We start from the raw sequence: 56,946 nt of genomic DNA on the forward strand, positions 1-56,946 counted from the left end.
AATCTTCAAAGCTGCTAAGGATATGCCCTTAGTTGTCTCGCCAGATAACTGTCTTTCCGGCAACACCTGAACTCAGTTAATGGGTTTTTTACTTCTAAGCTTAGGCTTTTAAAGCCAGGGGTATAAAACAGTGAGTGATGGAAAGTTGGTGTCGGAACCCGTTTGGAATAGCGCTGGAGTTGTCTAGACCGAATGCCCGAGAGCAACTTCTTCATGAGGTAATGCTTTAACGATATTTGGCTTCTCGACCGTTTGTCCCTAGGGTCACCACTGTTATCCGCTATCAGGACCCCGTGGTGACTGTCTATCTGGATGCGCGGCATCGCCGCCTGGTCAAATTACTTCTGAGTACCTTTGCCGCCCGCAGCGAGTGGCCTACCTGGGGGCTGGTGGTTGGCGTTTACGCCAGCTGGCTGACGCTCATCTGGGCCTGGCCATTGCTCGGCTACTGGACACTGCCGCCGCTGATACTGGTCGTGGTGCTGCACCAGTCCCTGCAACACGAGCTGATCCATGGTCACCCCACGCGCTGGTCCCGTGTGAATGCGCTGTTGGCCTATCCGCCGCTCGGCCTCTGGTTTCCCTTTCCGCTCTACCGCGACAGCCACCTGGCCCACCATCGCCGCGAGACCCTTACCGACCCCACGCTGGATCCCGAGAGCCGCTATGTCGATGGGGAGCTATGGGAGCGGCGAGGACAGACCGGGCGTGCCTTGCTCTGGCTGGACAAGACCCTGACCGGGCGAATCCTGGTGGGACCGGTCCTGTCGCTGCACGGCATGCTGGATCACGAACTGGGTCGCTGGCGGCGTGGCGAGCAGGGCGTACTGCGCGTCTGGCTGGAGCATCTGGCGCTGTGCGCGGGACTGCTTCTGACGATCCACGGGCTGTCTGGAATGCCCGTTGCCGTCTATGTGCTGGGGGTCGCCTGGCCGGCGCTGGCGTTGGCACTGGTCAGATCCTTCTACGAGCATCGCCCGGCCGTGGATCCTGCCCAGCGCTGCGTGCTCAACGAAAGCGGCGGGGCCATGCGCTGGCTGTTTCTCAACAATACCCTGCACCTGGTTCACCACGATCTTCCGGGCTTGCCCTGGTATCTCATCCCGCGGGTCTACCGCGCCCGGCGCGGTGCCTACCGGATGCGCAGCGGTGATTTCGTGTTCTCCGGTTATCGCGAACTGGGTCGGCGTTTTGGCTGGCGCGCCGTGGATGCACCGTTACACCCTACGGCGCCCCTTTCAGCGCGCCCGCTAGGGACCGAGGATCGCCCTTGCGTTTCCAGTCTTCCCTGGTAATACCACCCCTTCGTAAAAGATCCCTGCATGTCTCGCACCGTGCCAAATGGAAAACAGGGTGGTGCAGTGCCCCTTACGACCTTGGCAGCTCTGCTAGAGTGCCCACTCCGCCAGGATGCCCAGGAGATAGGCGTGCAAGACTCGACCTTTGACGTGATCGTGCTGGGGCTGGGCGCCATGGGTTCGGCCACGCTTTACCACTTGGCCAAGCGTGGCGTGAAGGTCGCGGGCATCGATCGCCATTCGCCACCCCACGACCTGGGTTCCAGTCACGGCGCAACGCGCATTACCCGCCAGGCGGTGGGCGAGGGCGCAGCCTACGTGCCCCTGGCGCTCCGCTCGCAGCAGCTCTGGCGCGAGCTGGAAGCGGAGCGGGGCGTCAGCCTCTTCGAGCAATGTGGCGTGCTGATCATGACCGCCACGGCGACGGCCACCTCCCATCACGGTCGCCCGGATTTCACCCGGGCGACGCTGGAACTAGCTCGCCAATACGGCATCCCCCACGAAGCCTGGGAAGGCGCCGCCATTCGCCAGCGTTTCCCGCAATTTCGCGTGGCAGACGATGCTCTCGGCTATTTCGAGCCGGGAGGCGGCTATCTGTATCCGGAAGCCTGTATCCAGGCGCAGCTGGACGGGGCTCTGGAGCGGGGTGCGCGGATCTACACCGATACGGTCATCGAACGCCTGGAAGCGGACGGGCAGGGCGTGCGACTGCATTCTGCCCAGAGCAGCTGGCGAGCGAAGCGGGTCATCGTCGCCGCCGGTATGTGGAGCGCTGAACTGCTGGGAGCGCCTTTCGATCGGTTGCTGCGCGTTTGCCGCCAGAGCCTGCATTGGTTCGAGGTAGCCGACCCCGCGCTGTTCCCGAGCGATTCGCCCAGCTTCATCCTGGCCCACGGCAGTGGCGACAGCGATCTCTTCTACGGCTTTCCACCGTTGCCCGGCGAGAACGCCGTAAAGGTCGCCACCGAACAATATACGGATAATACCACCCCTATAGACATTGATCGAAATCTACACCCGGGAGAATCGCACCAGCTGTTCAGTGATCAAGTGGGGAGGTGGGTCGGCGCTCTTTCGGCGCGCACGGTGCGCAGCGCCGTCTGCGCCTACACCGTCACGCCCGATTTCGGTTTCATCGTCGACGAGCATCCCGCGCTGCCGGGCGTGACCGTGGTCAGCGCCTGTTCGGGACATGGCTTCAAGCATTCGGCCGCGCTGGGCGAGGCGCTTGCCCAGCGCATGACCACCGGGCACAGCGACATCGATCTGGACAGCTTCAGCCTGGCGAGATTCGGCTAGCGGTTGCGCACCGTCAGGGTGACCAACCGGGTCACTACCAGGGCGATGTACATGACTCCGGAGAACTGACCGAGCATGACCAGCGAGCGCGCCATCGGCTTGATCGGGTAGATGTCGCTCAGGCCGACACCCGACAGGATGGCGAAGCTGACGTAGAGCAGCTCCGTCCAGGTGCGGGCGGCGAGAGGATCGTTGGCGGCGGTGAAACTGTTGGGCTGCAGGATCTGGCAGGCCGAATAGGCGTGAGCGAAGGCCCAGGCCAGCAGGGTGAAGGTCGCGCCCACCGCGAAGAGTTCGTCGGTGGTGGCCCGCTGATCCTCCATCATGTAGGCGATGAGGCTGCCGGCGGCATAGAAATAAAAGATCGCATCGAGGATGGCCAGGGACACCACCAGGTGCCGATCGCCATGCCATTCCACCAGTACCGTGAGCACCAGGATGCAGCCGGCGAGGATGAAGCCCAGCCACTGGATGGTCGGGCTGCGTCGGACCATGCGCAGGGCGGTGGCCAGGACGATGATGCCAAAGGCACCGATGATGGCGCGACCGTGCTCTTCCTGTTCCACGAAGGGATAGAGCAGCAGGCCGAGCAACTGGATGAACAGCAGGTTGGCGGAAGGATAACGGACCAGGTAGTGCAGCGGACTCTTCATCGCGACTCGGCGAAAGCTCAGGGGGCGGCCAGCGTAGCGGGTGGCGCAGCGCTTCGCCACGGGAGCCTTGCGCTCCCGTGGCTTGGGCCTCAGACCGCCTTGCGGCGGGTGGACGGCAGCAGGATGGTGAGGATGCCCAGCAGCGGCATATAGGAGCACAACTGGTAGACGTATTCGATGCCGCGATGGTCCGCCAGATTGCCCAGGCCGGCGGCGGCGATGGCGCTGAAGCCGAACATCAGGCCAAAGAAGATTCCGGCGATCATGCCAACGTTGCCCGGGACCAGTTCCTGGGCGTAGACCACGATGGCCGAAAAGGCCGAAGCCAGAATGAAGCCGATGACGACGCTGAGCACACTGGTCCAGAACAGATCGACGTAGGGCAGGGCGAGGGTGAAGGGCGCCGCACCCAGGATCGAGAACCAGATGACGGCCTTGCGACCGATGCGATCGCCAATGGGGCCACCGAAGAAGGTGCCCGCCGCGACTGCACCCAGGAAGAGAAAGAGGTGCAGCTGGGAGCTGGCCACCGAGAGACCGAATCTTTCGATCAGGTAGAAGGTGAAGTAGCTGGTGATGCTGGCCATGTAGATGTACTTGGAGAACACCAGCAAGGCCAGCACGATCAAGGCGAAGGTCACTCGCCCGCGCGACAGGCCGTGGCTGACCGCGGCTGCTTTGCGACCCTTGGCGCTGCGCAGGTGATTGCGATACCAGCGCGACAGCCCATATTGCACGCCGATGGCGAACAGCGCGAAGAGCGCGAACCAGGCGACGTGGGTCTGGCCGTAGGGGATGACGATGGCTGCGGCCAGCAGCGGGCCGATGGCCGTGCCGGCGTTACCGCCGACCTGGAAGGTGGATTGCGCCAGACCGAAGCGACCGCCCGACGCCAGGCGCGCCACCCGCGAAGTTTCGGGATGGAAGGTCGAGGAGCCGACACCGATCAGCGCCGACGCAGCCAGGATTGCCGGAAAGCTGCCGACAAAGGCGAGCAGCAGTACGCCAATCAGGGTGCAGACCATGCCAGCCGGCAGCAGATAGGGTTTAGGATGGCGGTCGGTGTGGAAACCGATCCAGGGTTGCAGCAGGGAGGCAGTGATCTGGAAGGCCAGGGTGATCAGACCGATCTGGGTAAATGTCAGACCATAGCTGTCCTTGAGCATCGGATAGATCGATGGCAGTACGGACTGGATCAGGTCGTTGATCAGATGGGCAAGCGCACAGGAGGCCAAGATTCCTGCTACCAGCGGCGAAGCGCCTGCGGCAACGGCGGTTGGAGTTTCGCCAGCGGTGGCTGGCGTGGCAGGGGAAACGGCCATGCAGGTATTACCCTTATTATTTATGTCCAGCCGCTCACTGTGGCATCCTGTGGCATCGGAATCCAGTGCCAGTTACCGGATGTTTCCGGCAACCGACCCCTTATCATCTGGGCTATTGACCTGGATTGGGATCGATCGCACCTTCCACTCTTTCACGCTTTTTGTAATGGCAAATCCCATGACAGCCAAAGATCCACTGCTCCTCGATCAGCAATTGTGCTTCTCCCTGTATTCGGCTTCGCTGGCGATGACGCAGCTTTACAAGCCCCTGCTGGAGAGCATGGGCCTGACCTTTCCACAATATCTGATCATGCTGGTGCTCTGGGAGCACGACGGCCTTACCCTCAAGGAGCTGTCCAACCGTCTGCGACAGGATTCCGGCGCCCTGACCCCGGTGGTCAAGCGTCTCGAAGCGGGCGGGCTGGTCACGCGCCGACGCAGTGCGGAAGACGAGCGCAATCTGTCGATCGAACTGACGCCTGCAGGTCGCACGCTGCGGGAGCAGGCCAATGGCGTGAACGGCCGGGTTCGGGAAGTGTGCGCGCTGGGCGACGCCGGATTGGATGACTTGCGCGAGACGCTGGTGATGCTGCGCAATCGACTGGACGAGGAAGGCAATCCGACTTCCTGAACCAACCGGGGACACACGGTTCCCATGGCTACAGCCGCCGGGGAATTCGCATGACCTTCACCTACCAGCCCGATCAAGATTACCTGCTCGTGGACCTCACCAGCGGTCGCACTGCGGGCAAGTTGCTGCAGGGCGAGCTGCACATCGCCAAGAGCTGCCAGGAAGAGGATCCCCGGACCTATGCGCAGCTGCTCGACGAAACGCTGCGCAGCACCCTGGGCGACGAGGTCGGCCAACGCGAGGGGGATATCCTTACCCTGCGTCGTACCGGTATCAAACTGCGCCTGGTCCCTCTGGAAATCGCCTGTGACTAGGCGGCGCCACGGCCAAGGAGCGTTCTGAACAACCAGGCGACCAGCGCCACGTTGATCAGCGCCAGCAGGCAGAGCAATCCCAGCACTGCCTGCGGACCCTGGTGCTCCAGCACATAGCCGCAAATCAGGGGCGTGGCCGCCTGGCCCAAGAGCGCCGGGCGCGCCATGCGTCCCAGGACCGTGGCGTATTCGGCCGGACTCCACAGCGCCAGGGGCAAGGCGCCACGAATGATCGCCCTGAGGCCATTGCCCGCGCCAAAGATCACCAGACCCACCACCGTCACCCAGACGAGGCTCGGCCCCAGGGTCACCAGCAGCAGACCGACTGCCGTGCAGATCACCGAGGCCAGGGCCGTCCACATGGGGTGGCCATTGCGATTGAGCAGGTCGATGATCCGCGAGGCCACCTGGCTCGGCCCCAGGCAGGCGCTCAGGGCCACCGCGCTCGCCAGGCTGTAGCCAAGGCCCTGCAGCAGGGTGATCAGCTGGATGGAAATGGCCGTCATCAGCACGGCGCCCAGGGTGAAGAGCGCCGTGAGCACGGTATAGAGCAGACGGTTTACCGCTACCTCCGGCGCCACCTGACTTGGCCGTGGTGCCTGGGCGGCGAGGGCTGGCGCGGGCAGGGCGCGCCGGTACAGCGGCCAGATCGTCAGCAAGAGAACGGCCGCATAGGCCAGGCAGGCACCGCGCCAGCCGAGGTGACTGACCATGAAGGCCGCGATGGGCCAGGTGATGGCGGTACAGAAGCCGGATACCAGGGTGATGCCGCTGATCGCCGAGCGAGCCTGGGCGCCGTAGCAGGTACCCAGGGTGGCGAACAGTGCATCGTAGAGACCGGCGGCCATGCCGATGCCCATCACCACCCAGGCCAGCAGGAACACCGGCAGATGTTGGGCGCAGGCCATCAGCGTCAGGCCGGCGGCAACGCCCAGTCCGCTCAGCGACAGCAGCGTGCGCCCACCCTGGCGGGCGATCAGGCGTCCGCAAGCGGGTGCCAGCAACCCGGACACCAGGACCCCGAGCGAGAGCCCCCCATAGACCCATTGGCGAGACCAGCCGGTCTCCTGAACCACCGGATCGGCGAGCACGGCCAGAATGAAGAAGGAACCACCCCAGACGAGGATCTGAGCGATGCCGAGCAGCAGGATGTGGGACGTGGAGGCCTTGGCGGAAACGACGGACATGGCGGACTGCACCGACCGGAAAGGAGGAGGCGGACCTTAGCGGCGACCCTTCTTCACCGCAATCGTCTGATTTGTTTTTTGGCGCCAGTATTTTGCAATCAATCCGACATCTCCCTTGCCTAGACTGCTGACTCGAACGTCTTTTTGCAGTGACCTTCCATGCGCCGTATCCTCGCTCCATTTCGTCGTCTGTCGCGTCGTTCCTGGCTGAGAGCCTTAAAGACCGGTCCGCGGATGCTGTGTTCCTTTACCTTCGCCGCCGTCCTGCTCGCCGGGCTGGGCAGCTTTTCGCTATGGGAAATGCAGCAGTTGCGTCGTCAGGCCCTGAGCATGGAACAGGACTGGTTGCCGAGTATCGCCATCGCCGATTCGCTGGCGATCAACCTCGGCAAGTTGCGCAACCAGGCCTCGGTGGTCCTGCTCAACGCCGAAGACCCAGGCGCCGTGGCCATGAGCCGAGTGACCCTGGAGCAGCTGGTCAACGAGACCGACCAACTGTTCCGCGACTATGAGCCGGTCATCACCGATGCGACCGAGCGGGATTCGGTCAAGGCCCTGCACGAGGCCTACCTGCCTTTCGTGGAAGGACTGCGCGAGGAGGTGCGTTTGATCGAGCAGCAGCAGCTTCCGGCTGCGCGGATGCAGCTGGATACCGTGGTTGGCCTCAAGGGCGACCTGATGGACATGCAGGTGCAGCTCCTGCGCGAATTGAACAAGCAGGGCGCCGCCCAGGCCAAGGAGGTGGCCAATGCCCAGTTCCTCCAGGCCCGCGCCATCGTCTGGTCGGTCATTGGCGGCGCCATTCTCCTCTTGCTGCTGCTGGCCTGGCGGCTGACCCGGAGCGTGGTGCAGCCGCTGCGGCAGGCACTGGATATCTCCGCCGGCATCGCCGCGGGTGACCTGCGGCAGATTATCCAGCCCCAAGGACGCGACGAGGCGGCCATGCTGCTGCTGGCACTGGAGCGCATGCAAGGCAATCTGCGCGAGGTGCTGGCCCATACCGGCAATGCCTCCGAGCAGTTGGCCTCGGCCTCGACCCAGATGAGCGCGGTAATGGATGAGAGCAGCCGCAACCTGGAGCAGCAGACGACTGATATCCAGCACGCGGCGGATGCGGTCAATCTGCTCAATCAGGCGGTGCAGTCGGTGTGCGAGCACGCCACATCCACCTCCGCTGAATCGCGGCGCTGCGTCGATCAGGCCAAGCAGGGGCAGACGCAGGTGCAGCGGACCCTGGTCGCCATCACTCAATTGGTGGGTAATGTGGATGAAGCCGCTACCCAGGCCGATCACCTGGCCGAGCAGTCCAAGGGCATCAGCAAGATGCTCGACGTCATCCGCAACGTGGCCGAGCAGACCAACCTGCTGGCGCTCAATGCCGCCATCGAGGCCGCCCGTGCGGGTGATGCCGGGCGGGGCTTCGCCGTGGTGGCCGATGAGGTGCGTGGCCTGGCGCGGCGTACCGGCGAGTCCACCCGGGAGATCGAGGGCCTGATCGACGGTGTGCAGCAGGTCAGCGAGAAGACCGTGGTCGCCCTCGACCAGAGCCGGATCCAGGCCAGCCACACCCGCGAGCAGGCGCAGGCGACCTGGCAGGTGCTGGAGGGCATCACCCAGGCCATCACCGCCATCGGCCAGCGCAACGACGCCATCGCCGCGGCCACCGAAGAGCAGACCGCCACCACCGCGGCGGTCGATCGCAATCTGACGCTGATCCGCGACGCGGCGACCCAGACGTCCGCCGGCGCTCAGCAGACCAGCGCCAGCAGCCAGCAACTTTCCGCCCTGGCTGCCGATCTGCACAATGCCTTGCAGCGTTTCGTGGTCTAGGTTCTGTACGAAACGTCGCCGAGCGCAGGCACTTCTCGTACTGAGCCTAGGGCGAGCCCGAATTCAGGCCGCCAGCATCACCCGGTCGCGGCCTTCCTGCTTGCCACGGTAGAGCGCCTGGTCGGCGCGCTCCAGGGCGCTGGCGAAGGCTTCGCAGTCGCGGATCTCGCACACGGCCAGGGTCGCCGTAACGCGCGCGGGACCGCGCTCCAGGGACTGGGTCACCTCGCTCAGTCGCTGGCGGATCCGCTCCGCCACGCCCCAGGCCACCTCGCTCTGGGCCTTGGGCAGCAGTACCAGGAATTCCTCGCCACCCCAGCGCGCGGCCAGATCCGACTGGCGAACCTCACGGCGGATGACGTCGGCGATGCGTTGCAGCACCAGGTCGCCACAGTCGTGGCCGAAGCGATCGTTGATGTGCTTGAAGTGATCGACGTCGAAGAGGATGAGGCTGCCACTCACGCCGCTGCGCTTCTCGGCCTGGTCGAGAATGCGCCGCCGGTTGTAGAGGTTGGTGAGGCTGTCGTGGCTGGCGGAATGCAGCAGGTCCAATTGCATCTTGGTGCTGTGATGAAAGGAGGCACCGGTGCCGTAGAGCAGCAACAACAGGGCACTGATGATGTTGAGGGTGCCGAACAGCTTCATCGTCAGCGGGGCGAGGGTCGCCGGTGTGTGCAGCAGATAGCCACCCGCCAGGGTCACCAGAATGCCGATGACCAGCAGCAGATGCCGCAGAGGGGCGGTGCGGTAGTTGTAGATGACGATGGGCAGGATGCACAGCACGTAGTAATGAAAATTGCTGTCCCAGCCGAGTTGCCAGGTGGCGATCCAGGCGTGGGCGACGATCTCGCAGCTCATCGTCAGGCTGGCGATGCGATAGCGACGCTGTCGCAGGGCGATCAGGCAGCCCACATAGGCCGCTACGCTGATCACGTTGGTCCAGGCCATCAGCATCTGGTCGAGCAGGACGAAAATGACCAGTAACGCTACATGAATCACCATGGCCGCCTGGACCACGGGTTTGGCGACTTGCCAGAATTTGTCCAGGGAGTCGTTGAGAGCCTGGTTGCGATCGCGGTAGGAAAGAGCACTCATGAAGGGGTCACCATAAAGCAGTGCGCCAATAATAAACGCGCTAACAGTAAGCTTAATGGCAAACGGCCATTCTGGGTCATCCTTTAGCCGAATGGAGTATAGAAAGGATCAGGCGGAGCGTTGCGCCCGCTGGCAGCGCTCAAGGCAGGGTCCGGTTGGTTGAGATTGTCTGTCTTATCCGCCCAGACGCCTGCTGATGGCCTGGGCAGCGGCGTGGAGGCGGAGCGCGGCAGGACCTTCCGCCTCGGCCTTGAAGCCTGGTGCGGCCCCGACCACGGTCAGCACCCCAGCCAGTCGGCCACCGGCACCCAGCAAGGGCGCGGAGAGCGCGTTGACGCCGGCCATCAGCAGGCCGTGTACCGGTTGGATTAGGGTTTCCCGCAACTGGCGTGCGGTTTCTTCCAGCGTCGCTGCAGCGGGCGCATCCGGTTGGCACAGCTCCTCTTCACGCAACGCCGCGGTCTCGGCATCCGACAGGAAGGTGTTGAACACCAGTCCGGTGGAAGAGCCCAGCAACGGCAGCACCGAGCCAACCTGGGTCACCAGGGTGACGGCGCGCACCGCCTGCTCCACCAGCACCACGGTCGGCCCCTTGTTACCCCAGACCGCCAGAAAGCAGGTTTCGCCCACCTCATCGCGCAGCTCGGCCAGTACCGGCGCCGCCAGCTTCACCACATCCAGGCGACCCAAGGCCGCCAGACCGACGAAAAGCGCCGCCTGGCCAAGGCCGTAATGGTTGGTGCGCGGATCCTGTTCGGCGAAACCGCTGGCGATCAGGGCCTGCAGATAGCGGTGCACCTTGCTGGCGGGCATGTCCAGGTGGCTGGCCAAGCGCGACAAGGAGGTAGCGGGTGCCAGCTCGGCGAGGGCCTTGAGGATGTCGGTACCGACCTCGGCTGCCTGCACCTTCTGCCGCCGTGGGGGGGCTTCTTCTGGAATGTTCGTCATCTGCTCGATCGCATGGGGAAAGGCAGCGTTATAGCTTGACGCTCCCCTGGGTTCAATTTACTTTTTGCGTAAACCTATTACGCATAATGGGTGCTCAGGTGAACAGACAAGAACAAGCAGCCATGCCCGTGACCTATCAGTCCGGCTTCGGCAATCACTTCAGTACCGAAGCGCTGCCGGGCGCGCTGCCGATCGGGCAGAATTCGCCGCAAAGAGCGCCCTTCGGGCTCTATGCCGAGCAACTGTCCGGGACGGCCTTCACCGTGCCGCGCCATGAGGCGCGGCGCTCCTGGCTGTATCGACTCAGGCCATCGGCCGCCCACGGCCGTTTTCAGCGCAGCGTCGCCCAGTTGACCGGCGCCGAGCTGGGTGGCCCAACGCCCAATCGCCTGCGCTGGAATCCCTTGCCGCTCCCGGAAGCCCCCACCGATTTCCTCGCCGGGCTGGAGCGGATCGTCGCCACTGCCGAGGGCGACCAGGCCGAGGGCGTCAGCCTCTATCGCTATGCCGCCAACGCCAGCATGACCGGAGTGTTCTACGACGCCGATGGCGAATTGCTGATCGTGCCCGAGTGGGGCCGTCTCGATTTGCTCACCGAGCTGGGGTTGCTGCGTATCGAACCCTTGGAGATCGCAGTGATCCCGCGCGGAATGAAATTCCGGGTGGAGCTAGTGGAGGGCGAAGCGGTCCGCGGTTATGTCTGCGAGAACCACGGTCGCTCCCTGCGCCTGCCGGAGTTGGGCCCCATCGGCAGCAACGGCCTGGCCAATCCGCGGGACTTCCAGTCGCCCGTGGCCCGCTTCGAGGAGGTCACGGCGCCGACCCGGTTGGTGCAGAAATTTCTCGGCGAGCTCTGGGAAACCGAGTTGGATCACTCGCCTTTGGACGTGGTCGCCTGGCATGGCAACCACGTGCCCTACAAATACGACCTGCGCCGCTTCAATACCCTGGGCACGGTCAGTTTCGATCATCCGGATCCGTCCATCTTTACCGTACTGACCGCGCCCGGCGCCATCGAGGGCATGGCCAACATCGATTTCGTGATCTTTCCACCACGCTGGATGGTGGCGGAAAACACCTTCCGCCCGCCCTGGTTCCACCGCAACCTGATGAACGAATTCATGGGGCTGATCCAGGGCGCCTACGACGCCAAGGCCGATGGCTTCGCGCCGGGTGGCGCCTCCCTGCATGGCTGCATGAGCGCCCATGGGCCGGACCACGTCTCCACCCAGAACGCCATCGCCGCCGACCTGCAGCCGCACAAGATCGAGAACACCATGGCCTTCATGTTCGAGACCGGTCGCGTCCTGCGGCCGACCCGTCACGCGCTGGCGTCGCCGCTGCTGCAGCCTGACTACGACGCCTGCTGGGCAGGCCTCGCCAAGACCTTTGTCGCGCCCAACGCGGGAGAACCGGCATGACCCACGAATTGCACAGCTGGGTGGCCTCGGCCAACGGCCATCCGGATTTTTCCCTGCACAACCTGCCCCTGGGCGTATTCAGTCGTGGCGAGGAGACGCCCCGCGGGGGCGTGGCCGTGGGTGATTTCATCCTCGATCTCGGTTTCGCCCTCGAAGCCGGCCTGTTCCAGGGCGAGGCCCAGCGCGCCGCCGAGCTGGCCGGCCAGACGACACTGAATGCCTTCTTCGCCGCCGGTACGCAAGCGCGGGTCGCCCTACGCCAGGCCGTGCAGGCGCTGCTGCGCGCCGATCACCCGCAACGCGAGCACCTGCAGGAATTGGGCGAACACCTGCTGGTGCCCCAGGGTGCCTGCCGGATGTACCTGCCCGCGCGGGTCGGCGACTACACTGATTTCTATGTGGGTATTCACCACGCCACTCAGATCGGCCGACTGTTCCGCCCGGACAATCCGCTGCTGCCCAACTACAAGCACGTGCCCATCGCCTATCACGGTCGCGCTTCGACGCTCGGGGTTTCCGGCGAGGCCTTCAAGCGGCCCAAGGGCCAGACGCTGCCACCCGGGCAGGACGTACCGGTCTTCGGACCCTGCCGCCGGCTGGACTACGAACTGGAGCTGGGCATCTGGATCGGGCCGGGCAATGCCCAGGGCGAGCCCATCGCCATTGGCGACGCGGCAGCGCATATCGCTGGCTTCTGCCTGCTCAACGACTGGTCGGCGCGGGATATCCAGGCCTGGGAATACCAGCCGCTGGGGCCCTTTCTGTCGAAGAGCTTCGCCAGCACCCTGTCGCCCTGGGTGGTCACGGTGGAAGCCCTGGCACCCTATCGCCGGGCGCAACCGGCGCGGCCCGAGGGCGATCCCCAGCCGTTGCCCTATCTGTTCGACGAGCACGACCAGGCCCAGGGCGCCCTGGATATCGAGTTGGAGGTGCTGCTGCGTACGCCGCGCATGGAGGCGCAAGGGCTGCCCGCCCAGCGAATCGCCCTGAGCAACACCCTGAACATGTACTGGACAGTGGCGCAGATGGTGACCCATCACACGGTCAACGGCTGCGCCCTCAGGCCGGGCGACTTCCTTGGGTCGGGCACTCTGTCCGGTCCGGATGCCGACAGCTGCGGCAGCCTGCTGGAACTCACCCAGGGCGGCAAGCAGCCGCTACAGCTGCCCGGTGGTGAGACCCGTACCTTTCTGGAGGACGGCGACGAGGTCATCTTCAGGGCCCGCTGCCAGACGCCTGGATTGCCCGGCATCGGCTTCGGCGAGTGCCGCGGACGGGTGCTGCCGGCAGGCTAGGGAAGGGCGGGCTTGGACGCGTTCAGCAGGGATGGCTCCTGACCTGAGCGCCGTTGACAAGCCCGCCGGACACGCGCAGATTCCTTTCAACGTAACTGACTTACGCATAATAAAAAGCCGACCGGCGACCACAGGACAGCCCTGATGGACCTCTATACCTACTACCGCTCGACCTCGTCCTACCGGGTGCGCCTTGCCCTGGCGCTGAAGGGACTGGACTGGCGCGCCGTACCGGTCAATCTGCTGGACGGCGAGCAGCGCCAGCCGGCCTACCGGGCGCTCAACCCACAGGGCCGGGTGCCCAGCCTACGCCTCGACAGCGGTGAGGTACTGATCCAGTCACCCGCCATCCTCGAATATCTGGAAGAACGCTATCCGGCGGTGCCGCTGTTGCCAGCCGAGCCACTGCTGCGTGCTCGTCATCGCGGCATCGCCGCGCTGATCGGCTGCGATATCCATCCGCTGCACAATGTCGCGGTGCTCAACCGCCTGCGCGGTCTGGGCCTGGACGAGCCGGCCGTTCTCGACTGGATTTCGCACTGGATAGGTGAAGGTCTGGCCGCAGTGGAGACGCAGGTCGGTGATAGCGGATTCTGTTTCGGCGAACGGGGGCTGGCGGACGTCTATCTGCTGCCTCAGCTCTATGCCGCGCGGCGTTTCCAGGTGGACCTGTCGGTCTACCCGCGCCTGCTGCGCGTGGAGAGCCTGGCCGCAGCTGACCCCGCGTTTCAACAAGCCCACCCCGCGCTGCAAGCGGATAGCCCGGAGCGGGTGACCTCGTGAAGTTCCTCGGTTGCCAGCTCCTGCTCGGTGACTTCCTGGCCCGCAGCGTACGCGGGATTTCCTGCGCGCCACCCTTGACGACACGCTGACCCGCGTCATCGACAACGTCCGCACGTCACCCGTCAAGGAGCCAATCATGGCCGATCTGTTTGAAAATCCCATGGGCCTCATGGGTTTCGAGTTCATCGAATTCGCCTCGCCCACCCCCAACTTCATCGAGCCGGTGCTGGAGAGTCTTGGCTTCAGCCACGTCGCCAACCACCGATCCAAGGATGTGGTGCTGTTCCGCCAGGGCGACATCAATGCCATCGTCAATCGCGAGAAGACCGGCCATGCGGCCTATTTCGCCGTGGAGCACGGCCCGTCCGTGTGCGGCATGGCCTTTCGCTGCCGCGACTCCCACCACGCCTATGCCAAGGCGTTGGAGCTGGGCGCCCAGGCGGTGGACATGCCCACCGGGCCGATGGAATTGCGCCTGCCGGCGATCAAGGGCATCGGCGGCGCGCCCCTGTACCTCATCGATCGCTTCGAGGAGGGCAGCTCCATCTACGACATCGACTTCGTCTTTCTGGAGGGGGTGGAGCGCAAGCCCTTCGGCGCCGGGCTCAAGGTGATCGACCACCTGACCCATAACGTGTATCGCGGGCGCATGGCCTACTGGGCCGACTTCTACGAGCGACTGTTCAACTTCCGCGAGTTGCGCTACTTCGACATCAAGGGCGAATACACCGGCCTCACCTCCAAGGCCATGACCGCGCCGGATGGTCTGGTGCGCATCCCGCTCAACGAGGAATCCTCCCGCGGCGCCGGGCAGATCGAGGAATTCCTCATGCAGTTCAACGGTGAGGGCATCCAGCACGTGGCCTTTCTCACCGATGACCTGATCGCCACCTGGGATCGCCTCAAGGCCTATGGCACCCGCTTCATGACCGCGCCCCCGGAGACCTACTACGAGATGCTCGAAGGTCGCTTGCCGAATCATGGCGAGCCGGTGGAGGCGCTGAAATCCCGCGGCATCCTGCTTGATGGCAGTGCCGAGGGTGGCGAGCGCCGGCTGTTGCTGCAGATCTTCTCCCAGACCCTGCTGGGTCCGGTGTTCTTCGAATTCATCCAGCGCAAGGGCGACACCGGTTTCGGCGAGGGCAACTTCAAGGCGCTGTTCGAATCCATCGAGCGCGACCAGGTACGCCGCGGCGTGCTGAGCACCTCGGAGTAACGGCGCCCGGTCGTCTGGCGGCTTGCCCGGCGGCAGGCGACGCCTCTAAGGTGACGGCGCGTCGCGAAGGCGCGCCCAAACTACAGAGGTGGCCATGGAACTGAGCCAGACCCTGGCGCAGGAAATCGTCGAACGCGCCATGCGGATCCTGCCCGGCAACGTCAATGTCATGGATGCATCCGGGCTGATCATCGGCTCGGGTGATCCGGCGCGGCTGTTCACCCGCCATGCCGGGGCGCGCCAGGTCATCGCCGAAGGCCGCGCGGTGGCGCTGGATGCTACTGCCGCCGCCCGGCTGGCGGGTGCCCAGCCCGGTATCAACCTGCCGCTGTATCGCCAGGGCGAGCTGGTCGGCGTTCTCGGCGTGACCGGGGAAGACGCCGAGCAGCTGCGGCTGCCCACCGAACTCCTGCGCCTGACCGCGGAAATGCTGATCGAACAGGCCACTGGGCAGGCGCCTGCGACTACCTGCATGACCGTACCCTTGCTGCGTCAGTTGCTCGCACCTGGTGCGGCGCCCGAATTGGGTCGCCACGCCAATCTGCTCGGCCTGCAGCCGGCGCTGCCACGAGACGTGCTACTGCTGGAGTTCACCGCGCCAGCACCGGGTTTTGGCGACTGGGCGCAGCAGCGGGTAACCCACAGTTGGTGCCTACCACGGGGGGAGGGGCAATGGCTCTGGTATCGACCCGGAGCGGAGGCGCCAGACGCGCTGCTAGAGGAACTGCCGGGGCAGGGCTGGTCACTGGGGCGCAGCGCCTGGATCCCCGCGCCGCGACCCTGGACCGGCCTGGCCGAGACGACCCAGCGGGCCGTGGATCTGCTGGCGGTGGCCAGGCGACTGCGACCTGACCTCATCCGGGTGACGCTGGACGATCTGGCCCTGCCGACTTGGCTGCAGGGTCAGGCCGAGTGCGCTCGCGGCGCCTGGCTGCTGGAACCGCTGGCGAGACTGCGCCGCGCCGATCGCGACGGCCAGCTGCTCGCGACGCTGCGCAGCTGGTTCGCCCAGGACGCCAGCCCCCAAGCCTGCGCCGAGGCGCTGGGGCTGCATCGCAATGGGCTGCGGCATCGGCTGGAGCGGATCCAGGCGCTGACCGGGCGGGATCCACGTCGTTTCGCCGACGCCGCCGAGCTGTATTGCGCCTTGCTGCTATGGGATCAGGGCTGGGCGAATTCACAGTCCTGACCTGTCGAGAGTGGACATTTGTCCCGTTGCTGCCGTGCCCGATCCAGGAAACACTCGGCGCATAACAACGGAGAATCGCCCCATGAAAATCGTCATCGCTCCCGATTCCTTCAAGGAAGGCCTGTCCGCCGCCGGTGTCGCCAGCGCCCTGGCCCGTGGCCTGCGCCAGGCCCTGCCCGCGGCGGAAATCCGCGAATGCCCCCTGGGCGACGGCGGCGAAGGCACCCTGGATGCCGTACTCGCCGCGACCGGCGGTGAGGTGCGCGAGGCGCGGGTGACCGGTCCCCTGGGCGAACCCGTGACCGCCCGCTGGGGTTGGCTGGCCGGGCAGCGCACCGCTTTCGTCGAGATGGCCAGCGCCAGCGGTCTGGAGCTGGTGCCCAAGGCGCGTCGCGATGTGCGGGTGGCCACCTCGCGGGGGGCCGGCGAGCTCCTGCACGCCGCACTGGACGCCGGCGCCGAGCGCCTGGTGCTGGCCATCGGCGGCAGCGCGACCAACGACGGCGGGGCAGGCCTGCTCCAGGCCCTGGGGGTCCGGCTGCTGGATCAACAGGGCCAGGCGCTGGCGCCGGGCGGTGCGGCCTTGGCCAACCTGGCTCGCCTCGACGTGAGCCAGCTGCATCCACGTCTGGCCGAGGTGGAGGTGGTCATCGCCGCCGACGTCGACAATCCCCTCTGCGGTCCCCAGGGCGCCAGCCACATCTTCGGACCGCAAAAGGGCGCCTCGCCCGATCAGGTGCTGCAGCTCGATGGCGCACTGGCGCATTTCGCCACGGTCACCGCCGCGACCCTGGGCCGCGATGTCCGCGAGCAGCCCGGTGCCGGCGCTGCCGGAGGGGTGGGTTTCGCGGCGCTGGCCTTTCTCCGGGCGACCTTCCGCCCCGGCATCGAGGTGGCGGCGGAATTGGTGGGTCTGGAGCACGCGCTGATGGGTGCCGACCTGGCGCTGACCGGGGAAGGGCGGCTGGACGGCCAGACCTTGAGAGGCAAGACCCCAGCGGGCGTGCTGCGCCTGGCCAGGCGTCACGGCGTGCCGGTGGTGGCGGTGGCCGGCTCCCTGGGCGAAGGGTACGACGCCCTCTATGAACAGGGCCTCGCCGCCGCCTTCAGCCTGGTGCCGGGACCGCTCAGCCTGGAAGAAGCCCTGGCCCAGGCCGAGGTGCTGCTGGAACGCACCGCGCGCGACATTGGCCGGCTCTGGCGGACGGCGAAAGGCTGAAGCCAGAGCCTTCGTTCATGGCTGGCAGGGCGGCGGGATTTGCCTCATGCTGGGCGTCCCGCTCTCGACCGACTGCCGCGATGACCCCGACTGCGATCCTGCGTACCGGCCTGCTGTCTCTGGCGCTATTGCTACCGTTGTCTTCCGCCCAAGCGGCCATTCCCAGTCTCAAGCCCGCCAACACCTGCGTGCGTAGCGCCTTCGTGCTGCGCTGCCAGGACGGGCAGGGCGGCTGGTACGGGGTGGCGGTGCAGGGCAACGATACCCTGATGCGCGGCTACGATCCGGTCTCGGGCCTCTCCTGGTCCCAGACCAGCACCCGACTGGGGCGGCTGCAGTTCTTCAGCGGTCTGACCAGCGACGGCAACCTCTGGCTGGGTCGTACCCGCCAGCTGGGCTGGAACGTCATCAGCCGCTTCTCCACCTCCCAGGGCGACCGCGCCCGCACCAGCTGCAATCGCGTGGCAGGGTGCGAGTGGCGTTAGCAGGAGGGCTGCGCTTGAGGGGCGCCCGTCCTATGGCGAGCTGATGGCCCTGGTGCTGCTGATCGGCCTGCCTGAACGTGCTGGCGCGGCAGCTGCACCAACGCTTCCTACCCGGGCGATAGCGGAAAGAATATGGTTAGAGTGAAAGATTATGGCGCCTAACCATTCGATCTATTCATAAAGAATCTGGGTCTTTGGAGTCGTCCGCCACCCTGGGGCAGCATGCCTAGCCGTTCGTACAAGCTGCCAACCAGGACAGGAGCCCCAATGGACCTCGAGCCACTCAGCCGACGCCGCTTCATTCGACAGCTAACCACCGTAACCGCCTTGGGTGCCCTGGGTACCAGCCTATTCGGCTGCGACGACAAACCCGGTACCCAGGCCGGCGCACCGGCAGTGATCAGCCAGCGCTCGGATCAGGTGGTCCCGTTCCGCTACCCCGACAACCCCACCTTCGATCTGGTCTACGTCGCCGACTCCCTGGGCTACTTCGAGGGTACCCGGGCGCGTCCCCAATACGTCGGCAAGGTCGCCGCGCCGCAGATCATCCCGCTGGTCGGCACCGGCGAGCTGGACCTGGGCACGCGCATGGTGCCGCTGGTGATCTCCGCCATCGCCAGCGGCCTCGACCTCAAGGTGGTGGCCGCCGGGGGCAAGACGTTGCAGGAAGCGCCGCACATGAAGTACTTCGTGCGTGACGACTCGGGTATTCGCACGCCCAAGGACCTCGAGGGCAAGACGGTGGGCTTCAACAGCTTCGGCGCCTGCGCCGAGTTCGTCACCAAGAAATACCTGCGCCAGCAGGGCGTGGACGTCGATCGCATCAAATGGGTGGTGGTCCCGGACGTCCAGGCCGAACAGACGCTCGCCACCGGCAACATCGATCTGGCGATCATCCATCCGCCCACCTCCGGCAGCGCCGAGCACAATCCCGCCTTGCGCAAGCTGTGGAGCGATTTCGACCTGGACGAGGGATTGGGCGGCATGGCGCCCTACAGCGCCCATGGCCGCTTTCTGCGCGACCATCCCGAGGCTGCGCGGGACGTGGTCCAGGCGCTGGCCAAGGCGGCCAACTGGGTCAACGGGCATCCCGACGACGCCCGCAAGATCACCGCCGAGCGCCTGGGCATGAAGCTGGAACTGGTCGAGCGCTTCGCCTACGTCGACGATCTGGTTATCACCGAGCCGCCGATCCAGTACTACATCGACATCCTCGAACACGAAGGCAAGCTCAAGCCCGGCGCGGTGCAGGTCAAGGACGTCTACACCAATGCCTTCAATCCCTTTGTCCGGGGTACCGTCTGATGAGCGCCAAGATCGTCGCCCGGGGCCTGGCGCTGGCCTATGACGGCCTTAGCGAAAGCGGCGCCCAGGAGCGGGTACCGGTGTTGCAGGACTTCGACCTGGAGGTGCGCCAGGGCGAATTCCTGGCGGTGCTGGGGCCTTCCGGCTGCGGCAAGTCCACCTTCCTCAACATTCTCGCCGGTCTGGCGCAGAAGAGCGCGGGTGAGCTGACCATCGACGGCCGACCGTTGCAAGGCATCAATCCGCATCAGGGCGTGGTATTCCAGGGCTATGCGCTGCTGCCGTGGCGCTCGGTGCTGGACAACATCGCCATCGGTCTGGAGATTCGCGGGGTGGGGCGTCGCGAGCGGCTCGCGACGGCGCGGGAGTATCTGGCGCTGGTAGGGCTGGAGGGGCAGGGCGCTCGCTATCCCCACGAACTCTCCGGCGGCATGCGCCAGCGGGTGGCCATCGCCCGCGCCCTGGCCTATGCGCCGGACGTGCTGTTGATGGACGAGCCCTTCGCCGCGCTGGACGCCCAGACCCGCGAGCATCTGCAGGACGAGTTGCTGCGCATCTGGGACGGGCAACGCAAGACCATCGTCTTCATCACCCACAGTCTCGACGAGGCGATCTTCCTCGCCGACCGGGTCGCGGTGATGACGCCCCGCCCGGGGCGGGTCCACCGCTTGCTCGACATCGACCTGCCGCGTCCGCGGGCGGCCGAGGTGCGCAACACCCCGGCCTTCGCGGCCTTGCGCCAACAGGCCTGGGAAGCCCTGCGCGGGGCGCCTGCACCCGTGCCGTCAGCGGCACCGCGACGCCAGGAGGTAGGCGCATGAAGCTGATACGCCATTCCCGTCGGCTGCTCGACGGCAGCCTCGGCATCCTACTGTTCCTGTCGCTCTGGGAGGCCTTGCCGCGGCTGGGCCTGGTCAACCCCGGCTACCTGAGTCCGCCCTCGGTGGTGCTGCAGAGCATCCTCGACCTGGCGCGCGATGGCAGCCTGACGCGGCACCTCGGCGCCAGCCTGCTACGCTCGCTGGCCGGCCTGCTGCTGGCCATAGGCGCAGGGGTGCTCCTGGGCCTGCTGATGGGCTGGTTCATCCGCCTTGAACGGCTGCTCGATCCACTGCTGCAACTGTTCCGCCAGACCAGCGCCCTGGCGCTGTTCCCGGTGTTCATCCTGTTCCTGGGCATCGGCGAGGCCTCGAAGATCGCCATCATCTTCTGGGCGTCCTTTTGGCCGATCCTGCTGAGCACCATCAGCGGCGTGAAGCAGGTGGATGCGCTGCTGGTGAATTCGGCGCTGTCCATGGGGGCCAACCGGCGCTTCCTCTTTCTCAAGGTAGTGCTGCCGGCGGCGGCGCCGTCGATCTTCACCGGCATCCGCCTGGCCGGTGCCTATTCCATCACCGCGCTGGTGGCCGCCGAGATGATCGGCGCCCACTCGGGGCTGGGCTTTCTCACCCTCAACTCCCAGGAGGTGTTCCAGATCCCCAGCATGTACGCCGGCATCCTGCTGCTGGCGGTGGTGGGCCTGGCGCTCAATGCGGTGCTGGCCCTGCTGGAAGCACGGCTGCTGCGCTGGCGGCGTGGCTTGTCGGCGCGTGCTTGAGCCCGGCTCGATTTGCGCGGATCAACCCAGCGCCTGGGTCAGCAGCGCGAACTGATCCAGGCCATCGCGAGATACCGGCGCCTCGCCCCTGGCCATCTGCTCGACCTCGTCGACCTGGGGGATGCCCAGCTCGCTGAGCCAGGGATTGAGGCCGCTACGAGCCGTCACGTCGAAGCGCACATAGCGCCCTTCGGCGTGGCGCAGCAGGGCGAGGATCAGCGCCCTGGCCTGGTCGGCGGATTCGGCGATCACCGGACCGACCGACAACCCGCGACCGTAAGGACGCAACAAGGCGAAGCCGCGCAGCTGGCCGCCACGTTCCAGGCCGACAATGCGCTCGGCCTGTGGCAGCAGTTCCTGAAGCAAGGTGGTGCGGTCCAGGCCGGTAGCGGCCTGGGCGAGGCGCTGCAGCTGGGGAGCTGCGGCCAGCGTCAGCTCCTGAACCTGGCTTTCCAGCGGGTGGCGCTGGTCGTCCATGGCCGGCAGCGTCGCGATCTGGTGCTGATAGATACGCTCGTAGGAGACGAAGCCCTGGCTGCGATAGAGCGGGGCGCCGCGCAGGGTGGCGACCAGCAACGGCGTGCGGGTGCCCGCCAGGCCGATCAGGCCGTCCATGAGGCGGCGGCCGTGGCCCTGGCCCTGGTGACTGTCGGCGACGATCACCAGGCCGATGGTGGCGTAATCGCCCTGGGGGACGCAGAAGCCGGTCCCGAACACCCCCTGGTCGTCCTCCAGCGCCAGGCCTTCGCCGGTATGGAACAGGCATTGCCAGTCTTCCGGCCGATGAGGCCAGTGCAGTGCCTGGGACAGGCGGTAGGCGGTAGCGAGGTCGGTTTCGCGCAGGGGTCTCAGGGTGGCGTGGGACACGGCAGGGCTCCGGTTCGGGTCTGGCTGATGCAGACGTCAGCCTAGCAAGACGCGACGGCAGATTCGGTTGCCGATGGCCGGGTGCAGCGGCGTGAGGCGCCGAAGGTCCGGGCCAGATCGGCAAAAGATGGCGGTCCGCCGGCCTAGCATGGGGCCAAGCCCACAGCCCTAGCGGAGCGCGCCATGGCCTCGTTCGACCCCAGAGAAGTTGCGGTTCGTTGTGCCCATTTCATCGGCGGCCGCAGCCGCGATGCCCGTGCCGAGCTGGAGGTGTTCCGGCCCTCCGATGGCGGCTTCCAGAGCGGGCTGCCGTGCGCCTCGGCGGATCTGGTAGATGAGGTGGTGGAAGGCACCTGGCGCGCCTGGAAGGCCAGTGACTGGGCCAGCCGTCCGCCCCGGGAACGGGCGCGGGTGATGCGCCGCTGGGCCGATCTGGTGGAGGCCGATGGCGCGGTGCTCGGTCCGCTGGAAGCCGTGGGCTCGACCCGTCCGCTGCGCGAGGTGCTGGCCTGGGACATCCCCTATGTGGCCGAGGGCATCCGCTTCTTCGCCGAATTCGCCGACAAGCACGGCGGCGAGGTGGCGGCCACCGCCACCAGTCACCTGGGCCTACAGATCACCGAGCCCTATGGCGTGGTGGGCGCCATCGCCCCGTGGAATTTTCCGCTGAGCATGGCCGGCTGGAAGATCGCGCCGGCGCTCGCGGCCGGCAATGCGGTGGTGATCAAGCCGTCGGAGCTGACGCCCTTTTCCATCCTGCGCCTGGCTGAGCTGGCCACGCTGGCCGGGCTGCCCGCCGGCATCCTCAGCGTGGTTCAGGGCGATGGCCGGGTGACCGGCGATGCCCTGTGCCGGCATCCGCGCATCGGCAAGGTCACTTTCACCGGCTCCACGGGTACCGGCACCGCCATCATGACCGCCTGCGCCGAGAGCGGCCCCAAGCCGGTGACCCTGGAGCTGGGCGGCAAGAGTCCGCAGCTGGTGTTCGCTGATGCGCCGGATCTGGCACGGACCGCCCGCAGCGTGGCAGCGGCCATCACCGGCAATGCCGGCCAGGTCTGCGTGTCGGGTTCGCGGCTGCTGGTGCAGCGCGCCGCCCTGGAGCCGATGCTGGAAGGCATCCGCGCGGCCTTCGTCGACTTGCGTCCCGGGCCTACCTGGTCGGCAGCAGCGACGCTGTCGCCGATCATTTCCCAGCGCCAGGGCCAACGTATCCAGGACATCGTCACCCGCAGCCAGGCGGCCGGCGCAGAGATCCTGGTTGGCGGCGCCTTGGAGGAGGGGCTGGGCGGCGCCTACTATCAGCCGACGTTGATCACCGGGGTCGGCGCGGACAATCCCGCCGTGGGCGAAGAGATCTTCGGTCCGGTGCTGACCGTGCAGGTGTTCGACGACGAAGCCGAGGCCCTGGCCCTGGCCGATCACCCCACCTATGGCCTGGCCGCCGGGGTGCACACTGCCGACCTCGGCCGAGCGCTGCGCCTGACCCGCGCCCTGGAAGCCGGCACCGTCTGGGTCAATCGCTATGGCCGCAGCCACGACTGGATCATCCCCACCGGTGGCTACAAGCGTTCCGGCATCGGCAAGGACCTGGGTCGCGCCGCCTATGAGGCGACCTTGCGTAGCAAGAGTGTGCTGATCGATCTGGAGCATTCCTGAGAAGGCCGCAAACAATGCTGGCTCCTACCGGTAAAACGGTTTTTTCTATCTCCCACGTCGCCTGAAAGCGGACAACTGTCAGGCCCACCGATGCTGTAATGCGTGCCAGGGACGCCAACAATGTCCCGGCCTTCACTCCCGACCCTCGTCAAAGGACCCTTGCCATGACCGCCTTTCGGCCCAAGTACATCACCTTCGACTGCTACGGTACCCTGACCCGTTTCCGCATGTCCGACATGGCCCGCGAGATGTTCGCCGACCGCATTCCAGCTGAGGCGATGGACCAGTTCTGTAAGGATTTCAACGGCTATCGCTTCGACGAGGTGCTTGGCGCCTGGAAGCCATATTCGGAGGTGCTGTACGCGGCAGTGGAGCGCACCTGCAAGCGCTGGGGCATCTCCTTCACCGACGCCGAGGCCAATGCCTACTATGAGGCGGTGCCGAGCTGGGGCCCGCATCCCGACGTGACCGCGGGCCTGGCCAAGATCGCCGACAAGATCCCGCTGGTGATCTATTCCAACGCCGCCGACGAGCAGATCATGTCCAACGTCGACAAGCTGGGCGTGCCCTTCCACCGCGTCTTCACCGCCGAGCAGGGCCAGGCCTACAAGCCGCGCCTGCAGGCCTTCGAATACATGCTGGACAACCTCGGCTGCGGTCCGGAAGACGTGCTGCATGTGTCGTCGAGCTTCCGCTACGACCTCATCCCGGCCGACTACATGAACATCCAGAACAAGGTGTTCGTGAATCGCGGCCACGAGCCGAGCACGCCGTTCTACCGCAACACCGAGATCAAGGACATCGGCGGCCTGGCCGCCGTGGTCGGTCTCGAATAACACCCTGAGCCGCCGGAGCGCCTGCCCATGAGTCTTGGCCCTGCATCGTCCGATTCCTACTGGCTGGCGACCGCGCCGGGCTTTACCGGGGCTACCCCGGGGCCGGTGGCGGGCGAGGTGGATGTCGTCGTCATCGGCGGCGGCTTCACCGGGCTCTCGGCCGCGGTGGCCCTGCGCCGGCGCGGTGCCAGCGTGGCCGTGCTGGAGGCCGGTCGGGTGATCGGCGAAGCCTCCGGACGCAACGGCGGGCACTGCAACACCGGGGTCGCCCAGGACTACGCGGCCCTGCACGCCAGCCTGGGTGCCGAGCGCGCGCGGGCCTTCTACCAGGCCTATGCCGATGCGGTGGCCAGCGTGGAGGCGGTGATCGCCGAGGAGGGTATCGACTGCGATTTCCACAAGGCCGGCAAGCTCAAGTTGGCGGCCAAGCCGCAGCACTATGACAACCTGGCACGTACCTGCGAGCTGATCCGCCGGGAGGTGGACCCGGACGTGGAGCTGCTCGACGCCGCCCAGGTGCGGATCGAGGTGGCCTCCGATGGTTTCCACGGTGGTCTGCTACAGCGCAATGGCGCCCAGATGCACATGGGGCGGTTCGGCGTGGGCCTGGCGGAGGCGGCGGTCCGGCGTGGCGCCCAGGTCTACGAAGGCGCAGCGGTCAGCGATCTGCAGCGGCTGCCCGATGGCAGCTTTCGCGTGATCAGCGCCAAGGGCGAGCTGCGCGCCCGCCAGGTGCTGGTGGCGACGGGCAATGCCCGGGTCGGCCCCTTCCAGTGGTTTCGGCGGCGCATCGCCTCGGTGGGCAGCTTCATCATCGCCACCGCGCCGCTGCCCAGGGCGCAGCTGGACGAGCTCTTGCCCAATCGTCGGACCTATGTGACCAGCCGCATCATCGGCAACTATTTCCGCACCACCCCGGACCACCGGTTGATCTTTGGCGGTCGGGCGCGCTTCGCGCTGTCCGATCCACGCCAGGACGCCAAGAGCGGCGCCGTGTTGCGCGCCGCCCTGGGGCAGCTGTTTCCCCGCCTGGCCCAGACGCCCATCGACTATTGCTGGGGCGGGCTGGTGGACATGACCGCCGACCGCCTGCCCCGCGCCGGCGAGCAGGACGGCCTGTTCTATGCCATGGGCTACAGCGGCCACGGCGTGCAGATGGCGGTGCACATGGGCCGGGTGATGGCCGAGGTGCTGGAAGGGCGCAGCCAGTCCAACCCCTGGCGGGTGCTGGACTGGCCGGCCATCCCCGGCCACTTCGGCAAGCCCTGGTTCCTGCCGCTGGTGGGGTTGTATTACCGGGTCCAGGATCGCCTGCACTAGGTTCTGTACGAAAAGTGCCTGCGCTCGGTGATGCTTCGTTGAAAAAGGCCTGGATCGCCAGCCGGTCGGAATGCTCATTTACCGCTCGTAAGCTCGAGCGCGAGTCCGATCCGCTTCCTCAGCCTTTTTCGCCTCGCCTGACCTTCGCTCGTCGACTTTTCGTACATAACCTAGATCCTGAGCAACGAACCGTGCGCCCGGACCTGCCAACCAACCGCAGCGTCAAGGCGGGCGGTTTTGTCGTTTCTGCAGGCCAACGGGCGGTTTGGCATTTTCCCCTGTGCCAGGCAGGTGGCCGGCGTGAAAGCTGCTGCGAGGGTCGGCGTTCGCATCCTGTACCTGGTCGGAAACGCCGCTCCGCTGGCCAGCGAGACGGCTGGCAGCGCGCCAAACCCGGGCATGGGCAGCCCCGTTGCGCTGTGGCGACGCACACCGCAAACAATGCTGAGCGGCTTGGCCAAAACGGTCTTTTCTGTCTCGTCGCCTGCTCAATTCGACCGTATTCGACGAAGGGCCGGTGCTGTAATGAACCAGGCCGTGCGACACGGCGGCCACGAGGACAGTGCCGCAGGCCCGGGGAGGGGATCGCGGCGCTGGTGACAGAGCCCCCAACGAGCGAGCCGACATGACCGAGAAAAAGACTGGAAGTCCCCTGATAGGTGCTGCTGAAAGCGTGCGTGCCTTCGAGGCCCTGCAGCGGGGTGTCTCGCGGCGCGATGCGCTCCGCCTGCTCGGCGCCGCCGGGCTGCTGGCGACCGGCGTGGGCAGTCTGCTCGGCCGTGATGGTCAGGCCTTCGCTGCAGAAGATGCGGTCACCGGCACCCCGCGTCGCGGCGGTCGGGTGCGCGCCGCGGCGGCGGGTTCGTCCACCGCCGATACCCTCGACCCGGCCCGTGGCGCCTTTTCCGGTGACTACGCGCGCCACTACTTTTTCTACAACGGCCTGACCGTGTTCGACAGCCATCTGGAGCCGCAGATGGCCCTGGCCACCAGCTTCGACACCCAGGATGCCCTGACCTGGACGATCAAGCTGCGCCAGGGTGTGCAGTTCCATAACGGCAAGACCTTCGACAGCGCCGACGTCGTCTACTCGCTGCTGCGCCACAAGGACCCGGCGGTGGGCTCCAAGGTCAAGGCGCTGGCCGACCAGTTCGCCGAGATCACCGCGGTGTCATCCGACGAGGTGCGTATCCGCCTGGTGTCACCGAATTCCGAGCTGCCCGCGGTACTGGCCATCTCGCCGTTCCTGATCATCGCCGATGGCACCAAGGACTTCTCCACCGCCAACGGCACCGGCCCCTTCAAGGTCAAGGAATTCAAGCCGGGGGTGCGCACCGTGGGCACGCGCAACGAAAACTACTGGAAGTCCGGCAAGCCCTATCTGGACGAGATCGAGCTGATCGGCATCGGCGACGAACCCTCGCGGGTCAATGCGCTGCTGGCCGGTGACGTCCAGCTGACCGTCTCGGTGGATCCGCGCTCCGCCGACCGCCTCAAGCAGAGCGGCAAACTCAAGATCGTGGCCAACACCTCGGGTGGCTACACCGATCTGATCATGCGCATCCCCAATCGGCCGTTCAACGATCCCAATGTGGTCGAGGGGATGAAGCTGCTGTTCGACCGCGAGCAGATCCTCAAGTCGGTGTTTCTGGGCTACGGCACCATCGGCAACGACCAGCCGATCATGCCCGGCACTCCCTATCACGCCGCGGACCTGCCGCAACGGCCCTATGATCCGGACAAGGCCAAGTTCCTCTTCCAGAAAGCCGGGATCGCCGGTGCGCGGATGCCGCTGGTGACCTCCACCGCCGCCGACAACGCCAACGAGATGGCCCTGGTGCTGCAGCAATCGGCACGCCAGGCCGGGCTCAACCTGATGGTCAACCGGGTCAGTGCCGACGGCTACTGGGACAACCACTGGATGAAGGATCCGCTGGGTTTCGGCAACATCAACGCCCGACCCACCGCCAACATCCTGCTATCGCAGTTCTTCAAGTCCGATGCACCCTGGAACGAATCGGGCTGGAAGAACGAGCAATTCGACCAGTTGCTGGTGGCTTCCCGTGGCGAGACCGACCTGGCCAAGCGCAAGCAGATGTACGCCGACATGCAGTTGCTGATCCACCAGCACGCCGGCATCGGCTTGCCGATCTTCACCAGTTCCATCGATGCCCATTCGCCCAAGCTCGGCGGCTACGGAATCATCCCTATCGGGGGCTTCATGGGCTACATGTTCGCCGAACACGTCTGGCTGGAGGCCTGACGCCCGGTGCCTGAAGGCGAGTCGGTCCGCAGGGACAGGACTCGCCACTCCACGCTCAAGCAGGAGGTGGCTTTGGATCTTTCCGTGTTTTCCCTCATCGCCAGACGCCTCGGGGGCGGGTTGCTGACCCTGCTCATCGTCTCGTTGCTGGTGTTCTTCGTCTCGGCGCTGTTGCCGGGCGATGCCGCGCAGCAGGCCCTGGGCCAGTTCGCGCTGCCCGAGCAGGTCGCGGCGCTGCGCGCCCAGATGGGCCTCGACCAACCCGCGCTGCTGCGCTACTTCCACTGGCTGAGCGGCCTGCTGCACGGCGATCTCGGCCAGTCCCTGGCCAGCCAGATGCCCATCGCCACGATGATCGGTGACCGGCTGGGCGGCTCGCTGATGCTGGCCGGCGTCACCGCCCTGGTGTCGGTGCCCCTGGCGCTCGGCCTGGGCATCGCCTCGGCGATGAACGCCGGCGGGCGGCTGGACCGGGCGCTCAACGTCTTCACCCTGGGCATCGTCGCGGTACCGGAATTCCTGGTGGCGACCCTCGCGGTGCTGGTCTTCGCCGTGCACCTGCAGTGGACCTCGGCGCTGACCTTCGCCCACGACATCGCCGGCCCCCTGGACTTCCTACGTGCCTATGCCTTGCCGGTGGGCACCCTGTGCTGCGTGATCGTGGCGCAGATGGCGCGCATGACCCGGGCGGCCCTGGTGGAGCAGCTGCAGAGTCCCTATGTGGAGATGGCCCGGCTCAAGGGCGTCGGTCCGGTGCGCGCCGTGCTGCGCCATGCCTTGCCCAACGCCGTGGGGCCCATCGCCAACTCCATCGCCCTGAGTCTTTCCTACCTGATGGGCGGGGTGGTGATCGTCGAGACCATCTTCAACTACCCGGGCATCGCCCAGCTGATGGTGGACGGCGTCGCCAGTCGCGACCTGCCGCTGATCCAGGCCTGCGCCATGCTGTTCTGCTGCGCCTACCTGGTGCTCATGACCCTGGCGGATCTCTGCGCCATCCTGTCCAATCCGAGGCTGAGAACGCTATGACCCGACCCGTGACTCCCGTATGTGCCGCGTCCGTCCTGCCGGTGGACGGCAAGACGCTCGATGCCCAGCTGTCGCCGCCGCGCACCCGTCGGCGCAGTCGCTGGTCACTGACCGGCATCATCGGCGGCATCCTGGTGGCCTTCTGGCTATTCCTCGCCGTGTTCGGCGCCTGGCTCGCGCCCTATGACCCAGGCGCCCTGGGCGACAGCGCGGTGCTGGCCGGCTACAGCGCCGCCCATCCGCTGGGCACCGATTACCTGGGCCGTGATGTGCTCAGCCGCATCCTCGACGGCGCCCGCTTCACCGTGGGCCTGGCGTTGATCGCGGCCGTGCTGGCCTGCGTGCTCGGCACCGGTCTCGGTCTGCTCGCGGCGCTGTCCGGGCGCTGGGTGGACGAGCCGCTGTCGCGACTGATCGATGCGCTGATCTCCCTGCCGAGCAAGATGCTGGCGCTGGTGATGGTCTCGGCTTTTGGCTCCTCGGTGCCCTTGCTGATCGTCATGGCGGTGGTGGGTTATGCCCCCGGCTGCTATCGGATCGCCCGCAGCCTGGCGATGAATCTCATCGAGCTGGAATACGTCCAGGTCGCCCGCACCCGTGGCGAAGGCCGGCTGTATATCGCCCTGCGCGAGATGCTGCCCAACATGCGCCTGCCGTTGCTCACCGACCTGGGCCTGAGATTCGTCTACATCGTGTTGCTGCTCAGTGGCATGAGCTTTCTTGGTCTTGGCGTGCAGCCGCCCAACGCCGACCTGGGCTCCCTGGTGCGGGAAAACATCGGCGGTCTGGCCGACGGCGCCCCGGCGGTGCTGATGCCGGCGCTGGCCATCGGCACCCTGACCGTGGGCGTCAACCTGCTCATCGACCGGTTCGGCGCGCGACGCCGGGGAGGGCGCTGAGATGGAATTGCTGGTAGAGGTCAAGGGCCTGCGCGTGGTCGCCCAGGGCGACGACGGCGGTGAAACCACCATCGTCAAGGACGTCGGCTTCAGCCTGGCCAAGGGCGAGGTGCTGGCGCTGATCGGCGAGTCCGGCTCGGGCAAGACCACCATCGCCCTGTCGTTGCTCGGCTATGCCCGGGCGGGCTGTCGGTTGGCCGGTGGCTCGATCCGCGTCGGCGACACCCAGGTGCTGGAGCTGGACGCCGCTGGCCTGCGCCGCCTGCGCGGTCGCACCGTGGCCTATATCGCCCAGAGCGCCGCGGCGGCCTTCAACCCGTCGCGGCGCCTGATGGAACAGATCATCGAGAGCGCCCTGATCCATGGTGTACTGACGCGCCAGGAAGCCGAAGCGCGGGCGCTGCAACTGTTCAGGGAGCTGGCGCTGCCGGATCCCGAGCACATCGGTCAGCGCTATCCGCACCAGGTCTCGGGCGGTCAGTTGCAGCGGTTGATGGCGGCCATGGCGCTGATCACCGATCCGACCCTGGTGATCCTCGACGAACCCACCACGGCGCTGGACGTGACCACCCAGATCGAGGTGCTGCGGGTGTTCAAGCAGGTGGTCCGTGAGCGGGGCGTGACCGCCATCTACGTCTCCCACGACCTGGCGGTGGTGGCCCAGATGGCCGATCGCATCCTGGTGCTCAACGGCGGCGAGGTCTATGAGAACCGCCGCACCGAACGGCTGCTGGCCAGCGCTCGCCATCCCTATACCCGCAGCCTGCTGGCGGCGGCCCGGCCGGAGCCCCTGACGGAGCGTGGCCTGCCCACGGTCGAGACTGCGGCGCCGGTACTGGAAGTGAAGGACCTGGTGGCAGGCTATGGCCCCAGCGGCGCCGATGGCCTGCCACGTTACCGGGTGCTGGAGGGTATCGATCTGCGCATCGCCGCCGGCCAGGCCCTGGGGGTGATCGGCGAATCCGGCTCGGGCAAGTCGACCCTGGCGCGGGTCATCGCCGGCTTGCTACCACCGGCCCAGGGCAGCGTGCGCCTGGGCGGCGAACTGCTGCCACCGGGCCTGGAAGGCCGCACCCGCGAGCAATTCCGCCGGGTGCAACTGGTCTATCAGAACGCCGACACGGCGCTCAATCCGGCCCACAGCGTGGAGCGCATCCTCACGCGCCCGCTGGAGACCTATCACGCCTTCGACAAGGCCACACGCCAGCACAAGGTCCGCGAGTTGCTCGACCGGGTACAACTCCCAGCCAGCCTCGCCAGCCGGCGTCCGGGCGAGCTTTCCGGTGGCCAGAAGCAGCGGGTCAACCTGGCCCGTGCCCTGGCCGCGGAACCCGAGCTGATCCTCTGTGACGAGGTCACCTCGGCGCTGGATACCGTGGTCGGCGCGGCCATTCTCGACCTGCTCGTCGAGTTGCGCCGTGAGCTGGGGCTGGCCTATCTGTTCATCAGCCACGATATCTCCACGGTACGCAGTCTCTGCGATGAGGTGCTGGTGCTCTATGCCGGCCAGCCGGTGGAGCTGGGCACCCCGGCCACCCTGCAGCATCCGCCGCTGCACCCCTACACCGAATTGCTCACCGCCTCGGTGCCCGCGCTGCGCCAGGGCTGGCTGGAAGAACAGCCGGTGCGCACGTTACTGCCCCTGGCCTCATCGGCTCCGGCCAGCGGACGCCTCTGCAGCTTCCTGCAGCGTTGCCCGGTACGGCGGGAAGGGCGCTGCGACCGGGTGCCGCCACGGCCCCAGACGCTGGCTGGCGGCAACCGCATCCTCTGTCACCATGATGGCGAGACCCTGCAGCGGCTGCAGGGCGGCGCCGTGCTGCATTCCCAAGGAGTTCGCGCATGACTTCCCGTTTCCAGCGACTCGCCGAAACCGGCCGGCCGCAGGTCAGTCTCACCGTCGACGGGCTGCCGGTCACGGCCCTGGCCGGCGATACCCTGATGGTCGCCTTGCTCGCCAACGGTCCGGCGCTGCGGCGTTCCGAATTCGGTGACGAGCGCCGTGCCGGCTTCTGCCTGATGGGCGCCTGCCAGGATTGCTGGGTGTGGACCGCCGAGGGCGAGCGCCTGCGCGCCTGCGGCACCGAGGTCCGCGAAGGACTGCAGATCCTCACCGCGCAACCGGAGGCGGTATGGAATCTGGCCTAGCCCAACCGGGCAAGAGCACTCCGCGGGTAGTCATCGTCGGTGCCGGTCCGGCCGGCGTGCGGTGCGCCGAGACCCTGCTGGCCGCCGGCATCAGCCCGGTGGTGATCGACGAGAATCGACGCGACGGCGGCCAGATCTATCGCCGCCAGCCCGAGGGTTTCCAGCGTCCCTATGCCACCCTCTATGGCAGCGAGGCGGGCAAGGCCGAAAGCCTGCATCGCACCTTCGACGGCTTGCGCGGACGCCTCGACTACCGCCCCGACACCCTGGCCTGGCACCTGCACGAGCGCACCCTCTACACGGTGCAGGGCAATCGCCAGCGCACCCTGGATTTCGATGCCCTGGTGCTCTGCACCGGGGCCGGTGACCGTTTGCTACCGGTGCCGGGCTGGAACCTGGCCGGCACCTACACCCTCGGCGGCGCCCAGATCGCCCTCAAGGCTCAGGCGGTGTCCATTGGCCGGCGGGTGATCTTCCTGGGCAGCGGTCCCTTGCTCTATCTGGTCGCCAGCCAGTACCAGCAGGCCGGGGCCACGGTGGCGGCGGTGCTCGATACCGCGCCCCTGCACCTGCGCGCCCTCGCCACGCCCAAGCTGCTGGCCCGGCCGGGTGTGGCCTGGAAGGGCGTGCAGCTCATGGCCTCGCTCAAGCGCGCCGGGGTGCCCCTGCACCTGGGCGTCACCCCCCTGGAGATCCTTGGTGATGCCGAGCAGGGCGTGCGTGGCGTGGCCTTCGCCGATGCCCGCGGTCTGCGTCAGGAGGTGGTCGGCGACGCCGTGGGGCTGGGCTATCACCTGCGCCCGGAAACCCAGCTGGCCGACCTGGCCCGCTGCGCCTTCGAATTCGAGCGGGCCACTGGCCAATGGGTGCTGCAACTGGATGGGGAGGGGCGAACCTCCACGCCGGGCGTCTATGCCGCGGGCGACGGCGCCCGGGTACGCGGCGCCGACGCGGCCGAACTGGCCGGCCGACTGGCCGCCTGTACGGTGCTGGCGGATCTCCAGTTCACGCCGCCCGCCGGCCTCGCCGAGCGCTGCCGCGAGGCGCTGGCAGTGCAGGAGCGCTTTCGCCTGGGCCTGGCCGAGGCCTTTCCCTGGCCGGCCAGGCAGATGGCCAGTCTGCCGGACACGGCGGTGGTCTGCCGTTGCGAAGGCATCACCGCCGGCGAACTGCGCGCCGTGGTCCGCGAAAAGGGCGCTCGCGAGGCCAATCGCGCCAAGGCCTTCAGCCGGGTCGGTATGGGTCGCTGCCAGGGTCGCTATTGCGCCCAGGCCGGAGCGGAGATCATCGCCGCCGAATCCGGGGTGCCGGTCGAGACCGTTGGCCGCCTGCGTGGCCAGGCGCCGGTCCGGCCATTGCCGCTGGGCATCGTGACCAGCGAAGAGGAGGTGTCATCATGAGCCAGAATGCCGCCAACCAGGCCGACGTCATCATCGTCGGCGCCGGCATCATGGGCAGCGCCAGCGCCTTTTTCCTGCGGCGCCGGGGCTTGTCGGTGCTCCTACTGGAGCGTGACCAGGTCGGGCGCTTCGCCAGTGGCACCAACTTCGGCAATGTCCGCCGTCAGGGCCGCTACCTGAGTCAGGTCGCACTGGCCACGCGGTCGCGGGGGATCTGGGGGCGGCTACCGGAGCTTATCGGGGACGATCTGGAGTTCATTCCCGGCGGCCATCTGCGGGTGGTCTACGATCCATCGCGCATCGCCATGCTGCATGAGTATGCACGGGCACCGGAGACCGCCGCCCTGGAGCTGCAGGTGCTCGAAGGCGCGGCCCTGCACGAAAAGTTTCCCTACCTGGGCCCCGAGGTGGTGGCCGGCTCCTATGCGCCCCACGATGGCCACGCCAATCCGCGCCTGGCCGCGCCGGCGTTCGCCCGCGCCGCGATGCGCGAAGGCGTCGATCTGCAGGAAGGGGTCGAGATCACCCAGGTCACCAAGCCGGGCGGTGACTTCCTGGTGCAGGCCGCCGATGGTCGCCGCTACCAGGCGCCACGGTTGCTGATCACCGCCGGGGCCTGGGGCAGTCGGCTGTCGAGCCAGTTCGGCGAGCCGGTGCCCATCGAGACCCACGGGCCGCAGATGGGCGTTACCGAGCCCTTGCCCTATGCCTTCAAGGAAGCGGTGGGCGTGTCTTCGCCGCTGGTGAGCGAGACCATCTATTTCCGCCAGATCCCGCGGGGCAACGTGATCTTTGGCGGCTGCTTCCGCACCCGACCGGATCTGGACACCCGTCTGGCCCGCGCCGAACCCCACGGCCTGCTCAATCAGCTCACCCAGCTGCGCCGCCTGGCGCCGGCGCTGGGGCGGGTCAACGTGATCCGTACCTGGAGCGGGGTCGAGGGCTACATCGCCGACGACCTGCCGATCATGGGCCCCAGCAGCCAGGTGCCGGGGCTCTACTACGCCTTCGGTTTCTGTGGTGCCGGCTTCCAGCTTGGCCCGGGAGTAGGGGACACCATGGCCGAGCTGATCGCCACCGGCCGTACCGACACCCCCCTGGCGGCCTTCGACGTGGCCCGTTTCGCGCAACCGCGCCGGGAGAGCCTTGCCGGATGAACAGCCAGGACCTGCTGCGCACCCTGATCGGCTTTCCCACCGTCTCCGCCGACTCCAACCTGGCGCTGATCCAGCATGTGCAGGGCCTGCTGGAAGGCGCCGGTATCGCCTGCCGCCTGGTGCTCGACGAGAGCAGGCGCAAGGCCAATCTCTTCGCCAGCGTCGGCCCAGGCGACGTGCCCGGCGTGCTGCTCTCCGGGCATACGGACGTGGTGCCCGTGGCCGGCCAGGCCTGGACCCTGCCGCCATTCGCGGGGACCCTCAAGGACGGCCGGATCCATGGCCGCGGCGCCTGCGACATGAAGGGCTTCGTCGCCTGTGCGGTGGTGGCGCTGCTGGACGCCGCTCGCGGTGAACCGCTGAGACGACCCTTGCAGCTGGCACTCTCCCACGACGAGGAGATCGGCTGCGTCGGGGTACGGCGACTGCTGGATGTGCTGGAGCTGGCGCCGGTGCGGCCTTTCCTCTGCATCGTCGGCGAACCCACGAACATGCAGGTCGCCCTCGGCCACAAGGGCAAGGCGGCGCTGCGGGCTCACTGTCGAGGCCAGGAAGGGCACTCTTCGCGAGCCCCGCTGCACGTCAACGCCATCCACCTGGCCAGCGATCTGGTCACGGCCCTGCGCACCAGCCAGCGGCGCCTGGCGGAAGAGGGCGCCCGTGACGCGGCCTACGACATTCCCTACACCACCCTGCATGTCGGGCGGATCGAGGGCGGCAAGGCGCTGAACATCGTGCCCAATCTCTGCACCCTGGATTTCGAGATCCGCCACCTGCCGGCGGACGATCCCGCGAGCCTGGTGGCCAAGCTGCAGGAAACGGCGGACCACCTGGTCAGGGAGGCACGGCAGACGTCAGCCAAGGCCGCCATCGACATCGAGACGGTCAATGCCTATCCGGGCCTGGACACCCATCCCAGCGTCGAGGCCGTGCGCTTCCTGCAGACCCTGGTCGAACCCGGCACCACCCAGCTCAAGGTGGCCTTCGGCACCGAGGGCGGCCTCTTCGCCAGTCGTCTGGACACCCCGGTGGTGGTCTGCGGGCCCGGCAGCATCGAGCAGGCGCACAAGCCCGACGAATACGTCGAGATCAGCCAGCTGGAGGCCTGCGATGCCTTGCTGGGACGGTTGCGGGTGGCCTTGGGTTGAGGCCACCCCGAGCCTCGGCTAGTACCCCCGCTGCCGATCGACCAGCCCACGCATCGGCTCGCCGCGCTGATGGTGGCGGATGTTGTCCAGCAAGACCGTGAAGGCCGTTTCCGGCACCGTCATGGCGCCCACGTGGGGCGTCAGCCAGATGCGCGGATGCTGCCAGAAGGGATGGTCGGCCGCGGGCGGTTCCGGCTCCACCACGTCCAGCACCGCCTGGCTCAGCTGACCGCTGTCCAGGGCCGCCAGCAGATCGGCTTCCACCAGCTGGGCGCCACGGCCCAGGTTGATCAGGCTGGCGCCACGAGGCAGGGCGGCGAACAGTTCGGCATCGAGAATGCCGCGCGTCTCCGGGGTCAGGGGCAGCAGGCAGATGAGGATCTCGCAATCGGCGAGAAACGCCGGCAGCTGCTCGGGACCGGCATGACAGCGTACCCCTGGCAGCTCATGGGGCGATCGCGACCAGCCCGAGAGCTGGAAGCCAAAGGTGGCGAGCCGCTCCAGCACCGCCTGGCCGATCTGGCCGAGACCCAGCACGCCGACGCGTCTGTTATTCGCCGTCACCAGGGCATGTTCCTGCCAGCGTCCCGCGGCCTGCTGGTCGAGATAGAGCGGCAACTGGCGATGCAGCGCCAGCACCATGAGGGTGGCGTACTCCACCATGCCGGCGACGATGCCGGGATCGAGCATGCGCACCACCGGCAGGTCGGCAGGCAGCAGGCTCAGGTCGAACTGATCGACCCCGGCCGAGGTGGCGAACAGCACCTCCAGGTTGGGAAAGCGCTGGGCGAGGTCCTGCGGTGGTTGCCAGCAGGCCAGGTAGCGCACCTCGTCGGCGTTGCCCACCTCCGGCCACTGGCGAAATTCGATATCGGGCGCCTGTTCCTGGAACAGGCGTCGCCAGGCCTGGCCGCGTTCGGGATCGGCCTTGTAGAGCAGCGTCATGGGAAGGTCTCCGGCAAAGCTCAAGGATGGCGCAAGGGGGCGGTAGTTTGTCCTGAAATCCCGTGCCGCGCCGTCATGATCGGTGGTGCGGTGGAAACTGCGCCGCATCTGGGAAAAACGGCAGCTTCTGTGCTGCGTCGCGACGGAAACGCCATATACCGGCCGTCTTGGCGGTCGATACTGACCCTGTCCGCGGCATGCCCGTCGCGCCTCTTGTCGTGAGGATCCGCCATGCCCCTGTTGCACTACTGCCAACCGCCCAATGACCGCCAGCTGCCGCGCGCGCTGCAGCCCCTGCACAGTGATCCCCTGGCCGCCGGCCGGGAACTGCACCTGCACGACGACCGCCTGGGCTATGTCATGGGCAGCGCCACCAGCCACTTCGCCGATTGCCAGCTGAATGACTTTCCCTGGGTGGAAGTGAGCATTCTCGAAGCGGGCGAATTGCAGCTGGAGTGGGCCGGTGGCGCCCTGCAGCTCAAGGCCGGCGATGCCTTTGTCCTGCCCCGGGGCCTGAGTTGCCGTTGGCGTCATAGTGGCGAGCTACGTCGCCTGTTCATGGCCTTTCCCGGCCGCGCCAGCGAAGGCGCCATGCCCCAGGCGCCCGTGCTGCTGGATCCCTCGGCTCCGCGCGAACCCTCGCCGCCACCGGCGGCCAGCGTCTTGCTCAGTCCTAAGCCCACGGCCACCGGCTGCGATCTGTTCGAAAGCGGCTGCGGCGCCTTGCGGGTAGGGATGTGGGAATGCACCGGTTACGTGCGCAAGGCAGTGACCAATCCCCATTGCGAACTGATGCTGCTCTATGCCGGCTCTGTGACCCTGGCCGTCGAGGGTGAAGCGCCCTGCAGTGTCAGGGCGGGCGAGGCGGTGCTGGTGCCGGCGGCGACACCCATGGCCTGGGACAGTCGGGAGACGGTACGCAAGCTCTATTGCATCCTGCGCTAGGAACGGCGCGCTCCGGCAGCGGGATGCTGGCGGAGCGTCGAGCCGGGGAGTACTAGCCCGCCTTGATCAGGCTGCGCAGCGGCAGGGCATTCTTGACCACCGGCGACTTGATGACGATGTAGCTGAAGTACTTCTCGATACCGACGTTGCGGTCGAGGATGGATTCCATCAATTCCTGGTAGTGACCGATGCTGCTGCACATGAAGCGCAGCAGGTAGTCGTAGCCGCCGCTGATGAGGTGGCATTCGAGGATCTCGTCGACCCCGCGGATAAAGGACTCGAACTTCACGAAGTCGGCGCGCTTGTGGTCGGAGAGGGTAACTTCGGTGAACACCGTCACCGAGTTGGCGATCTTGGCGAGGTTGACGTGGGCCTCGTAGCCACTGATGTAGCCGGCCGCCTCCAGGCGCTTGACCCGCTGCAGGCAGGGGCTGGGGGAGAGGCCCACGGCTTCGGCGAGACTGACATTGGTCATCCGGCCATCCTTCTGCAGCTGCACCAGGATGTTGATGTCGATGCGGTCCAGTTTTGTTGCGGCGTCCATCGTCGTTCCTCGCAATCGTGAACGGCAGGCTAGGCACGCAGGGCGGTCTGGTGCGCATGCACCAGATCGGCGAGACTCGCGTACTCGCATCGCGTGCCATCCAGGGCCTGCCGCGAAAGGTTCCAGGGCCGCGAGCGATCACGGCGCAGGGTACACAGGGGAAAATCCACCAGGGCACTCCAGGGATCGTCCGGTTCACTGCCTCTGATGGGCAGCAAATCTCCACGCGCCAAGCCCAGTTCTTCCAGGGTGTTGTCCAACGCCTGGCGCAGATCGCCACCGCGGTTGGGGATCACGGCGGCGAACACCTCAGGCAAGCGCGCCGTGACCGCTGCCGCCTCGCCGTCATCGGGCGAGGCCAGCAACACCAATCGATAGAACTTGCTCAGGTACTGCAGCGCGCCCGGAGCATCCTCGAACACCGGCCAGCACGTCGTGGCGTTTCCAAAAGCCACGCTGGCATCCAGGTCGGCTTCCTGTTGCAACTCCTGCGCCAGTCGCTGGTGAATGCGCAGGTGCAGGCTGGTCTGGCTGGCAGTGGGAGCCGCCTGGCGCAGTTCGCGGGCCAGGCGGTGGTAGCTGCCGAGCAGCCAGTCGGGATGGGTGCTCAGGCCCGCCTGCGCCACAAGGGGGCGCAGGGCTTCGAGGATGCCCCCTTCACGGTCGACGAGGGTGCCGTAGCAGGAAAAGCCTAGGGCCTGGTAACGCGTGATTCTCATGGTCGGATTCCCTTGGCGCTGCCACAGCCGGGCCGGGCGGCGTTACGTTTGACCTCAGGCACCAGCCTGGGCGAGAGCCTGGCCGAACATCTGCAAGGCTTCGGCCAGTTGTGCCTCGGTGGTGACCAGAGGCGCCAGGAAACGGATGACATTGCGTTCCACCCCGCACTTGATCACCAGCAATCCGGCCTGACGAGCGCCCTCGATGACCTGCTGAGCGAGGGCGGCGTCCGGGCTCCTGCCGTCCGCGCCCACCATCTCCACCGCCAGCATGAAGCCGCGGCCGCGGACCTCACCGATACGCGGGTGGCGGCGCTGCAGGTCGAGCAGACCGCTGCGCAGCTGCTCGCCCAGAGTGACCCCACGGGCGACCAGGTCTTCCTCGTCGAAGATGTCCAGGACTGCCAGCGCTGCGGCGCAGGCCAGGGCGTTGCCGCCGTAGGTACCGCCGAGGCCACCGGGCAGGGGCGCGTCCATGATGGCAGCGCGGCCGACCACCCCGGAAAGCGGCAGGCCGCCGGCCAGGCTCTTGGCCACCGTCACCAGGTCGGGCTGGATGCCGGTCTGCTGGAAGGCGAAGAGGCTGCCGGTACGGCCGAAGCCAGTCTGGATCTCGTCCGCGATGAGGACGATACCGTGCTGGTCGCACAGCGCGCGCAACCCCTGGAGGAATTCCACCGGCGCCGGGCGGAAACCGCCGTCGCCCTGTACCGGTTCGATCAGGATGGCAGCCACCTGGTCGGGGGAGACCTGGGTGGCGAAGACCTCGCGCAGGCCGGCCAGGGCCTGCTGGCTGTCCACCCCGCGGAAGGCATCGGGGTAGGGCGCGTGGTAGATGTCACCAGGGAAGGGCCCGAAATTCTGCTTGTAGGGCTGGGCGAAGCCGGTAAGGGTCACGCCGAGCAGGGTGCGACCGTGGAAGCCGCCGCGAAAGGCGATCACCCCGGGCCTTTTGGTGTGGGCACGGGCGATCTTGATGGCGTTTTCCACCGCCTCGGCGCCGGAGGTCAGCAGCAGCGTCTTGTAGGCCTCACCATCGCCGATCAGGGTGTTGAGGCGGCTGGCCAGTTCCAGGTAGGGCTCGTAGGCCATCACCTGGAAACTGGCGTGGGAGATCTCCCCGACCTGGCGGCGGACGGCCTCCACCACCCGCGGGTGATTGTGACCAACGTTGAGCACGCCGATGCCGCCGACGAAATCGAGGTAGCGGCGACCATCCACGTCCCAGACCTCGCTGCCCTGGGCGCGGGCCACCACGACGGGGTGGGCGGTGATGATGCCGCGGGGCACGCCTTGTTCGCGATAACCCAGCAGGCGTTCGGTGGCTTTGGCAGCGGAATTCATGCGGCGATACTCCAGGCAGGGGCGAGAGTTCCAGCCTACGCAGGCCCTGGGGTCGGTAACGCTGAAGTTGCTGGCCCCGGCATCGCGATCGGCTGTTTTGGTCAGGAGCGGCGGCATTTTCGGTTGACCGCCGCCGTCGGGCCTCAGTCGAGGCCACCCAGGTGCCAGGCCTTCACCTCCAGGTACTCGTCCAACCCCAGGTGCGAACCTTCGCGGCCCAGGCCGGATTGCTTCACGCCGCCAAAGGGTGCGACTTCCATCGACAGGGTGCCGGTGTTGAGCGCCACCATGCCGAAATCCAGCTGTTCGCCCACCCGCCAGGCGCGGCGCAGGTCCTGGGTGTAGTAGTAGGCGGCCAGGCCGTAGGGCGTGGCGTTGGCCAGGGCCAGGGCCTCGGCCTCGTCGCGGAAGCGAAACAACGGCGCCACCGGGCCGAAGGTCTCCTCGCTGGCCAGCAGCATGTCCGCCGTGGCGCCGGTGAGCACCGTGGGGGCGACGAACTGGTCACGGCCGCTGGGCAGGCCGCCGAACAGGGCCCTGGCACCCTGGGTCAGGGCGTCGTCGACGTGGCGGGCCACCTTGTCCACCGCCTGGCGATTGATCAGCGGACCCAGCGTCACTCCGGTCTCCAGGCCGTTGCCCACCTTGAACTTGGCGGCCTCGGCGGCCAGACGCTCGGCGAAGCGATCGTGGATGCCGTCCTGTACCAGGATGCGGTTGGCGCAGACGCAGGTCTGACCGGCGTTGCGAAATTTACTCTGCAACACCCCAGTGACGGCCAGGTCCAGATCGGCGTCGTCGAAGACGATGAAGGGGGCGTTGCCGCCCAGCTCCATGCTGGTGCGCTTCACCGTGGCCGCGCACTGCGCCAACAGCAGCTGGCCAATGCGGGTGGAGCCGGTGAACGACAGCTTGCGCACCGCCGGATTGCCGGTCAGTTCGCCACCGATGCCGGCGGGCATCCCGGTGAGCACATTGAAGACGCCGGGCGGAAAGCCGGCGCGGTCGGCAAGCTCGGCGAGCGCCAGGGCCGAGAGCGGGGTGAGGTCCGAGGGCTTGATCACCACCGGGCAGCCGGCCGCCAGCGCCGGCGCGGCCTTGCGGGTGATCATGGCGTTGGGGAAATTCCACGGGGTGATGGCGGCGGCGACGCCCACCGGTTGCCTGAGCACCAGCACGCGGCGATCTTGCGTCGGGGCGGGCAGGATGTCGCCATAGGCGCGCCGGGCTTCTTCGGCGAACCATTTGACGAAGCTGGCGCCATAGGCGATCTCGCCGCGCGCCTCGGCCAGGGGCTTGCCCTGTTCCAGGGTCATCAGCAGGGCCAGGTCTTCCTGATGCTCCAGCATCAGCGCGTGCCAGCGCTCCAGCAGGACCGCGCGCTCGGCTGCCGGACGCTCGCGCCAGGCCGGCCAGGCCGCTTCCCCGGCGGCGATGGCGCAGGCGGTTTCCGCTGCCTCCAGCGCCGCCACCTGGGCGATGACGGCGCCGGTGGCAGGATTTTCCACGGCGAAGGTGGCGCCGTTGTCGGCGGCTATCCAGTGACCGTCGACATAGGCGGATTCCTTGAACAGGCGTGGGTCTCGCAGATCGGGGTGCAGTGGCATGGTGGCGCTCCCAGTGGCAGGTCAGCCCCTGAGTCTAGGGAGCGGTGGTGGCGGCGGATGCCGAATTAACGCTGCACGAGCGGTGGCGGAACGCGTTCGGCGCGTCCTGGCCGCAGTTTGTGCGGTGGCCAATAGGCCTGCTCAGTCGGACGGTTCGCCAAACAGCGGATCACCGCGCAACGCCGCCACGGCCAGTTCGACGAAGGCCCTGACCTTGGCCGCCGCCTGGCGGCCCTGGGGATAGACCAGGTGCACCGGCAGGGGCGCCTCCTCGTGGTCAGTCAGTACGATCCGCAGGCTGCCTTCGGCCAGCGCCGGGGCGATCTGGTAATGCAGCACCCGGGTCAGACCGTGCCCCGCCTTGGCCGCGGCGATGGCGGCTTCGTTGGTGTTGCACAGCAACAGCGGATCCACCACCACCCGCTGTCCGCGGGCGAAGCGCCATTCCGGCGAGGCCCAGGCGCCCTGGCAGACAAGGATGCGGTGCTCCTTGAGTGCGGCTGGAGTGGCGGGAGTACCGCGCGCCTCCAGATAGCTCGGGGCCGCGCAGACCACCCGCCGCATCTGGCCGACCTGGATGGCGGTAAGCCCCGAATCCGGCAACTGACCAATGCGCAGGGCGACATCCATGCCCTCGTCCAGCAGATTCACCTGCCGGTCGACGAAAAAGGTACGGACGCGCATCTCCGGATAGCGGGCGAGAAAGTCCAGCACCAGCGGCAGCACGTGCAGCTGGCCGAACAAGAGCGGTGCGGTGATCGCCAGGGTGCCCGAAGGCTCGACCTGGTGCCCGGCGGCGGCCAGTTCCGCCTCGGCGATCTCGCCGAGAATGCGCCGACAATCCTGCAGATAGCGGGCGCCGGCCTCGGTGGGCTTCACCGAGCGGGTGGTGCGCACCAGCAAGCGGGCGCCGACCAGCGCCTCCAGGCCGGCCACCAGGCGCGTCACCGCCGGTGCGCTCAGGTGCAGTTCCCGGGCCGCGCGGGCGAAGCTCTCGGTTTCGGCCACCTTCACGAACACGCGCATCGCCTGCCAACGATCCATCTGCGGGGTCTTCCTCAGGGCGCCGGAGCGGACCGGCCAGAGGTGCATGGTAGTCGACCCGACCTGGCTGACCAGCCTAGAGATCGAATTCCAGCGGCGCGGACCCGGCCGCGGGCCGCGCGCAACAGAGCAGCGCCTGATTGGCGCCCACCGCCGCGGCGGGTTCCTTGAGATAGGTAACAGCGCCCTTGAGCAAGCGGGTACGGCAGCTGCCACAGTGCCCCTCGCGACAGCTGAACGCAGGCTCCAGCCCCTGGGCCTCGGCCAGTTCCAGCAGGCTGCCGGCCGCAGGCGTCCACCGCGCCTCCCGGCCGGACGCCGTGAAGCGCACCGGAATGGTCTCGGTGGACACCGCTGGGCGGGTTACTTCCGCCGTCGCCGTGACGGTGCGCATCAGTCCAGCCGGCCCGAAGGCTTCGGCATGGATACGATCATCCTCGATGCCATGACCCCGCAGGCCGTCATAGAGCCCCTGGGTAAAGGCAGCCGGACCACAGAGGTAGAAGTCGTAGTCGCCAAAGGGCAGGTAGCGCTCCAGCAACGCCATCTCGATGCGTCCGGCGGCGTCATAGTCCACCCCGGGAAGCGCATCGGAGGGATCGCTCAGCACCCTGATCATCCGTATCGACTCCGGCGCCTGGGCCAGCAGCTCGGCGAGCTCCCTGTCGAAGGCCCGTTCCGCCCTGGTGCGGGCGCCATAGAACAGCGTGACGGTTCGCCGACCTTCATGGACCAGCTGCCGCAACATGGCCAGCAGTGGGGTGATGCCGATTCCGGCGGCCAGCAACACCAGGGGACGAGTGTCAGCGGGTGCCAGGGTGAAGTCGCCGGCGGGCATTCGCGCTTCGATCAAATCGCCTTCGCGCCACTGGTCGTGGAGCAGCTGAGAGACCAGACCGTCGCGCTTGACGCTGATGCGGTAGCGACCGTCCGCGGGGAGGGAGGTCAGGGTATAGGTCCGCACCAGGTAGGGCTGGCCCGGCCGAGGTGTCACCCGAATCGGCAGGAACTGACCGGCCTGATAGGGAGGCAAGCCGGCGGCGTCCACGGGTTCGAGATGGAAGGAGCGGATGGTGGTGCTCTCCTGGACGATCCGGGCGATGCGTAGCGGGCGCCAGTGGCGGCCCTGGGCCCCAGCCTCCAGGCGCCGCTCGACTTCCAGCCAGCTGCCGGTCAGCTGGCTGCTGTCCGACGCTCCTCTGGCTTGGGCCTTCCAGCGCAGCGCCAGGGCGGCGCGGCGGCGAACGATCCGCCGTGGGCGAAAGGCCCAGAGCCGCTCGGCCCCGTCGAAAGCCGCGATCTCCGGCGAGTCGAACAGCACCTCGGCGGTGCCGCTCAGCTGCAGCAGATCCCCGTGTTCGTAGTCCACGAACAGCAGCCCGGCCCGGCCGTTGGCGACGACATTGCCCAAGGTGTTGAAGAACAGATTGCCGTTGAAGTCGGGAATGGTCAGCAGGTCCTCGGCGCCGACTCGGACGAAGCCCGGCTTGCCGCCGCGATGGGAGACATCGACCCGCCGCTGGCCTTGCTGGTCGGCATAGGAAGCGACGAAAAAGGTATCGGCGCCGGCAATCAACGCGCGAGCATCGGCGTCCAGGCAAGTGAGGTTCTCCACCGATGCGACCGGGGGCGGGCCTGGCGCGTGGACGACGCTCAGGTCGCGCAGCTGGATATAGCGCGGGCAATTGCCGAAGCTCTGGTCCACCGTCACGCGCAGACCCTGGGCAGTGACGCTGAGTGTGCCGTTCATGCGATTGCGGCGGCGCGTATGCAACTCGATGCCGAGCAGGCCCACGGCGGCGCCGTCGCCCAGGCCCGGGGTTGCCGGATCCTCGGCTGAGAGATGGGCGGCGATGTCCAGGGTGGTGGGCGTGGGCGAGGCGAGAAAGCCGGGCTGGCCTGCCAGGATCGTCGCCCAGGCCGCCCCCTCGGCATCGACGCTGCCCAGTATCACAAAGGGCAACTGCGCGAAGAACTGCCGATGCTGGTCAGGCATGAACGAGCGGATCACCCGCGGACCCAGGGCCGCCATGCGCTCACGGACGCCCAGGCGTTCCTGAATAAGGGTTTCGCCGGCGTGCCAGGTGGGTAGGGATTCGTGCATGACCGTGACCTCCAGCTAGGCGACGCGCGATCAGGTCCTGAGGCCTGCCGCGGTCCGGGGGAAGGGCACGAAGCCCGGCAAGGCTTCCACCCGCTGCAGGAAGGCACGCACGGCCGCGTAGGGTGCCAGATCCACATTGCCTTCCGGCGCCCCGGCCAAATAGCTATAGAGGGCGATATCGGCGACGGTCGGGTAAGCGGCCGCCAGCCAGTCTCGCGAGGCCAGGTGGGCCTCCAGGCGTTCGAGCAGGACATGGGCGCGGGCGATGACCTCGTCGGCATCCAGCTGGGCGCCGAATACCGTGATCAAGCGCGCCGCCGCCGGGCCATAGGCCAGCTCGCCGGCCGCCACCGACAACCAGCGTTGCACCGCCGCCGCGCCCGCGGGGTCCTCGGGCAGCCAGTCGCTGCGGCCCGTCTTTTTCGCCAGGTAGACGAGGATGGCGTTGGCATCGGCGACCACCGTTTCGCCATCCCGCAGGACCGGTACCTGACCAAAGGGGTTGAGGGCGAGAAATTCAGGCGTGCGATTGGCGCCGCCCGGGATATCGACGTCGATCAGCTCGACCTCTAATCCCAACAAGGAGGCGAAGAGCACAGCACGATGGGCATGACCGGACAGCGGGGTGTGATAGAGCTGCATGAGCCGACTCCTGGCAGGCATCGGGGCCAAGGGTGGTCCCGACAGGTGCTACCAGCTTGGAATCAGAATGTTCGTGAGGGAATGGGCCTTCTGGTCACTTCAGCATTCCGCAAAATGGAATGATCGAGCTATGGGCAGGCGAGGGCGGCTGCTCCCACCTTGGACCTCAGTGAGGCCCTTCGGCAGTCGCAAATCAGGCCTGATCCGTCTATCAGGCGGCAGTCTAGAGCGCTTGGGACTGGTCGGTGCCTCAAGTGGTAAAGTAGAATCAATATCATCTAAGCATCGTCGAGCAGGTAGCATCCGTCATGAATGACATGGCTCTCGCATCCTCGCGCCATCTTCATAGCCTCTATCGCGACCACAGCGGCTGGCTACAGGCTTGGTTGCGGCGGCGGCTGGGTAGCGAGTGGGATGCGGCCGATCTCAGCCAGGAAGCCTTTCTGCGGCTGGTGAGCAATCCCGAGGTGCTCGGCGAACTGCAGGAGCCGCGGGCCTATCTGGTCACCATCGGCAAGCGCCTGCTGATCAATTTCCAGCGCCGACGCAGCCTGGAGCAGGCGTACTTGGAGGCGCTGGCCGAGCTGCCCGAAGCCTGCGCGCCATCGCCCGAGCAACGCTGGATACTGCTGGAAACTCTGCAGGCCCTCGATGAGCTGCTCAATGGTCTGCCCACCCAGGTCCGCCAGGCCTTCCTGCTCAGTCAGCTCGAAGACCTCACCTATCGCGAGATCGCCGAGCGCCTGCACGTCTCCGAGCGCACCATCAAGAGATACATGGCGCAGGCCTATGAGCATTGCCTGCTGGCGGAGCTGTGCTGAGCAGCGGCCAAGACCGGCGGCGGACGGCGATCCGCGAGGCCGCGGGCTGGCTAGCGCTGCTGGAATCTGGCGCGGCGGGCGAGCGCGAACATCAGCAGCTGCAGGAGTGGCGCCAGGCCCATGCCGAGCACGAGCGTGCCTGGCAGGCGGCCTTGGCGCTGCAACAACGCTTCGCCGCGGTGCCTTCGCGATTGGCCATGGCCAGTCTGCAACCGGCCGACCGTGGCCGGCGGACCGCCATGCGCCAGTTGCTGGGGCTGGCGGTGGTGGTACCGACCGGCTGGTGGCTGACCCAGACGTTGCCTCTGGACGCCTGGACCGCCGACCTCAGCACCGCCACCGGCGAACGCCGTACCCTGACCCTGGCCGACGGCAGCCTGCTGCAACTCAATACCGCGACCGCCGTGGACCTGGATCCAGCCCGGCGACGCCTGACCCTCGTGCAGGGCGAGCTCTCGCTGCAGGTGCCTAGCGCCGAAGCAATGACCCTCGATACCCGTTTCGGCGTCCTGACGGTGCGCCAGGCCGAGGTCTGCGTGCATCAGCATGACGAGGGATGCGACGTACGGGTGGTCAGCGGCAGCGTGGGCGTGCGACCACTGAAGGGGCTCGGGCTGGAATTGGGCAAGGGCCAGCAATTGCGCTTGAGTGCCCTGGGAATCGGGGCTATCGAGCCCTTTTCCGCGACCCTGCTGAGCTGGCGCCAAGGGGTGCTGATCGCCCAGGACCAGCCGTTGGGCGAATTCCTGGAGGAATTCAGCCGCTATCGTCTCGGCCTGCTGCGTTGGGATCCTGCGGTTGCCAACCTCAGGGTCACCGGCAGTTTTCAACTTGCCGACACCGACCGGGTGCTGACTCTCCTGGCCGCTACGCTGCCGCTGGAGGTGCACTGGCGCACCCGCTTCTGGGTGACCCTGCAGCCGCGCACGGTCAGCGTCTGAAAAAAGCCTGTCCCCTTTTCGGTACTCGTCGGTCATTAACGGCATAGGACAACCAAAAGGAGGGGGATTCGATGGTGGCGTTGGTATTGCGTCCGTTGCTGCGTACGGGCCTGTTGGTGGCATTGAGCGGTACCCCTTGGTGGGCCGGTTCGGCGTGGGCCCAGGAGGCGGCTCGTCGGCATTACGAGATTCCCGCGGGCAGTCTCGCCCAGGCATTGACTCGCTTTGCGGCGGAATCCGGCGTCAATCTGGCGGTGGATCCGGGATTGGTGGGCAGGCGCAGCAGCGCTGGCCTCAAGGGCGACTTCGGCGTGGAAGAGGGCTTCAGCCGCCTGCTGGCCGGCTCTGGTCTGAGACTCCAGCCGCTGGGCGAGCGTGACTTCACCCTGGCGCCGGCGCCGCAGGAGAGTGGGGTCCAGGAGCTGGCCAGTACATCCATCGTCGCCACCAGCCTGCAGGCGGACGACGCTCCCTATGCCGGTGGCCAGGTCGCGCGGCAAGGCTCCCAGGGGCTGCTGGGCAATCGCGACTTCATGGACACGCCCTTCAGCCAGACCTCCTACACTGCCCAGACCGTCCAGAATCTCCAGGCCCGCACCCTTACCGACCTGATCGCCAGCGATCCCTCGGTGCGCTCCACCAATCCGTCGGGGGGTCGTTTCGAACAGTTCACCATCCGCGGTTTCAGCCTGTTCAACAGCGACGTCGCCTATAACGGCCTCTATGGGGTGCTGCCGACCTATTCCATCGACATGGAGATGGCCGAACGGGTCGATATCCTCAAGGGGCCGAGTCAGCTGCTCAATGGCATCTCGCCCCGCGGCAGCGTCGGCGGTGGCATCAACGTGGTGCCCAAGCGCGCCACCGATCAGCCCATCACCGAGATCACCGGCAGCTATGCCTCCGACAGCCAGGTGGGCGGGGCCGTGGACATCGGGCGTCGCTTCGGCGAGGACAATCGCTTCGGCATGCGCTTCAACGGCGTCAAGCAATCCGGCGACACCACCTGGGATCACCAGCACGTCGACCGCCAGATGGGCGTGCTGGGCCTGGACTATCGCGTGGAACGTCTGCGCCTGGGCCTCGATCTCGGCCATACCGAGCGCGACACCGATGCGCCCCAGGAACGGGTGCTGGTGGGGGCCAACGCCCGGGTGCCCGATGCCGATGACGTGCGCCACAACTATGCCCAGCGCTGGACCCGCGCCCAGACCAAGGACACCTTCGGCGCCCTGCGTGGCGAATTCGACGTCGACGACTCGCTGATGGTCTATGGCGCCGTGGGCGCGCGCCGCAGCGATCACGATTTCCTTCGCCACAACGTCTCCATCACCAACAACGCCGGCGATTTCAGCGTCCAGCCGCGCGACTTCACCCGCGACGAGAACGTGCGCACGGCCAACGTCGGTGCCCGCAAGTGGCTGCAAACCGGACCGGTCAGCCACGAGCTCAATGTCAGCGCCGACTACTTCTACATGGACTTCGAGAACGGCGGCGGGCGCTACGCCAACGGAACGAGCAATCTCTACAACCCCCGCGACCTGCCAGCGCCAGGCGTACAGACCCGCGCCGATGCCAAGGGCTACACCGAGAACCGGTTCAGCGGCGTGGCCTTGGCCGACACCCTGGGCTTCTTCGACGACCGCCTACTGGTCACCCTCGGCGCCCGCTGGCAGCGGGTCAAGGTGGACGACTGGTCCGATGGGGTGAAGCAAACCACCGCCTACGACGAGGAAAAGCTCTCGCCCTCGGCGGGCGTGCTGTTCAAGGCCACCGAGCGGCTCTCGCTCTATGCCAACTACATGGAAGGCCTGAGCCAGGGCAAGATCGCGCCGTCCACCGCGCTGAACGAGGACGAGATCTTCCCGCCCTTCATCAGTCGCCAGGCGGAGGTGGGCGCCAAGTACGACTTCGGCGCCGTGGCCGTGACCGCGAGTGCCTTCCGCATCAAGCAGCCAGCCTACGAGACCAACGCCACCAGCCGTACCTTCGGTCCCAACGGCAAGCGGGTCAACGACGGAGCGGAGCTGAGCGTGTTCGGCGAGCCGCTGGCCGGCTTCCGCGTGCTGGGCGGCCTGATGTACATCGACAGCGAACTCAGGGACACCGTGGGCGGTACCTTCGACGGCAATCGCGCCCCGGCCACGCCCAAGCTCAATGCCAACCTCGGCGCCGAACTGGACATCCCGGCGGTGCCCGGCCTGACCCTGACCGGACGGGGGATCTATACCAGCTCCCAGTACCTGGACCAGGCCAACAGCAAGGAAATCGATGCCTGGCATCGCTTCGACGTGGGCGCGCGTTACGCCTTCAAGGTCGACACCACCCGCGTGACCCTGCGCGCCTCGGTGGAGAACGTGATGAACGAGCGCTACTGGGCCTCCGCCGGTGCCTCCGACGACAGCGAACCCGGCCTGACGATCTCCACGCCGCGGACCTTCGTCCTCTCCACCACCCTGGCGTTCTGAACGCCAAAAATCCCGCCGTTGCGCAAGGTTCGTTGCAGTCCTGCGCGGCGGCGGATAACGCGGATAACCAACTAGGTGCACAACTGGGCCGCATTGCGCGGTCAAGGCCTATTACTCATTGATCGGAGTGTCATGCGGATATAACTGAAGCAAAGTTTCTATCAGGATAATTGCCGAGCTATTTCGATAACGGACCCACAGTGAGTTCGCGTTTCTTATCGTCCGCTAATTGGTGAAAGTTGGGCGAGTTCAAAGACTCGAGTATTGGTGGGAATAGCGGTTGAAGGATGAGAATGAAACTGATTATCGTTACCGAAGATAAACGTCTCGAGGTCTGACGCCATGCTTCAACCATCCCTTCGTCGTGACACAGCAACACCCGATAACGCTTTCTTTCTCGCTCGCCAGGCGCGCTTCGAATCCGAGGTCCGCAGTTATCCGCGCAAGCTGCCGCTGGCCATCGCCAAGGCCGGTGGCGTCTGGGTAACCGATGTCGAAGGCAAGGTTTATCTGGATTGCCTGGCCGGGGCGGGCACCCTGGCGCTGGGGCACAACCATCCGGCGGTCACCGAGGCCATCGCCGCTTTTCTCGCCAGTGGCCTGCCGATGCACAGCCTGGACCTCACCACGCCGCTCAAGGACGCCTTCAGCGAGCGACTGCTGGGTATGCTGCCGGGTCAGTCCGAGGACTACTGCCTGCAATTCTGCGGTCCGTCCGGCGCCGATGCGGTGGAAGCGGCATTGAAGTTGGCCAAGAAGGTCACCGGACGCAGCAACGTGGTCGCCTTTTCCGGGGGCTACCACGGCATGACCCACGGCGCCCTGGCCGTGACCGGCAACCTGGCGCCCAAACAGGGCGTGGCGGGATTGATGCCCGGGGTGCAGTTCCTGCCCTATCCCCATGAATACCGCTGCCCGCTGGGACTGGGTGGCGAGCGGGGCGCCGAGGCCCTGGCGCGCTACCTGGAGCGCTTCTTCGGCGACGTGGAAAGTGGCGTCTGCCGCCCGGCGGCGGTGATCGTCGAGGCGGTGCAGGGGGAGGGTGGCGTCAATCCGGCACCGCTGGAATGGTTGCGGACCCTGCGCCGGGTCACCCGGGAACACGGCGTTCTGCTCATCGTCGACGAGGTCCAGACCGGTTTCGGCCGCACTGGCGCGCTGTTCGCCTGCCAGCATGCCGGCATCGAGCCCGACATCCTGGTGCTGTCCAAGGCCGTGGGCGGCGGCCTGCCGCTGGCGCTGCTGGCGATTCGGCGGGAGTTCGACGCCTGGGAACCGGGTGGCCATACCGGCACCTTCCGCGGCAATCAGTTGGCCATGGCCACGGGACTCGCCACCCTGGAGGTCATCGAGCGCGAAGGCCTGGTCAGCCATGCCGCCCAGCTCGGTGGCTGGCTCAAACGGCATCTGGAGCGGCTGCGCGAACGTTTCCCCGCCATCGGCAATGTCCGTGGCCTGGGCCTGATGCTGGGCCTGGAGATCGTCGACTCGAGCGGCGAAGCGGATGCACTCGGCAGCCTGCCAGCCGATCCCGCCCTGGCGGCGGCCATTCAACGCCACTGTTTCGCCCAGGGGCTGCTGCTCGAGCGCGGCGGCCGCGACGGCAACGTGGTGCGGCTGCTGCCGCCGCTGATCCTGCAGGAAAGTCACTGCCTGGTGCTGCTCGAACGCCTGGAGGCGGCCCTCGTGGCGGCGCTGGCCGAGCCGCGTGGCTGAGCGCAGGGCACCACCAGAGCGCCACCGCACCGGATCGCCCGCAGGGACGCGCTACCTTTTGGACACTGCCATGACCTCTTTCGAATCCACTCTGCTTTCCCGCATCGTCAGTGAGCTGGCGTCTTCCCACGCCTTGATGAATTGCCTCATCAAGGAATTCGCGCTGCCGGAAAAGTGCCTGACTTATAATTGGCCGGAAGATCGCCGGGGTATAGCGCCGGCCAATTATCTGAGTTGGTTGCAAGACGGCGGCGTCCCCTTGCTGATCAACTTTCCTGGAGACCGCCAGTTCTTTCTGGTCGTCGATCGACAGGATGAACTCGGCAGCCAGCGTTATCTATCCGATATCTATGTAAGACGGGGTGACCAGGCCTGGTATTGCCCGGACTTTCCTGCCTTCATCGATTTTCTGCTGGAGGCCTGCGAAGAACTCGCCGGCGCCCACAATAACGAATTGCTGCAACAGGTCTTGCAAAGCCAGCGCCTGACCGCGGCCATCGTCGACCACGTGCAGGTCTCGCGCCATCCCGCTCCGCTCAGCGACTATCTGGCCAGCGAGCAGGGCCTGTGGTTCGGCCACCCCAATCACCCGGCACCCAAGGCCCGGCGCTGGCCGGAGCCCTTGCCGGCCGAGGCCTATGCACCGGAACTGCACACCAGCACCCCCATGCACGTGCTAGAGGTGCCCCGTGCCGGGCTGCGGGTGGCGGGCAACGGCCTGAGCGATGCCCAGGTGCTGCAGGGCTTCGTGGACCAGGCGCAGACCGCCCCGGGGCGCGTGCGCATCGTGCTGCACCCGGTCCAGGCGCAGCTGTTCCTGGGCGATCCACGGGTCCAGACCCTGCTCGCCCAGGGCGAGCTCCGCGACCTCGGCGCCAGCGGCGCGCTGGCCAGCCCCACGGCCTCCATGCGCACCTGGTACCGCGAAGGCCATGCCTTCTTCGTCAAGGGCTCGCTCAATGTGCGTATCACCAATTGCGTACGCAAGAACGCCTGGTACGAACTGGAAAGCACCCTGATCGTCGACCGCCTCATGCAGCGCTTGCAGGGGCGGGTGGCGGGCCTGGACATGGTGCGCGAGCCCGGCGCCCTGAGTTGGGCACCGCCGGCGGCGAGTGCCGAGGACGAGCGCTGGTTCCGCGAGCAGACCGGTGCCATCCTGCGCGAGAACTTCTGCCTGGAGCATGGCGCCGACTGCTGCCTGCTGGCCGGCACCCTGTTCGCCCGCGACACCCGCCTGCAGCCGCTGCTGCAGGACTTCCTCACCCGCTGCGGCGGCCAGGAGCCCAGCGATCAAGCCCGGTTGGCCTGGTTCCAGGACTATCAGCGGCTGCTGCTGGGGCCGGTGCTGCGGCTGTTCTTCGAGCACGGCGTGGTGCTGGAGCCACACCTGCAGAACTGCGTGCTGGTGCATGACAACGGCCGGCCCATCCGCCTGCTGCTGCGCGACTTTGAAGGCATCAAGCTGACCGATACCCTGGGCGCCGAGGCGCTGGACGCCCATGTCCAGCCCCGGGTGCGGCAGTCGTTGCTCTACAGCCGCGACCAGGGCTGGCGGCGCATCGCCTACTGCCTGTTCGTCAACAACCTCGCCGAGGCGGTGCTGGCGCTGAGTTGGGAGCGTCCGCACCTGGCGCCGCGTCTGTGGCGACAGGTGGAAGCCGAGCTGATCGCCATCCGCCGCGACCTGCAACGCGCCGCCCCCGAGTTGGATGCGCTGATCGCCGGCCAACCCATTCCCTGCAAGACCAATCTCAAGGTACGCCTAGCGGCCCAGGCCGATCGCCATGCCGGTTACGTGCAGTTGCCTTGCCCCTGGGGCGCGGAGGTGCGTCATGGGTGAGCTTCCTGCCGCGGTACGCGCCGCCCTGGTGGAGGCCCAGGCGCAGTCCAGCGATCCGCTGGTGGCCTTTGTCTACGACCTCGATGCCCTGCGGCGGCACGTCGCCGCGCTGATGGCCGATTTGCCGCCAGGCGTGGAGCTGTACTACGCCATCAAGGCCAACAGCGAGGCGCCGATCCTGGCGGCCCTGGCGCCGCTGGTACACGGCTTCGAGATCTCCTCCGGTGGCGAGATCGATCGCCTCGCCGCCTGCCCGCAGCGCAAGCCGTTCATCTTCTCCGGTCCGGGCAAGCTGGATTCCGACCTGCGCACCGCCCTGAGCGCCGGGGTCGAAGCCATCCACCTGGAGAGCCTCGGCGAGATCCAGCGCCTGCAACGCCTGGCCCGCTCCCTGGGGCGGCTACAGCCGGTGTACATCCGCATCAACCCACAATTGCCGGCCGGGCTGACCAGTACCCTGGCCATGGCCGGTACGGCGACGCCCTTCGGCTTCGACGAGGCCGACCTGCACGCCGCGGTGGCAGCGGTGGAGGCGGCCAGCCACCTGCAGCTGCAGGGTTTCCATGTGCATGCCCTGTCGCACCAGCACTCGGTCGAGCGCCATCTGCAATTGCTGGACTTCTACTTGGAACGCTGGCCGCACTGGCGCGGCCTGGCCCGGCGCCCGGAGAGCCTGGTGCGGCTCAACGTCGGGGGCGGCATCGGCGTTGACTATCGCGAAGGTCGGCGATTCGACTGGGCGCGGCTGTGCGCGCACCTGCGCGCCCGTCTGGCCGCCCAGGCGCAGCCGCCGCTGATCCGCTTCGAACCGGGACGTTTTCTCGCGGCCTTCTGTGGCTACTACGCCATGGAGGTGCTGGATACCAAGACCAGCCACGGCCAGCACTTCCTGGTCTGCCGCGGCGGGACCCACCAGTTCCGCCTGCCGGTGGCCCAGGGACACGATCACCCGGTGCTGCACCTGCCCCGCGAGGCGCGGGCGACGGCGACCGGGGGCAAGGCCTGGACGGTGGTGGGCCAGCTCTGCACGCCCAAGGACATCCTCAGCCGCGGCCAGCCGCTGGGGGAGGTAAGGGTCGGCGACCTGCTGGTGCTGCCCCTGGCCGGCGCCTATGGCTACAACATCTCCCACGCGGATTTCCTCTGCCATCCGCGCCCGCGCCAGCTGTTCCTCGACGGGCACGGGAGCGCCCCGACGTGAGCGTGGCGATCCCGCGGGTCTGGGTGGCGGTCAACGTGCTGCTGGGCACGGTCACCGTCAGCCTGGCCAACACGGCGCTCAATCCGGCGCTGCCGGCCTTCATCGCCGCCTTCGACCTGGGGCCGCTGCTGGCCAGCTGGATCGTCGCCGGCTTCATGGTCGCCATGGGCATCACCATGCCGCTGACCGGCTTCCTGGCCGGACGGATCGGCCGGCGGCGGCTCTATCGCCTCGGGCTGCTGGCCTTCATCGCCGGTTCGACACTGGGCGCCCTGGCCGGCTCCATCGCCGGGGTGCTGGCGGCGCGGGTGATCCAGGGGGTGGCCAGCGGCCTGATGATCCCCCTGGCGCTGGGCATCATCTTCTCCGTCTATCCCAAGGAGGAACGCGGCCGGGTGACCGGCTGGTGGGGTGGGGCGGTGATGCTGGCGCCGGCGCTGGGTCCGCTGTGCGGCAGCCTGCTGCTGGAGGTGTTCGACTGGCGCGCCCTGTTCCTGCTCAACGTCCCGGTGGGCCTGTTGGCCCTGGCCATGGGGCAGGTGGTGCTGCCCGCGGATGGCCCCCGCGAACACAAGCCCTTCGACCTGGCCGGCTACCTGCTGATCGCCAGTGGCCTGGGGCTGCTGCTGGTGACCCTTGGCCGGCTGCGCGACCTGGCTGCCCTGGCTGAACCCCTGAACCTGCTGGCCCTGGCCGCCGGGGTCCTGTGCCTGCTGGCCTTCGTCCGCCTGCAACTGCGGCGCCGCCATCCGCTGCTGCCATTGCGACTGTTCGCCCTGCGCGGCTACCGGGCCAGCGTCATCATCGCCGTGGTCCAGGCGGTGGGCATGTTCGAGTGCCTGGTGCTGCTGCCGCTGCTGATCCAGCTGGTGCTGGGCCACAGCGCGCTCTGGACCGGTCTGGCGCTGCTCTGCACGGCTCTGGCGGCAGCGCTGTTCGGCCAGGTCGGCGGCCGTCTGCTCGACCGTCGCGGGCCCCGCGGGGTGATCGCCACCGGTCTGAGCCTCAGCGGCCTCGCCACCCTGGCCCTGGGGGTGGTCGGCAGCGATGCCGGGCTCGCCTGGATCTGCGCGCTGATGGTACTGCGCGGCGTCGGCCTGGGGCTGTCCTACATGCCGGCCACCACCGCCGGCCTCAACACCCTGCCGGATACCCAGGTCACCCAGGGCGCGGCCATGAACAACATCGCCCGGCGGCTGGTGTCCTCGGTGGCCGTGGTGGTCGCCTCCCTGTGGCTGGAGCTGCGCCTGGGCGGCGCGGCCGGCTGGGGTCCGCGCCAGGCCGCCACTGGCGTCGCCATCCAGGACGCCTTCGTCGCCACCGGTCTGTTCATCCTGCTGGCACTGCCCTGGGCCTGGCGCTTTCCCGCCGGCCAATCCCTTTCCGTTCGGAGGTACTCATGACCGCTCAGCTTTCACTTCCTGCGCAGCCCTGGCCGTCGCCCGCCGACGCCGCCCTCTATCGCCAGGTCGAGCAGCGCGTGGTGGCGCAGCTGCTGCAGACGCTGATCTACGAAGAGGTGCTCAGCGCCCAGGTACAGCCAGTGGCGGATGGCCTGGCGCAGTATCGCCTGGCCGGTCGCGCCGCCGATGGCCAACCGGTGCAGTACCTGGGCTATGCGCCCGCCGCTGCCAGCTTCGGCCTGATCCGCCTGGACCCCCAGCGCCTGGTGCGCCAGGACGCCCAGGGCAGCCGTGCGCCGACGCTGCACGAGACCCTGGCCGAATTGCTCGGCGAGCAGAGCGCCGCGCCGCTATGGCCGCGCTTCGTCCAGGAGCTGGAGCAGACCCTGCTCAAGGACCTGCAGTCGCGCCGCCAGGATTATCGTCCCGACCGCCCGGCCCACGAACTGGACGTGGACGCGCTGGAACGGCACTTCATGGATGCCCATGGCTATCACCCCTGCTACAAGTCGCGCATCGGCTTTTCCCTGGCCGAGAATCGCCGCTACGGACCGGAGTTCGGCGAGCCGATCCAGCTGGTCTGGCTGGCCCTGGCGCGCGAGCGGGCCTCGGTGGGGCATTCCAGCCGGCTGGACTTCCCGGCTTTTATCGCCGAGGAATTCGGTGCCCAGCGCTGGGCGGCCCTGGCCGCCGAGTGGCGCGAACAGGGTCGGGCGCTGGACGATTACCAGCTGATCCCCGTGCATCCCTGGCAGTGGGAGCAGCACCTGGCCGCGCTGTTCCAGCCCGAACTGGTCAGCGGCGAGCTGCTTTATTTGGGCACCTCCCTGGACCAGTACGCCGCCC

At 67.1% G+C, this 56,946-nt stretch carries 49 protein-coding genes (1 of these 49 running past the window's edge); 35 read left to right on the forward strand and 14 right to left on the reverse strand.

The genetic code is table 11. From position 1 onward, the window contains the following. Positions 1–296 precede the first annotated feature (296 nt). A complete protein-coding gene (locus V6W80_RS10425) occupies positions 297–1,295 on the forward strand; it encodes a fatty acid desaturase (RefSeq protein WP_338546959.1) in 999 nt (332 codons plus the stop codon). 177 nt (positions 1,296–1,472) lie between these two features. Beyond that, positions 1,473–2,597 (forward strand): N-methyl-L-tryptophan oxidase, encoded by a 1,125-nt coding sequence (solA, locus tag V6W80_RS10430; RefSeq protein ID WP_338547401.1) that lies wholly within the window; start codon positions 1,473–1,475, stop codon positions 2,595–2,597. On the opposite strand, the gene V6W80_RS10435 is transcribed toward solA, so the two are convergent. Both V6W80_RS10435 and V6W80_RS10440 read right to left on the reverse strand, forming a co-directional pair. Beyond that, positions 2,594–3,250, reverse strand: a complete 657-nt coding sequence (locus V6W80_RS10435; protein ID WP_160922782.1) for an ion channel — start codon at positions 3,248–3,250, stop codon at positions 2,594–2,596. The two genes, solA and V6W80_RS10435, sit on opposite strands and share 4 nt — an antisense overlap. 89 nt (positions 3,251–3,339) lie before the next feature. Beyond that, positions 3,340–4,572: an MFS transporter gene (locus V6W80_RS10440; protein WP_026083712.1), complete on the reverse strand. Its 1,233-nt coding sequence runs from the start codon at positions 4,570–4,572 to the stop codon at positions 3,340–3,342. 178 nt (positions 4,573–4,750) lie between these two features. On the opposite strand from V6W80_RS10440, the gene V6W80_RS10445 reads away from it, so the two are divergent. Further along, on the forward strand, positions 4,751–5,203 hold the full coding sequence (locus tag V6W80_RS10445) for a MarR family winged helix-turn-helix transcriptional regulator (RefSeq protein WP_017639929.1): 453 nt from the start codon (positions 4,751–4,753) through the stop codon (positions 5,201–5,203). A gap of 50 nt (positions 5,204–5,253) precedes the next feature. Then, a complete protein-coding gene (locus V6W80_RS10450; protein ID WP_017639928.1) occupies positions 5,254–5,517 on the forward strand; it encodes a hypothetical protein in 264 nt (87 codons plus the stop codon). Here the strand turns inward: V6W80_RS10450 and V6W80_RS10455 are convergent. Further along, positions 5,514–6,704, reverse strand: coding sequence for an MFS transporter (locus V6W80_RS10455; protein WP_338546962.1), 1,191 nt, complete (start codon positions 6,702–6,704; stop codon positions 5,514–5,516). The two genes, V6W80_RS10450 and V6W80_RS10455, sit on opposite strands and share 4 nt — an antisense overlap. Before the next feature lie 234 nt (positions 6,705–6,938). Between V6W80_RS10455 and V6W80_RS10460 the strand changes: the two genes are divergently transcribed. Continuing rightward, a complete protein-coding gene (locus V6W80_RS10460) occupies positions 6,939–8,534 on the forward strand; it encodes a methyl-accepting chemotaxis protein (protein WP_338546964.1) in 1,596 nt (531 codons plus the stop codon). A 63-nt stretch (positions 8,535–8,597) separates the two neighbouring features. Here the strand turns inward: V6W80_RS10460 and V6W80_RS10465 are convergent, their stop codons facing one another. Together V6W80_RS10465 and V6W80_RS10470 are read right to left on the reverse strand one after the other, a co-directional pair. Further along, entirely contained in the window at positions 8,598–9,629 is a 1,032-nt protein-coding gene (locus V6W80_RS10465; RefSeq protein WP_017639925.1) for a GGDEF domain-containing protein, read from the reverse strand. Between the two features lie 174 nt (positions 9,630–9,803). After that, positions 9,804–10,577: an IclR family transcriptional regulator gene (locus V6W80_RS10470; RefSeq protein ID WP_338546965.1), complete on the reverse strand. Its 774-nt coding sequence runs from the start codon at positions 10,575–10,577 to the stop codon at positions 9,804–9,806. Between the two features lie 122 nt (positions 10,578–10,699). Here V6W80_RS10470 and hmgA point away from each other — a divergent pair, with 122 nt between their 5' ends. The 10 genes from hmgA (at position 10,700) to V6W80_RS10520 (ending at position 21,087) form a co-directional block, all read left to right on the forward strand. Then, entirely contained in the window at positions 10,700–11,998 is a 1,299-nt protein-coding gene (gene hmgA / locus V6W80_RS10475; RefSeq protein WP_338546966.1) for a homogentisate 1,2-dioxygenase, read from the forward strand. Next, positions 11,995–13,293 carry a fumarylacetoacetase gene (fahA, locus tag V6W80_RS10480; protein ID WP_160922351.1) on the forward strand — a complete coding sequence of 433 codons (1,299 nt, stop codon included), beginning with the start codon at positions 11,995–11,997 and terminating at the stop codon, positions 13,291–13,293. The genes hmgA and fahA overlap by 4 nt, the downstream gene beginning before the upstream one ends. 144 nt (positions 13,294–13,437) lie before the next feature. Further along, entirely contained in the window at positions 13,438–14,076 is a 639-nt protein-coding gene (maiA, locus tag V6W80_RS10485; protein ID WP_338546969.1) for a maleylacetoacetate isomerase, read from the forward strand. Between the two features lie 136 nt (positions 14,077–14,212). Further along, positions 14,213–15,292, forward strand: coding sequence for a 4-hydroxyphenylpyruvate dioxygenase (gene hppD, locus V6W80_RS10490; protein WP_338546971.1), 1,080 nt, complete (start codon positions 14,213–14,215; stop codon positions 15,290–15,292). Positions 15,293–15,386: 94 nt separating this feature from the next. Beyond that, positions 15,387–16,481, forward strand: coding sequence for a CdaR family transcriptional regulator (locus V6W80_RS10495; protein ID WP_338546974.1), 1,095 nt, complete (start codon positions 15,387–15,389; stop codon positions 16,479–16,481). A gap of 82 nt (positions 16,482–16,563) precedes the next feature. Further along, the gene (locus V6W80_RS10500) at positions 16,564–17,700 is read left to right on the forward strand and encodes a glycerate kinase (RefSeq protein ID WP_338546976.1); all 1,137 of its coding nucleotides are present in this window, start codon (positions 16,564–16,566) and stop codon (positions 17,698–17,700) included. Between the two features lie 80 nt (positions 17,701–17,780). After that, the gene (locus V6W80_RS10505; RefSeq protein ID WP_064308772.1) at positions 17,781–18,185 is read left to right on the forward strand and encodes a hypothetical protein; all 405 of its coding nucleotides are present in this window, start codon (positions 17,781–17,783) and stop codon (positions 18,183–18,185) included. A gap of 267 nt (positions 18,186–18,452) precedes the next feature. Continuing rightward, positions 18,453–19,490, forward strand: coding sequence for an ABC transporter substrate-binding protein (locus V6W80_RS10510; protein WP_184288433.1), 1,038 nt, complete (start codon positions 18,453–18,455; stop codon positions 19,488–19,490). After that, positions 19,490–20,311 (forward strand): ABC transporter ATP-binding protein, encoded by an 822-nt coding sequence (locus V6W80_RS10515; RefSeq protein WP_017639912.1) that lies wholly within the window; start codon positions 19,490–19,492, stop codon positions 20,309–20,311. Before V6W80_RS10510 ends, V6W80_RS10515 begins: the two co-directional genes overlap by 1 nt. Then, on the forward strand, positions 20,308–21,087 hold the full coding sequence (locus V6W80_RS10520) for an ABC transporter permease (protein WP_338546980.1): 780 nt from the start codon (positions 20,308–20,310) through the stop codon (positions 21,085–21,087). Before V6W80_RS10515 ends, V6W80_RS10520 begins: the two co-directional genes overlap by 4 nt. Before the next feature lie 21 nt (positions 21,088–21,108). Here V6W80_RS10520 and V6W80_RS10525 read toward each other — a convergent pair whose 3' ends face one another. Next, entirely contained in the window at positions 21,109–21,954 is an 846-nt protein-coding gene (locus tag V6W80_RS10525; protein ID WP_068384082.1) for a GNAT family N-acetyltransferase, read from the reverse strand. 183 nt (positions 21,955–22,137) lie between these two features. Here V6W80_RS10525 and V6W80_RS10530 point away from each other — a divergent pair, with 183 nt between their 5' ends. The 11 genes from V6W80_RS10530 (at position 22,138) to argE (ending at position 35,813) form a co-directional block, all read left to right on the forward strand. Further along, on the forward strand, positions 22,138–23,613 hold the full coding sequence (locus V6W80_RS10530; RefSeq protein WP_068384084.1) for an aldehyde dehydrogenase family protein: 1,476 nt from the start codon (positions 22,138–22,140) through the stop codon (positions 23,611–23,613). A gap of 164 nt (positions 23,614–23,777) precedes the next feature. Continuing rightward, complete coding sequence (locus V6W80_RS10535; protein ID WP_064308769.1) at positions 23,778–24,449, forward strand: haloacid dehalogenase type II; 672 nt, start codon at positions 23,778–23,780, stop codon at positions 24,447–24,449. A gap of 27 nt (positions 24,450–24,476) precedes the next feature. After that, positions 24,477–25,769, forward strand: a complete 1,293-nt coding sequence (locus V6W80_RS10540; RefSeq protein WP_338546984.1) for an NAD(P)/FAD-dependent oxidoreductase — start codon at positions 24,477–24,479, stop codon at positions 25,767–25,769. 625 nt (positions 25,770–26,394) lie between these two features. Then, positions 26,395–28,032 carry an ABC transporter substrate-binding protein gene (locus V6W80_RS10545; RefSeq protein ID WP_093255822.1) on the forward strand — a complete coding sequence of 546 codons (1,638 nt, stop codon included), beginning with the start codon at positions 26,395–26,397 and terminating at the stop codon, positions 28,030–28,032. A 72-nt stretch (positions 28,033–28,104) separates the two neighbouring features. After that, a complete protein-coding gene (locus V6W80_RS10550) occupies positions 28,105–29,061 on the forward strand; it encodes an ABC transporter permease (protein WP_160922378.1) in 957 nt (318 codons plus the stop codon). After that, positions 29,058–29,960, forward strand: coding sequence for an ABC transporter permease (locus tag V6W80_RS10555; protein WP_338546987.1), 903 nt, complete (start codon positions 29,058–29,060; stop codon positions 29,958–29,960). The genes V6W80_RS10550 and V6W80_RS10555 overlap by 4 nt, the downstream gene beginning before the upstream one ends. 1 nt (position 29,961) lies before the next feature. Continuing rightward, positions 29,962–31,806 carry an ABC transporter ATP-binding protein gene (locus V6W80_RS10560; RefSeq protein WP_338546988.1) on the forward strand — a complete coding sequence of 615 codons (1,845 nt, stop codon included), beginning with the start codon at positions 29,962–29,964 and terminating at the stop codon, positions 31,804–31,806. Next, the gene (locus V6W80_RS10565) at positions 31,803–32,108 is read left to right on the forward strand and encodes a (2Fe-2S)-binding protein (RefSeq protein WP_338546989.1); all 306 of its coding nucleotides are present in this window, start codon (positions 31,803–31,805) and stop codon (positions 32,106–32,108) included. The genes V6W80_RS10560 and V6W80_RS10565 overlap by 4 nt, the downstream gene beginning before the upstream one ends. Beyond that, positions 32,093–33,508 (forward strand): NAD(P)/FAD-dependent oxidoreductase, encoded by a 1,416-nt coding sequence (locus V6W80_RS10570; RefSeq protein ID WP_338546992.1) that lies wholly within the window; start codon positions 32,093–32,095, stop codon positions 33,506–33,508. The genes V6W80_RS10565 and V6W80_RS10570 overlap by 16 nt, the downstream gene beginning before the upstream one ends. After that, entirely contained in the window at positions 33,505–34,665 is a 1,161-nt protein-coding gene (locus tag V6W80_RS10575; protein ID WP_338546994.1) for an NAD(P)/FAD-dependent oxidoreductase, read from the forward strand. The genes V6W80_RS10570 and V6W80_RS10575 overlap by 4 nt, the downstream gene beginning before the upstream one ends. Continuing rightward, the gene (gene argE, locus V6W80_RS10580) at positions 34,662–35,813 is read left to right on the forward strand and encodes an acetylornithine deacetylase (protein ID WP_338546995.1); all 1,152 of its coding nucleotides are present in this window, start codon (positions 34,662–34,664) and stop codon (positions 35,811–35,813) included. Before V6W80_RS10575 ends, argE begins: the two co-directional genes overlap by 4 nt. 18 nt (positions 35,814–35,831) lie before the next feature. Here argE and V6W80_RS10585 read toward each other — a convergent pair whose 3' ends face one another. Then, positions 35,832–36,758, reverse strand: a complete 927-nt coding sequence (locus V6W80_RS10585) for a 2-hydroxyacid dehydrogenase (protein WP_338546996.1) — start codon at positions 36,756–36,758, stop codon at positions 35,832–35,834. A 231-nt stretch (positions 36,759–36,989) separates the two neighbouring features. Here V6W80_RS10585 and V6W80_RS10590 point away from each other — a divergent pair, with 231 nt between their 5' ends. Then, positions 36,990–37,703, forward strand: coding sequence for a cupin domain-containing protein (locus V6W80_RS10590; RefSeq protein WP_338546997.1), 714 nt, complete (start codon positions 36,990–36,992; stop codon positions 37,701–37,703). A gap of 52 nt (positions 37,704–37,755) precedes the next feature. Here V6W80_RS10590 and V6W80_RS10595 read toward each other — a convergent pair whose 3' ends face one another. The 7 genes from V6W80_RS10595 to V6W80_RS10625 form a co-directional block, all read right to left on the reverse strand. After that, complete coding sequence (locus V6W80_RS10595) at positions 37,756–38,247, reverse strand: Lrp/AsnC family transcriptional regulator (RefSeq protein WP_007161776.1); 492 nt, start codon at positions 38,245–38,247, stop codon at positions 37,756–37,758. Between the two features lie 29 nt (positions 38,248–38,276). Then, a complete protein-coding gene (locus V6W80_RS10600; RefSeq protein WP_257706115.1) occupies positions 38,277–38,966 on the reverse strand; it encodes a hypothetical protein in 690 nt (229 codons plus the stop codon). A 54-nt stretch (positions 38,967–39,020) separates the two neighbouring features. Beyond that, positions 39,021–40,310 carry a 4-aminobutyrate--2-oxoglutarate transaminase gene (gabT, locus tag V6W80_RS10605; protein WP_338547000.1) on the reverse strand — a complete coding sequence of 430 codons (1,290 nt, stop codon included), beginning with the start codon at positions 40,308–40,310 and terminating at the stop codon, positions 39,021–39,023. Positions 40,311–40,453: 143 nt separating this feature from the next. Continuing rightward, entirely contained in the window at positions 40,454–41,917 is a 1,464-nt protein-coding gene (locus tag V6W80_RS10610; RefSeq protein ID WP_338547002.1) for an NAD-dependent succinate-semialdehyde dehydrogenase, read from the reverse strand. 141 nt (positions 41,918–42,058) lie between these two features. Then, positions 42,059–42,961 (reverse strand): LysR family transcriptional regulator, encoded by a 903-nt coding sequence (locus V6W80_RS10615; RefSeq protein ID WP_338547004.1) that lies wholly within the window; start codon positions 42,959–42,961, stop codon positions 42,059–42,061. A 76-nt stretch (positions 42,962–43,037) separates the two neighbouring features. Continuing rightward, positions 43,038–45,065, reverse strand: coding sequence for a pyridoxamine 5'-phosphate oxidase family protein (locus V6W80_RS10620; RefSeq protein WP_338547005.1), 2,028 nt, complete (start codon positions 45,063–45,065; stop codon positions 43,038–43,040). Positions 45,066–45,095: 30 nt separating this feature from the next. Further along, complete coding sequence (locus tag V6W80_RS10625; protein ID WP_017639891.1) at positions 45,096–45,707, reverse strand: glutathione S-transferase family protein; 612 nt, start codon at positions 45,705–45,707, stop codon at positions 45,096–45,098. 308 nt (positions 45,708–46,015) lie between these two features. On the opposite strand from V6W80_RS10625, the gene V6W80_RS10630 reads away from it, so the two are divergent. From V6W80_RS10630 to V6W80_RS10665, 8 genes are all read left to right on the forward strand, one after another. After that, positions 46,016–46,528, forward strand: coding sequence for a sigma-70 family RNA polymerase sigma factor (locus V6W80_RS10630; protein ID WP_338547006.1), 513 nt, complete (start codon positions 46,016–46,018; stop codon positions 46,526–46,528). Further along, positions 46,525–47,469, forward strand: coding sequence for a FecR domain-containing protein (locus tag V6W80_RS10635; RefSeq protein WP_221433693.1), 945 nt, complete (start codon positions 46,525–46,527; stop codon positions 47,467–47,469). Before V6W80_RS10630 ends, V6W80_RS10635 begins: the two co-directional genes overlap by 4 nt. A 71-nt stretch (positions 47,470–47,540) precedes the next feature. Then, complete coding sequence (locus tag V6W80_RS10640; RefSeq protein ID WP_338547007.1) at positions 47,541–49,937, forward strand: TonB-dependent receptor; 2,397 nt, start codon at positions 47,541–47,543, stop codon at positions 49,935–49,937. 342 nt (positions 49,938–50,279) lie between these two features. Continuing rightward, on the forward strand, positions 50,280–51,653 hold the full coding sequence (locus tag V6W80_RS10645; protein WP_338547008.1) for a diaminobutyrate--2-oxoglutarate transaminase: 1,374 nt from the start codon (positions 50,280–50,282) through the stop codon (positions 51,651–51,653). 70 nt (positions 51,654–51,723) lie between these two features. Further along, a complete protein-coding gene (locus V6W80_RS10650) occupies positions 51,724–53,496 on the forward strand; it encodes an IucA/IucC family protein (protein WP_338547009.1) in 1,773 nt (590 codons plus the stop codon). Further along, positions 53,489–54,697, forward strand: a complete 1,209-nt coding sequence (locus V6W80_RS10655; RefSeq protein ID WP_338547011.1) for a type III PLP-dependent enzyme — start codon at positions 53,489–53,491, stop codon at positions 54,695–54,697. Before V6W80_RS10650 ends, V6W80_RS10655 begins: the two co-directional genes overlap by 8 nt. Next, positions 54,694–56,100 carry a DHA2 family efflux MFS transporter permease subunit gene (locus V6W80_RS10660; protein ID WP_338547012.1) on the forward strand — a complete coding sequence of 469 codons (1,407 nt, stop codon included), beginning with the start codon at positions 54,694–54,696 and terminating at the stop codon, positions 56,098–56,100. The genes V6W80_RS10655 and V6W80_RS10660 overlap by 4 nt, the downstream gene beginning before the upstream one ends. Then, a protein-coding gene (locus tag V6W80_RS10665; protein ID WP_338547013.1) for an IucA/IucC family protein crosses the window boundary here: on the forward strand, positions 56,097–56,946 show its start. The gene runs 992 nt beyond the window's last position; the window shows 850 of its 1,842 coding nt (coding positions 1–850); its start codon is at positions 56,097–56,099; its stop codon lies beyond the right edge, outside the window. The genes V6W80_RS10660 and V6W80_RS10665 overlap by 4 nt, the downstream gene beginning before the upstream one ends.

The sequence above is a fragment of the Pseudomonas benzopyrenica genome, assembly GCF_036884265.1.
Classification (GTDB): domain Bacteria; phylum Pseudomonadota; class Gammaproteobacteria; order Pseudomonadales; family Pseudomonadaceae; genus Chryseomonas; species Chryseomonas benzopyrenica.

What these genes read in the sequence shown, in the direction of transcription:
- V6W80_RS10645 (WP_338547008.1), top strand. Translation starts at nt 50,280, where the DNA reads ATGCTTCAACCATCCCTTCGTCGTGACACAGCAACACCCGATAACGCT.
- V6W80_RS10620 (WP_338547005.1), bottom strand. Translation starts at nt 45,065, where the DNA reads ATGCACGAATCCCTACCCACCTGGCACGCCGGCGAAACCCTTATTCAG.
- V6W80_RS10640 (WP_338547007.1), top strand. Translation starts at nt 47,541, where the DNA reads ATGGTGGCGTTGGTATTGCGTCCGTTGCTGCGTACGGGCCTGTTGGTG.
- V6W80_RS10450 (WP_017639928.1), top strand. Translation starts at nt 5,254, where the DNA reads ATGACCTTCACCTACCAGCCCGATCAAGATTACCTGCTCGTGGACCTC.
- V6W80_RS10650 (WP_338547009.1), top strand. Translation starts at nt 51,724, where the DNA reads ATGACCTCTTTCGAATCCACTCTGCTTTCCCGCATCGTCAGTGAGCTG.
- solA (WP_338547401.1), top strand. Translation starts at nt 1,473, where the DNA reads ATGGGTTCGGCCACGCTTTACCACTTGGCCAAGCGTGGCGTGAAGGTC.
- V6W80_RS10630 (WP_338547006.1), top strand. Translation starts at nt 46,016, where the DNA reads ATGAATGACATGGCTCTCGCATCCTCGCGCCATCTTCATAGCCTCTAT.
- V6W80_RS10625 (WP_017639891.1), bottom strand. Translation starts at nt 45,707, where the DNA reads ATGCAGCTCTATCACACCCCGCTGTCCGGTCATGCCCATCGTGCTGTG.
- hppD (WP_338546971.1), top strand. Translation starts at nt 14,213, where the DNA reads ATGGCCGATCTGTTTGAAAATCCCATGGGCCTCATGGGTTTCGAGTTC.
- V6W80_RS10495 (WP_338546974.1), top strand. Translation starts at nt 15,387, where the DNA reads ATGGAACTGAGCCAGACCCTGGCGCAGGAAATCGTCGAACGCGCCATG.
- V6W80_RS10540 (WP_338546984.1), top strand. Translation starts at nt 24,477, where the DNA reads ATGAGTCTTGGCCCTGCATCGTCCGATTCCTACTGGCTGGCGACCGCG.
- V6W80_RS10595 (WP_007161776.1), bottom strand. Translation starts at nt 38,247, where the DNA reads ATGGACGCCGCAACAAAACTGGACCGCATCGACATCAACATCCTGGTG.
- V6W80_RS10505 (WP_064308772.1), top strand. Translation starts at nt 17,781, where the DNA reads ATGACCCCGACTGCGATCCTGCGTACCGGCCTGCTGTCTCTGGCGCTA.
- V6W80_RS10470 (WP_338546965.1), bottom strand. Translation starts at nt 10,577, where the DNA reads ATGACGAACATTCCAGAAGAAGCCCCCCCACGGCGGCAGAAGGTGCAG.
- V6W80_RS10615 (WP_338547004.1), bottom strand. Translation starts at nt 42,961, where the DNA reads ATGGATCGTTGGCAGGCGATGCGCGTGTTCGTGAAGGTGGCCGAAACC.
- V6W80_RS10510 (WP_184288433.1), top strand. Translation starts at nt 18,453, where the DNA reads ATGGACCTCGAGCCACTCAGCCGACGCCGCTTCATTCGACAGCTAACC.
- V6W80_RS10590 (WP_338546997.1), top strand. Translation starts at nt 36,990, where the DNA reads ATGCCCCTGTTGCACTACTGCCAACCGCCCAATGACCGCCAGCTGCCG.
- V6W80_RS10500 (WP_338546976.1), top strand. Translation starts at nt 16,564, where the DNA reads ATGAAAATCGTCATCGCTCCCGATTCCTTCAAGGAAGGCCTGTCCGCC.
- V6W80_RS10570 (WP_338546992.1), top strand. Translation starts at nt 32,093, where the DNA reads ATGGAATCTGGCCTAGCCCAACCGGGCAAGAGCACTCCGCGGGTAGTC.
- V6W80_RS10545 (WP_093255822.1), top strand. Translation starts at nt 26,395, where the DNA reads ATGACCGAGAAAAAGACTGGAAGTCCCCTGATAGGTGCTGCTGAAAGC.
- V6W80_RS10535 (WP_064308769.1), top strand. Translation starts at nt 23,778, where the DNA reads ATGACCGCCTTTCGGCCCAAGTACATCACCTTCGACTGCTACGGTACC.
- V6W80_RS10455 (WP_338546962.1), bottom strand. Translation starts at nt 6,704, where the DNA reads ATGTCCGTCGTTTCCGCCAAGGCCTCCACGTCCCACATCCTGCTGCTC.
- V6W80_RS10435 (WP_160922782.1), bottom strand. Translation starts at nt 3,250, where the DNA reads ATGAAGAGTCCGCTGCACTACCTGGTCCGTTATCCTTCCGCCAACCTG.
- argE (WP_338546995.1), top strand. Translation starts at nt 34,662, where the DNA reads ATGAACAGCCAGGACCTGCTGCGCACCCTGATCGGCTTTCCCACCGTC.
- V6W80_RS10565 (WP_338546989.1), top strand. Translation starts at nt 31,803, where the DNA reads ATGACTTCCCGTTTCCAGCGACTCGCCGAAACCGGCCGGCCGCAGGTC.
- V6W80_RS10575 (WP_338546994.1), top strand. Translation starts at nt 33,505, where the DNA reads ATGAGCCAGAATGCCGCCAACCAGGCCGACGTCATCATCGTCGGCGCC.
- hmgA (WP_338546966.1), top strand. Translation starts at nt 10,700, where the DNA reads ATGCCCGTGACCTATCAGTCCGGCTTCGGCAATCACTTCAGTACCGAA.
- V6W80_RS10655 (WP_338547011.1), top strand. Translation starts at nt 53,489, where the DNA reads ATGGGTGAGCTTCCTGCCGCGGTACGCGCCGCCCTGGTGGAGGCCCAG.
- V6W80_RS10460 (WP_338546964.1), top strand. Translation starts at nt 6,939, where the DNA reads ATGCTGTGTTCCTTTACCTTCGCCGCCGTCCTGCTCGCCGGGCTGGGC.
- V6W80_RS10530 (WP_068384084.1), top strand. Translation starts at nt 22,138, where the DNA reads ATGGCCTCGTTCGACCCCAGAGAAGTTGCGGTTCGTTGTGCCCATTTC.
- V6W80_RS10610 (WP_338547002.1), bottom strand. Translation starts at nt 41,917, where the DNA reads ATGCCACTGCACCCCGATCTGCGAGACCCACGCCTGTTCAAGGAATCC.
- V6W80_RS10560 (WP_338546988.1), top strand. Translation starts at nt 29,962, where the DNA reads ATGGAATTGCTGGTAGAGGTCAAGGGCCTGCGCGTGGTCGCCCAGGGC.
- gabT (WP_338547000.1), bottom strand. Translation starts at nt 40,310, where the DNA reads ATGAATTCCGCTGCCAAAGCCACCGAACGCCTGCTGGGTTATCGCGAA.
- V6W80_RS10445 (WP_017639929.1), top strand. Translation starts at nt 4,751, where the DNA reads ATGACAGCCAAAGATCCACTGCTCCTCGATCAGCAATTGTGCTTCTCC.
- V6W80_RS10585 (WP_338546996.1), bottom strand. Translation starts at nt 36,758, where the DNA reads ATGACGCTGCTCTACAAGGCCGATCCCGAACGCGGCCAGGCCTGGCGA.
- fahA (WP_160922351.1), top strand. Translation starts at nt 11,995, where the DNA reads ATGACCCACGAATTGCACAGCTGGGTGGCCTCGGCCAACGGCCATCCG.
- V6W80_RS10600 (WP_257706115.1), bottom strand. Translation starts at nt 38,966, where the DNA reads ATGAGAATCACGCGTTACCAGGCCCTAGGCTTTTCCTGCTACGGCACC.
- V6W80_RS10440 (WP_026083712.1), bottom strand. Translation starts at nt 4,572, where the DNA reads ATGGCCGTTTCCCCTGCCACGCCAGCCACCGCTGGCGAAACTCCAACC.
- V6W80_RS10520 (WP_338546980.1), top strand. Translation starts at nt 20,308, where the DNA reads ATGAAGCTGATACGCCATTCCCGTCGGCTGCTCGACGGCAGCCTCGGC.
- V6W80_RS10515 (WP_017639912.1), top strand. Translation starts at nt 19,490, where the DNA reads ATGAGCGCCAAGATCGTCGCCCGGGGCCTGGCGCTGGCCTATGACGGC.
- maiA (WP_338546969.1), top strand. Translation starts at nt 13,438, where the DNA reads ATGGACCTCTATACCTACTACCGCTCGACCTCGTCCTACCGGGTGCGC.
- V6W80_RS10555 (WP_338546987.1), top strand. Translation starts at nt 29,058, where the DNA reads ATGACCCGACCCGTGACTCCCGTATGTGCCGCGTCCGTCCTGCCGGTG.
- V6W80_RS10465 (WP_017639925.1), bottom strand. Translation starts at nt 9,629, where the DNA reads ATGAGTGCTCTTTCCTACCGCGATCGCAACCAGGCTCTCAACGACTCC.